The organism is Eremococcus coleocola ACS-139-V-Col8 (genome assembly GCF_000183205.1).
GTDB classification, from domain to species: domain Bacteria; phylum Bacillota; class Bacilli; order Lactobacillales; family Aerococcaceae; genus Eremococcus; species Eremococcus coleocola.
The window spans coordinates 56371-114041 of the sequence record NZ_AENN01000006.1; the positions used below are offsets into that span (position 1 = coordinate 56371).

Annotated in this window: 59 protein-coding genes and 1 riboswitch (2 of these 60 only partly in view); of the genes, 6 read left to right on the forward strand and 53 right to left on the reverse strand. The window is 39.9% G+C overall.

The window, feature by feature from the left end; translation table 11 throughout:
• The 15 genes from HMPREF9257_RS01840 to HMPREF9257_RS01910 form a co-directional block, all read right to left on the reverse strand.
• Positions 1-171, reverse strand: partial view of a DeoR/GlpR family DNA-binding transcription regulator gene (locus HMPREF9257_RS01840; protein ID WP_081453715.1) — the 5' end (the start) only. It extends 630 nt beyond the left edge of the window; 171 of the gene's 801 nt are visible here — the first part of the coding sequence; its start codon is at positions 169-171; its stop codon lies beyond the left edge, outside the window.
• Positions 172-191: 20 nt separating this feature from the next.
• On the reverse strand, positions 192-1556 hold the full coding sequence (locus tag HMPREF9257_RS01845; RefSeq protein ID WP_006417897.1) for an MATE family efflux transporter: 1365 nt from the start codon (positions 1554-1556) through the stop codon (positions 192-194).
• A gap of 29 nt (positions 1557-1585) precedes the next feature.
• A complete protein-coding gene (locus HMPREF9257_RS01850) occupies positions 1586-2239 on the reverse strand; it encodes a YesL family protein (protein ID WP_006417838.1) in 654 nt (217 codons plus the stop codon).
• A gap of 33 nt (positions 2240-2272) precedes the next feature.
• On the reverse strand, positions 2273-3154 hold the full coding sequence (locus HMPREF9257_RS01855; RefSeq protein WP_006417759.1) for a metallophosphoesterase family protein: 882 nt from the start codon (positions 3152-3154) through the stop codon (positions 2273-2275).
• Positions 3155-3163: 9 nt separating this feature from the next.
• Entirely contained in the window at positions 3164-4066 is a 903-nt protein-coding gene (locus HMPREF9257_RS01860) for a carbohydrate ABC transporter permease (RefSeq protein ID WP_006417853.1), read from the reverse strand.
• 112 nt (positions 4067-4178) lie between these two features.
• Positions 4179-5885 carry an extracellular solute-binding protein gene (locus HMPREF9257_RS01865; RefSeq protein WP_006417770.1) on the reverse strand — a complete coding sequence of 569 codons (1707 nt, stop codon included), beginning with the start codon at positions 5883-5885 and terminating at the stop codon, positions 4179-4181.
• A gap of 28 nt (positions 5886-5913) precedes the next feature.
• The gene (locus HMPREF9257_RS01870; protein ID WP_006417923.1) at positions 5914-6894 is read right to left on the reverse strand and encodes an ABC transporter permease; all 981 of its coding nucleotides are present in this window, start codon (positions 6892-6894) and stop codon (positions 5914-5916) included.
• Positions 6872-8053 (reverse strand): ABC transporter ATP-binding protein, encoded by a 1182-nt coding sequence (locus tag HMPREF9257_RS01875; RefSeq protein ID WP_006417764.1) that lies wholly within the window; start codon positions 8051-8053, stop codon positions 6872-6874. The genes HMPREF9257_RS01870 and HMPREF9257_RS01875 overlap by 23 nt, the downstream gene beginning before the upstream one ends.
• A gap of 349 nt (positions 8054-8402) precedes the next feature.
• Complete coding sequence (locus HMPREF9257_RS01880) at positions 8403-9872, reverse strand: CehA/McbA family metallohydrolase (protein WP_006417780.1); 1470 nt, start codon at positions 9870-9872, stop codon at positions 8403-8405.
• A gap of 1 nt (position 9873) precedes the next feature.
• Complete coding sequence (locus HMPREF9257_RS01885) at positions 9874-10509, reverse strand: glycerophosphodiester phosphodiesterase (RefSeq protein WP_006417868.1); 636 nt, start codon at positions 10507-10509, stop codon at positions 9874-9876.
• 1 nt (position 10510) lies between these two features.
• Positions 10511-11359: an ABC transporter permease gene (locus tag HMPREF9257_RS01890; protein WP_006417779.1), complete on the reverse strand. Its 849-nt coding sequence runs from the start codon at positions 11357-11359 to the stop codon at positions 10511-10513.
• On the reverse strand, positions 11356-12339 hold the full coding sequence (locus tag HMPREF9257_RS01895; protein ID WP_006417846.1) for an ABC transporter ATP-binding protein: 984 nt from the start codon (positions 12337-12339) through the stop codon (positions 11356-11358). The genes HMPREF9257_RS01890 and HMPREF9257_RS01895 overlap by 4 nt, the downstream gene beginning before the upstream one ends.
• Positions 12340-12352: 13 nt before the next feature.
• Entirely contained in the window at positions 12353-13183 is an 831-nt protein-coding gene (locus HMPREF9257_RS01900; RefSeq protein WP_006417919.1) for an ABC transporter permease, read from the reverse strand.
• 102 nt (positions 13184-13285) lie between these two features.
• Positions 13286-14446 carry an extracellular solute-binding protein gene (locus HMPREF9257_RS01905; protein WP_006417828.1) on the reverse strand — a complete coding sequence of 387 codons (1161 nt, stop codon included), beginning with the start codon at positions 14444-14446 and terminating at the stop codon, positions 13286-13288.
• Between the two features lie 339 nt (positions 14447-14785).
• Positions 14786-15424 (reverse strand): HAD family hydrolase, encoded by a 639-nt coding sequence (locus HMPREF9257_RS01910; RefSeq protein WP_006417787.1) that lies wholly within the window; start codon positions 15422-15424, stop codon positions 14786-14788.
• Positions 15425-15624: 200 nt separating this feature from the next.
• Between HMPREF9257_RS01910 and HMPREF9257_RS01915 the strand changes: the two genes are divergently transcribed.
• The 5 genes from HMPREF9257_RS01915 (at position 15625) to HMPREF9257_RS01935 (ending at position 22151) form a co-directional block, all read left to right on the forward strand.
• Positions 15625-16743 carry an ammonium transporter gene (locus HMPREF9257_RS01915; RefSeq protein WP_006417911.1) on the forward strand — a complete coding sequence of 373 codons (1119 nt, stop codon included), beginning with the start codon at positions 15625-15627 and terminating at the stop codon, positions 16741-16743.
• Complete coding sequence (locus HMPREF9257_RS01920; protein WP_006417797.1) at positions 16728-17840, forward strand: NAD(P)/FAD-dependent oxidoreductase; 1113 nt, start codon at positions 16728-16730, stop codon at positions 17838-17840. The genes HMPREF9257_RS01915 and HMPREF9257_RS01920 overlap by 16 nt, the downstream gene beginning before the upstream one ends.
• Positions 17841-17916: 76 nt before the next feature.
• A riboswitch (TPP riboswitch) is annotated at positions 17917-18006 on the forward strand.
• Positions 18007-18034: 28 nt separating this feature from the next.
• Positions 18035-18622, forward strand: a complete 588-nt coding sequence (thiT, locus tag HMPREF9257_RS01925; protein ID WP_006417928.1) for an energy-coupled thiamine transporter ThiT — start codon at positions 18035-18037, stop codon at positions 18620-18622.
• A 311-nt stretch (positions 18623-18933) separates the two neighbouring features.
• The gene (locus HMPREF9257_RS01930) at positions 18934-20964 is read left to right on the forward strand and encodes a M13-type metalloendopeptidase (protein ID WP_006417910.1); all 2031 of its coding nucleotides are present in this window, start codon (positions 18934-18936) and stop codon (positions 20962-20964) included.
• 200 nt (positions 20965-21164) lie between these two features.
• A complete protein-coding gene (locus HMPREF9257_RS01935) occupies positions 21165-22151 on the forward strand; it encodes a polyprenyl synthetase family protein (protein ID WP_006417822.1) in 987 nt (328 codons plus the stop codon).
• A gap of 258 nt (positions 22152-22409) precedes the next feature.
• Here HMPREF9257_RS01935 and cydC read toward each other — a convergent pair whose 3' ends face one another.
• The 9 genes from cydC to HMPREF9257_RS01980 all read right to left on the reverse strand — a co-directional run bounded on the left by cydC (position 22410) and on the right by HMPREF9257_RS01980 (position 33926).
• Positions 22410-24176, reverse strand: coding sequence for a thiol reductant ABC exporter subunit CydC (gene cydC / locus HMPREF9257_RS01940; RefSeq protein WP_006417941.1), 1767 nt, complete (start codon positions 24174-24176; stop codon positions 22410-22412).
• On the reverse strand, positions 24173-25888 hold the full coding sequence (cydD, locus tag HMPREF9257_RS01945; protein ID WP_006417889.1) for a thiol reductant ABC exporter subunit CydD: 1716 nt from the start codon (positions 25886-25888) through the stop codon (positions 24173-24175). Before cydD ends, cydC begins: the two co-directional genes overlap by 4 nt.
• Complete coding sequence (gene cydB / locus HMPREF9257_RS01950; RefSeq protein ID WP_006417861.1) at positions 25878-26903, reverse strand: cytochrome d ubiquinol oxidase subunit II; 1026 nt, start codon at positions 26901-26903, stop codon at positions 25878-25880. Before cydB ends, cydD begins: the two co-directional genes overlap by 11 nt.
• Complete coding sequence (locus tag HMPREF9257_RS01955; protein ID WP_006417810.1) at positions 26903-28330, reverse strand: cytochrome ubiquinol oxidase subunit I; 1428 nt, start codon at positions 28328-28330, stop codon at positions 26903-26905. The genes cydB and HMPREF9257_RS01955 overlap by 1 nt, the downstream gene beginning before the upstream one ends.
• 176 nt (positions 28331-28506) lie before the next feature.
• Positions 28507-29715, reverse strand: a complete 1209-nt coding sequence (locus HMPREF9257_RS01960) for an NAD(P)/FAD-dependent oxidoreductase (RefSeq protein WP_006417831.1) — start codon at positions 29713-29715, stop codon at positions 28507-28509.
• A 15-nt stretch (positions 29716-29730) separates the two neighbouring features.
• Entirely contained in the window at positions 29731-30630 is a 900-nt protein-coding gene (locus tag HMPREF9257_RS01965; protein WP_006417734.1) for a prenyltransferase, read from the reverse strand.
• Positions 30631-31103: 473 nt separating this feature from the next.
• A complete protein-coding gene (locus tag HMPREF9257_RS01970; protein ID WP_006417793.1) occupies positions 31104-32276 on the reverse strand; it encodes an ABC transporter substrate-binding protein in 1173 nt (390 codons plus the stop codon).
• A 274-nt stretch (positions 32277-32550) separates the two neighbouring features.
• Entirely contained in the window at positions 32551-33393 is an 843-nt protein-coding gene (locus HMPREF9257_RS01975; RefSeq protein WP_006417896.1) for an aldo/keto reductase, read from the reverse strand.
• Positions 33394-33467: 74 nt separating this feature from the next.
• Entirely contained in the window at positions 33468-33926 is a 459-nt protein-coding gene (locus HMPREF9257_RS01980) for a hypothetical protein (protein ID WP_006417719.1), read from the reverse strand.
• Between the two features lie 106 nt (positions 33927-34032).
• Here HMPREF9257_RS01980 and HMPREF9257_RS01985 point away from each other — a divergent pair, with 106 nt between their 5' ends.
• Positions 34033-34911, forward strand: coding sequence for a LysR family transcriptional regulator (locus tag HMPREF9257_RS01985; RefSeq protein ID WP_006417885.1), 879 nt, complete (start codon positions 34033-34035; stop codon positions 34909-34911).
• Here the strand turns inward: HMPREF9257_RS01985 and buk are convergent, their stop codons facing one another.
• The 29 genes from buk to rplE all read right to left on the reverse strand — a co-directional run.
• On the reverse strand, positions 34912-35988 hold the full coding sequence (gene buk / locus HMPREF9257_RS01990; RefSeq protein WP_006417921.1) for a butyrate kinase: 1077 nt from the start codon (positions 35986-35988) through the stop codon (positions 34912-34914).
• A 7-nt stretch (positions 35989-35995) separates the two neighbouring features.
• The gene (locus HMPREF9257_RS01995; protein ID WP_006417849.1) at positions 35996-36904 is read right to left on the reverse strand and encodes a phosphate acyltransferase; all 909 of its coding nucleotides are present in this window, start codon (positions 36902-36904) and stop codon (positions 35996-35998) included.
• A 14-nt stretch (positions 36905-36918) separates the two neighbouring features.
• Positions 36919-37968 carry a PTS sugar transporter subunit IIC gene (locus HMPREF9257_RS02000; protein WP_006417951.1) on the reverse strand — a complete coding sequence of 350 codons (1050 nt, stop codon included), beginning with the start codon at positions 37966-37968 and terminating at the stop codon, positions 36919-36921.
• Between the two features lie 14 nt (positions 37969-37982).
• Entirely contained in the window at positions 37983-39395 is a 1413-nt protein-coding gene (gene lpdA / locus HMPREF9257_RS02005; protein WP_006417738.1) for a dihydrolipoyl dehydrogenase, read from the reverse strand.
• Positions 39396-39402: 7 nt separating this feature from the next.
• The gene (locus HMPREF9257_RS02010; protein ID WP_006417807.1) at positions 39403-40722 is read right to left on the reverse strand and encodes a dihydrolipoamide acetyltransferase family protein; all 1320 of its coding nucleotides are present in this window, start codon (positions 40720-40722) and stop codon (positions 39403-39405) included.
• Positions 40723-40735: 13 nt separating this feature from the next.
• A complete protein-coding gene (locus HMPREF9257_RS02015) occupies positions 40736-41713 on the reverse strand; it encodes an alpha-ketoacid dehydrogenase subunit beta (RefSeq protein WP_006417927.1) in 978 nt (325 codons plus the stop codon).
• Between the two features lies 1 nt (position 41714).
• Positions 41715-42821: a pyruvate dehydrogenase (acetyl-transferring) E1 component subunit alpha gene (gene pdhA, locus HMPREF9257_RS02020; RefSeq protein ID WP_006417783.1), complete on the reverse strand. Its 1107-nt coding sequence runs from the start codon at positions 42819-42821 to the stop codon at positions 41715-41717.
• 16 nt (positions 42822-42837) lie between these two features.
• Entirely contained in the window at positions 42838-43833 is a 996-nt protein-coding gene (locus HMPREF9257_RS02025; protein WP_006417900.1) for a D-2-hydroxyacid dehydrogenase, read from the reverse strand.
• Between the two features lie 328 nt (positions 43834-44161).
• Positions 44162-46117, reverse strand: coding sequence for a flavocytochrome c (locus HMPREF9257_RS02030; RefSeq protein ID WP_006417801.1), 1956 nt, complete (start codon positions 46115-46117; stop codon positions 44162-44164).
• Positions 46118-46275: 158 nt separating this feature from the next.
• Positions 46276-47046, reverse strand: coding sequence for a tRNA pseudouridine(38-40) synthase TruA (gene truA / locus HMPREF9257_RS02035; RefSeq protein WP_006417947.1), 771 nt, complete (start codon positions 47044-47046; stop codon positions 46276-46278).
• Between the two features lie 5 nt (positions 47047-47051).
• Positions 47052-47855: an energy-coupling factor transporter transmembrane component T family protein gene (locus tag HMPREF9257_RS02040; RefSeq protein ID WP_006417854.1), complete on the reverse strand. Its 804-nt coding sequence runs from the start codon at positions 47853-47855 to the stop codon at positions 47052-47054.
• Entirely contained in the window at positions 47845-48741 is an 897-nt protein-coding gene (locus HMPREF9257_RS02045; RefSeq protein ID WP_006417830.1) for an energy-coupling factor ABC transporter ATP-binding protein, read from the reverse strand. Before HMPREF9257_RS02045 ends, HMPREF9257_RS02040 begins: the two co-directional genes overlap by 11 nt.
• Complete coding sequence (locus tag HMPREF9257_RS02050) at positions 48711-49550, reverse strand: energy-coupling factor ABC transporter ATP-binding protein (protein ID WP_006417916.1); 840 nt, start codon at positions 49548-49550, stop codon at positions 48711-48713. The genes HMPREF9257_RS02045 and HMPREF9257_RS02050 overlap by 31 nt, the downstream gene beginning before the upstream one ends.
• Before the next feature lie 227 nt (positions 49551-49777).
• Entirely contained in the window at positions 49778-50158 is a 381-nt protein-coding gene (gene rplQ / locus HMPREF9257_RS02055) for a 50S ribosomal protein L17 (RefSeq protein WP_006417726.1), read from the reverse strand.
• 27 nt (positions 50159-50185) lie between these two features.
• A complete protein-coding gene (locus tag HMPREF9257_RS02060) occupies positions 50186-51130 on the reverse strand; it encodes a DNA-directed RNA polymerase subunit alpha (protein WP_006417945.1) in 945 nt (314 codons plus the stop codon).
• Between the two features lie 76 nt (positions 51131-51206).
• Positions 51207-51599, reverse strand: coding sequence for a 30S ribosomal protein S11 (gene rpsK, locus HMPREF9257_RS02065; RefSeq protein WP_006417891.1), 393 nt, complete (start codon positions 51597-51599; stop codon positions 51207-51209).
• Between the two features lie 25 nt (positions 51600-51624).
• Complete coding sequence (gene rpsM, locus HMPREF9257_RS02070; protein ID WP_006417765.1) at positions 51625-51987, reverse strand: 30S ribosomal protein S13; 363 nt, start codon at positions 51985-51987, stop codon at positions 51625-51627.
• 24 nt (positions 51988-52011) lie between these two features.
• Entirely contained in the window at positions 52012-52125 is a 114-nt protein-coding gene (rpmJ, locus tag HMPREF9257_RS02075) for a 50S ribosomal protein L36 (protein ID WP_006417732.1), read from the reverse strand.
• 27 nt (positions 52126-52152) lie between these two features.
• Entirely contained in the window at positions 52153-52371 is a 219-nt protein-coding gene (gene infA, locus HMPREF9257_RS02080) for a translation initiation factor IF-1 (RefSeq protein WP_006417815.1), read from the reverse strand.
• Between the two features lie 51 nt (positions 52372-52422).
• Positions 52423-53073, reverse strand: coding sequence for an adenylate kinase (locus tag HMPREF9257_RS02085; RefSeq protein WP_006417753.1), 651 nt, complete (start codon positions 53071-53073; stop codon positions 52423-52425).
• A gap of 31 nt (positions 53074-53104) precedes the next feature.
• A complete protein-coding gene (gene secY / locus HMPREF9257_RS02090; protein ID WP_006417890.1) occupies positions 53105-54397 on the reverse strand; it encodes a preprotein translocase subunit SecY in 1293 nt (430 codons plus the stop codon).
• Positions 54397-54837 carry a 50S ribosomal protein L15 gene (gene rplO, locus HMPREF9257_RS02095; protein WP_006417778.1) on the reverse strand — a complete coding sequence of 147 codons (441 nt, stop codon included), beginning with the start codon at positions 54835-54837 and terminating at the stop codon, positions 54397-54399. The genes secY and rplO overlap by 1 nt, the downstream gene beginning before the upstream one ends.
• A gap of 36 nt (positions 54838-54873) precedes the next feature.
• Complete coding sequence (gene rpmD, locus HMPREF9257_RS02100; protein ID WP_006417893.1) at positions 54874-55053, reverse strand: 50S ribosomal protein L30; 180 nt, start codon at positions 55051-55053, stop codon at positions 54874-54876.
• Positions 55054-55066: 13 nt separating this feature from the next.
• Positions 55067-55570: a 30S ribosomal protein S5 gene (rpsE, locus tag HMPREF9257_RS02105; RefSeq protein ID WP_006417829.1), complete on the reverse strand. Its 504-nt coding sequence runs from the start codon at positions 55568-55570 to the stop codon at positions 55067-55069.
• Positions 55571-55590: 20 nt separating this feature from the next.
• Entirely contained in the window at positions 55591-55947 is a 357-nt protein-coding gene (gene rplR / locus HMPREF9257_RS02110; RefSeq protein WP_006417767.1) for a 50S ribosomal protein L18, read from the reverse strand.
• A gap of 50 nt (positions 55948-55997) precedes the next feature.
• Complete coding sequence (gene rplF, locus HMPREF9257_RS02115) at positions 55998-56534, reverse strand: 50S ribosomal protein L6 (RefSeq protein WP_006417856.1); 537 nt, start codon at positions 56532-56534, stop codon at positions 55998-56000.
• 39 nt (positions 56535-56573) lie between these two features.
• Complete coding sequence (gene rpsH / locus HMPREF9257_RS02120) at positions 56574-56972, reverse strand: 30S ribosomal protein S8 (protein ID WP_006417843.1); 399 nt, start codon at positions 56970-56972, stop codon at positions 56574-56576.
• Positions 56973-57012: 40 nt separating this feature from the next.
• Positions 57013-57198: a type Z 30S ribosomal protein S14 gene (locus tag HMPREF9257_RS02125; RefSeq protein ID WP_006417841.1), complete on the reverse strand. Its 186-nt coding sequence runs from the start codon at positions 57196-57198 to the stop codon at positions 57013-57015.
• A 17-nt stretch (positions 57199-57215) separates the two neighbouring features.
• On the reverse strand, positions 57216-57671 hold the 3' portion of the coding sequence (gene rplE / locus HMPREF9257_RS02130) for a 50S ribosomal protein L5 (protein ID WP_006417942.1). 87 nt of this gene lie beyond the right edge of the window; only the last 456 of its 543 coding nucleotides appear in the window; the start codon falls outside the window, past its right edge; its stop codon occupies positions 57216-57218.

The window sequence follows — 57671 nt, forward strand, 5'->3', positions numbered from 1 at the left end:
CTCCAGTAATCCACCAGCTTCAAGTTCACTTAGATCCCGCCGCAAAGTCTCTGGTGTCAGACCAAATTCTTGTGCCATTTGACTGACATATACTTTTCCCTCTTTGGTTAACTCTTGCAGAATTAATTGATGTCTTTGATCTTTTATTCTTACTTCTTGTTTCATACTCATTCCTATCACTTTCTATGCCCTTAAATTAAATCAATCGCCTGCCACTCTGCAAGTCGCCACCGTCTTAAGAGGATAACAAAACGGAACCATTCATCAATAATGAATACCCACCAAATTCCCACCAAGCCCCAAGCGAAGACTCTACCAAATAAATAAGCCAAGGGGATGGTTAAAATAAAGGTAAACACTATGGAAAGATAGGTTGGAAAACGGACATCCCCTGCAGTATTTAGGGCACTAATTATAATTTCATTGGCTAAGCGGCCTGGTTCTAGTAGGATACTCAAATATGCCAAAAGTATGACCGTTTCTCTAATTTCTTCATTTGGACTTAGCCAGCCCACAATCAAAGGAGATAATAAGGCTAAAATGACTGAAATACCGAAGCCAAGCATAATCGCTCGCTTTAAGACTTTTAGGGCAAAGGTTTTTGCTTCCTCCTTGGCTTGACTACCAATATAACGTCCGATCACAATTTGACTCGCTTGTGCAATTGCAGCAGCTAGGGTAAATACTAAAGCCGTTATATTTTGAGTATAAATTTTGCTAGTGACAATAAGGACACCAAAAGAAGCGATAATACCCGTGATCACTGTTTGTGAGACTGTATAGGATATGTTTTCCAAGGCGGAGGGAAAACCTAACTTTATGATTAAATAACATATGTGTTTATTATATTTGATTTTAACAAACTCTGACCGCCCTTTGGAAATATTTCGATAAAAATAATAGCCTAAAACAACCATGCCAAAGACCCTAGCCAGGATGGTTGCCCCTGCAATCCCTTGAATACCTCTGCCTAAGAAAGAATATGGGGCAAAGAGCACCATGGAATTACCTAAAATACCCACAATATTGGTTGCGACTGCGACATACATGGCTTCTTTGACCATTAAATGGGCCCTTAAAATTGTAGATAAAGTTGTAATCATAGCTTGGAAAATTAAAGATAGGGCAATCAAGACTAAATACTGATAAGCATGGGCTTGGAGCGGTGGTGGTGTTTGTATCCAAATCAGTAATTGCTTGCCACATAAGGAAAACAGAACCGCCATGACGACTGCAATTAAGAAAGATAAGAATAGACTATTTTGAATAATAGCCACCACCTGCTTGGGGTCTTTACCACCCACAGCTTGCATGAGTAAAATTCCAGACCCCAAGGAAGCCACCCCTAACACCATCAGGCCCACATTTATTAACTGGTTGGCTAGACCCGTAGCCGCCACTGCTGAATCACTATACTGGCTCAGCATCACCACATCGATATTGCCCAAGACCATGGCTAATAATTGTTCCAAAATCAAGGGAAACAACAAGGAATAGAAGAAATTCTTTTCAGGGCTTCTGGCTTTTTTCCAATTTATCTTGTTTCTTATACCCATGGCTGAGTCTCCTTACTCCTATCAACACTTTATAAATAATAAAGTTTGTCATATTTTTCGTGCTTTTGTAAAAGATGCCCTACCTGTCCTCCATCAAGCTTTACTAACTGAACTTGAACACAATATGAAATTATCCTTGTCGGTAAAGAAATACCCAAGAAGAGTCCCAATCCAGGAATCAAATATAAGACGAGGGACCAAAGTAGTAAGCTGCCACAAATGGCTAAGCTGGTCTTAGGATAGGAACAGATGAAGCGAAAAGGATTCAAAATTGCTGCGCTAAATTTCACTTGGTAGTGGACATCTAAGGCAAAGAAAATTAGTAATCCTAAACAAGAAATCAAACAAGCCAAAAATAAAACAAGGGCCAACAAATACGTCAACAAACTTCTTTGACTCAAAAGCCAACGATAATCGATCCAGAGCAAGGCAATTAGACTAAGCAAACTATAACCTTTAAGGTTACTTGTAAATAAAGAAGCTAGAAAATGGTCTTTAAAACGAAGCCAGACTTTTATTTGTCCCTGGCGGTGGCAATCACGTAAACAAGCAAAAAGAGCTGAGCTTGCGGGAAAAATCCCCAGAAAACCTAAACCTAAGCCAGAAAATAGTAACCATAAAAAATTCAGTCCCACTAATCGAATCAACCAGTCACTATAAGTCTGTATCTTTTTTCCAGTCATTGTCTGCCTCCTTATTTCATAAGTTCTTCCTGCCTAAAATTCACTTCGGCTAAGTGTATAAGTTTTCATTTGACCAGCTTTAAGTTCAATAATTCTAGCTCCGCGGTCAAGGTCACCATAACATTGATAGCCTGATATTTGACCATAAGCCAGCTTGATGCCATGATAGGTCCCCATAAAATTATTATCATGGTCATGACCACAAAAGACACCGGCAATGCGTCCACTCAGGTAAAGGGACGCAAACAGACCCGTATTAATATAAGGCGCTGAAATCATATCATTGGTCTCATTACATTCACCAGTCTCAATTGCTTCAGCTGCCTGCCAGTATTCAGGTAAGGGAATATGCTGGAAGACTAAATCACGCTTACCTTGTGGACGGTCTGAATAGGTTCGGCTGACTTGGTTAAACCAAGTCACCTGGTCGGGAGCAATCCAATCATAAATCCCCACTGGTTGACTCGCATCAGCCCCCGAATCAAAGACATAGAGGACGTGGTCAATATGGCGTCCTTCAGCGTCAAAGATTTCAATGGTATAGGATTGGCGGTCTCCCACTAGCTTGGCATTCATTTTAGGAACATGATGGTGGAGCTTGGCTTCCATCCGTCGTAAATCAGCACGGACAAATTCATCTTCCGCATCATGGTTACCATAGGTAATGGCTATCGGGATATCAAATTGGTTAAAACGGTCTAATAATTCACTATAAACCTCATCGGCTTGTGGGACACCATGACTCCAGATTAAATCTCCGGTTATCATGATAAGGTCTGCATCAAGTTTAGTGAAGGCCGCCTCAATTAAATCAAAAGTCTGATAATCTTCAGCCGCATAGGGCTTGGAGCCAATATGTAAATCCGTTAATTGTACGATTCGAAAGGATCCATCCGGTCTAAGTCGTAAACGCATGCTATTCTCCTATTCTTTGATTGATCCAACCGTAATCCCTTTTACAAAATACTTTTGCACGAAAGGATAAGACAGGATCATGGGTAATAAAACTACAATGATGGTTGCCATCTGAAGCGATTGACCCGTCACGGTAATCTTATCCAAGGCAGCATAGGAGCTTGCCCCAGCGGACCGTAACAAGATATCTGATAAGGCACTTTGTTGGGTCAGCATTTCTTGGAGTAAGGTTGCTAGCGGTTTTAGGTTGGCATCCCTCACATAAAAGGTTCCCGCAAACCAATCATTCCAATGACCCACCGCTGTAAATAAAGTTACCGTGGCTAGGACTGGTTTGGACATAGGTAAGACCAATTTACGAAAAATTAACCATTCGGAAGCACCATCAATCCGCGCAGACTCAATGACACTATAAGGTAACTGACTAAATTGCGTCCGAAGAATCAAGATATTCATAGTGGCATATAAACTAGGAATAACATACACCCAAATTGAACCAGTCAATTTTAATTGACTTAAGACTAAATAATACGGTACTTGCCCTCCTGAAAATAACATGGTAAAGAAGATAAAGAAGGTGAAGAACCGGCGACCAGGCAAGTCTTTCACAGTTAAAGCATAGGCTGCCATGGACATGAGACCAATCCCTAAGACCGTCCCCACTACCGTCCTAAAAAGGGAAATCATGAGTCCATTTAATAAATTATCTTGTTTGAAGACTTCTTTATAATTCTCAATGGTCCAAATCCGAGGCCAGAAACCAATCCCACCTTTTTGAGTGTCGACTCCCTCATTAAAAGAAACTGCCAGGACGTGTAAAAAGGGAATCAGGATTAAAATAACTAAAATGATTAAAATCATACTATTTAAGAAACGTGCCCATTTTGGGGCCTGTAAACTTTTACTTTCCACGTTCATACTCCTTTAAATAAAAGTGAGGGGTAGTAGACAGTCACGCTAACAAATCTACCCCTCTACTTTTAAATGTCACACCCTTAAATCAATCCAACGATCTTCCGGCCTACTAGAAGCGAATGGTGTCGCCATTCGCGCGTTTTTCTTCCACAAATTTCAAGAAATCATTTAAACCATTGGCTTCTAAATTAGCTCTAGACTCATCTAAGATTTTTTGAGCTTCTTCATCACTTTGGGCATAGTACATCCGTAAGACATCTTCTTGGTAACGAGCTAAAGCGGTCGCTAATTTACCTTCGTCTCCTTCAAATTCAAAGAGATAGGATTGGACGGACAAACCGTCTTCGACACGGGCATTGTCAAATTGTTCATCGTAATTTACATACTTTTCAATTTCCTTACCAACCGCATTGGATTCAGATTCAGCCCGAACTTTATCGCCCCAAGAAGCTTCGCCAAAATCAGTCATATTATCCATATCCGTAAAGCCTAAGTGTTCGCCCCAGAATGACCGAACACCACGGAAGCCTCTTAACTTAGCTTGGTCTGGATTTTCATCGAATTCTTTTACTACATCTGGATTAACAACTGGGTTGCCGTCTTCATCTAATTCATAGTCACGACCTTCAAGTCCATAGAAGTAGAGTAATTTACCTTGACGACTGGCTAACCAATCGGCGAATTTCATCACTTCTTCAGGATTTTTGGTGGTAGTTGGAATTGACCAACCAGCATAACCAGATTTATAAGTTAAGACCATATCATCGCTGCCATCGGCTCTTTGTAGACTTGCCAAGGGAACATAAGACCCATCTTGAATTTCTGGACGGTAAGAATGAATGTCAGTCACGATTGCAAACGAACCATTTACCACCCCTTCTTGGGCGCGACTTTCTTCCATGGTGTAGTATTCTTGATTCATAAGACCTTCTTTAAGGTACTTATGCACTTGTTGGACCCGTTTCATAATTAGGTCAGTTTGGGCTTCATGTTTAATATGACCATCTTTGTCTTCCATAAATGGTTCACCGGTTGATCCCGTCCACATTAAATCTTGATATAACCAAGGACGTTCAGACCCACCCCAGACAGTTGGACCAAACACCGTTACCGGAGCCCCGTTATCGTCCGTATAGCCTTTTTCTTTGATTTTTTTACCTAATTCATATAATTCTTCTGATGTATTCACAGAATCATAGTCTACTTTTAAATCTTCAGCGATATCTTTACGGATGTATAGTCCACCAATTTGAGGGTTGGCAGGTTTTTGAGCGGGTTCACGATTAATGGCCATATGCATGATATAAGATGCCCCATCCCATTCTGGGCGGAACATAATATTTTCCCGCGTATCGGTTGGTAAATAATCTTCTTCTAAGTACTTGTTATAAACTTGCAAGCCATCTTGTTTCATTAGGGGGGTCAAATCAACAAATTGCCCCTCATTAGCTGCCTTTAATAAGAACTGCATTTCAGGACGGCCAGAATCATTTAAATAATAAGCGACAAAATCGGGTAAATCCCCGGCAGCAAGTCCCGCCGCTAAAGCAGTCGTAGAATCATCCGCTGTCACAGTTTGTAATTGTAAGGTAATTCCGGTTTCTTTCTTAATTTCATCCAAAATTTCTTTAGGAATATCAACAGAAGCATCTCCTGCTGATTCAAAAATCAAGCCGGTAATGGTCCGATCTGCAATAAAGCTCTCTGATTTTTCTTCAGCAGAGACAGGTTGTACATAGTTCAAAGGTAAGCAAGCAGAAGCTAAGGATAAACTGGCTGTCACACCCAAACAAAATTTCTTGATAAATGATTTCATGGTTTTCCTCCTAAATTTTTTGTTTATACTACCAAACTGCACTATCAAATTTCTTATCCGCAATCCAATTTACAATCATTGTCAATATTAAGCCCACCACTCCTTGCATTAAACTAATTGCCGTCGAATAACCAAATTGTCCCCCCTGTAAGCCGACCCGAACTACATAGGTATCGATAATTTCCGATACATCTGCATTTCCTGGATTCTGCATCAAGAAGACTTGATCAAAACCGGCTGACAAGATTGAGCCCAATGACATAATAAAGAGAAGGATAATTGTTCCTCGAATACCTGGAATCGTCACATGCCACATTTGCCGTAATTTACCTGCCCCGTCAATGGCTGCCGCCTCATATAAGGAAGGGGAAATAGCAACAATGGCTGCGAAATAAATAATTGAATCCCATCCTATTGATTTCCAGGTATAAGATAGGAAGGTCAAAGGGTAAAATAAAGAGCGGTCCATCATCCAATATTTATTAGGGTCTCCCCCTAAATGACCAATCAATTGGTTAAGTAGACCCGTATTTGGCGCCAAGATAGCATTCATTAAGCCAACTACAACTACCCAAGAAATAAAGTAAGGTAAGTAAGTAATACTTTGAATGGAATTTCTTAAGCGAGTTTTTTTGACTTCATTGAACATTAAGGCCAAGATAATAGGAAAAGGTAGGTAAAGGAATAATTTCATAAATGAAATAATCAAGGTGTTTTTGATATAGAGACTAGACCGAGGGTCTGCAAAAAATTGACGGAAGTATTTGAAACCGACCCAGTCACCTCCAAAAACTCCAGTGTTAAAGCCGAATTCACGGAAGGCTAGAATATTGCCTAACATTGGCCAGTAAGAAAAAATAGCATAGTGAATCAAACAAGGCAGGAGCATCAAATAGAAGGTCTTATAGTTAAGAATGCGCCGCCAAATTGATTTTTTCCTTGGCTGATAATGTTGGTCAATCTCAGCTTGGGTCTTAGCCTGACCATTATAAATGAAGGTTCGACTCATCTTGACCCTCCTCACGATTTCCTTTTAGTGCCTTTATCTGGGCTAGGCTATCTTGTGTCATATCGACTGGAATCCTTAAGCCAGTATCATGATTAAAGAAGTGGAGTTTATCATAATTAATCCAGATGGTGAGTTCTTGATCACTTTCAAAATCCTCCATGCTTTGTACTTTCGCAATTACCTGGTAATCTTGATTTTCTAAATAAAGTAAGGTCTCAGACCCCATCAATTCAGCATTGGTCAAAGTCATAGATAACTGCAATTGGTCTTGGCTTGGATTAGCTTCCAGATGAACATCTTCTGGCCGCAGTCCGACTACGATGGGGTGATAGCCATCCTGACCCGCTATAAACAATTGACGGTCAATTTCTTTAGGCAGGTTGATTGCTTGTCCCGCAAGTGTCCATTTTCGGTCAACTTTACTTAGTTCTAAAAAGTTCATTGCTGGCGAGCCGATAAATTGACCAACAAAAATATTATTGGGTTTTAGATATATTTCCTTAGGTGTACCGATTTGTTGAATTAAACCTTGGTTCATTACTACAATCCGGGAGGCCATCGACATAGCTTCTGTCTGGTCATGAGTAACATAAATGGTTGTAGCTTTTAAACGCCGATGTAATTTAGAAATCTCAGACCGCATGTGAAACCGTAATTTGGCATCTAGATTGGAAAGGGGCTCGTCCATTAAAAACACCTTAGCCTCGCGAACAATCGCCCGCCCTAAGGCTACCCGCTGTCTTTGTCCCCCGGATAATTCAGCCGGTTTCCGGTCCAATAAATCTTCAATCCCGAGAATATTAGCTACTTCTTTAACACGAGCTTGAATGGTCGCTGATTTTTCTTGGCGCATTTTTAAACCAAAAGCCAAATTCTCATACACTGTCATCGTTGGGTACAAGGCATAATTCTGAAACACCATAGCAATATCGCGATCTTTAGGATGTAAGTCATTTTGTAACAGTCCATCAATAAGAAATTCACCCGAGCTAATATCCTCTAACCCCGCAATCATTCGTAGGGTGGTCGATTTACCACACCCCGATGGTCCAACTAAGACAATAAACTCGCCATCATGGATATCTAAATTAAAGTCTGACACTGCCCTAACATCTTGGTTATAATCTTTGTAAATATGCTTGAGTTTAATCTCAGCCACACAATCCACTTCCTTCTTAAGTAAGTCCAAATGTTTGTTTTATGTTTGTTTTACATATGAAATTGTATCATCCAAATGTAAAATAAAGATTTATTTTATGTAAAGATGAATGTTTTACTTTGTTAACTTTGTAAATTTTAAACCAGGCACCTTTACATAAAGCGTTTTCTCTATGAGAAAACGCTTTGTTCTTTTTATTATTTTTAGACTGTTTTCACTTTGGGGATAATTGATTCAAAGCTTCTATAGAATTACCCCCCTCATATGATCTACATGGTAAAATACACAAAAAAGCTGAACTCAAATGAGTACAGCTTTTACTATTTTCTTCATATAAATATTAATTTCTCTAACCAATATAAATTGGGTTAGTAAATAATTTCAGCTTCCCTGCTTGGTCTCTTACCTCAATTCTAAGTAAAGACTCCTGTTCTAGCTGAAGGGTTTCCTTAATTTCAAAGGATCCTGCTTGGTGACAATGAATCTCCTTAAGTAAGTTCTGACGGCCATAAATTAATACCTTGTCGGCCGCTTGGAGTTCATTAATAATGACCAACAAGTTATAAGAATCCTGCTTAAGAGGCACCCGATCTCCCAATTGGTATTTACCGTCTAAGATACAGGTAGCAATAAGCGGACCTAAGGAAATATATGTCCGGCCTAACTTCAAAGCTTGCAAAATCTGGTCTAGGTCGGCTTCTTGTGGGGCCAAGACATAAGTATAAGCTAATTGATCTTCTGAGGCTGCTGGTGTATGCCAGTCGCGGCCGGTTGAAGCATTAATTTCGTAACCCATAGCTAAGAAGTCTAGCCACTTAGCAAAACCTGCCTGGTTATAGGCATAGTTATTGGGATTCTGCCGATTCCAAACTTCCAAAGTATCAACATATTTTAAATCATGCAGAAGGTAGTCCCAGCGACAACCGGTACAATAGGGATTGCCTTCAACAAATGGATGGGCGACCGTGACATTCAAACCTTGCGCCTGTAATTCTTCCGTAATTTGGTCAATATTATACGGATTTAATTCAGTCCAGTTGCGGACAATATCATTATAGGGTCCGTGGATTAACATATGACCGTGGAAACTAGTATATTCCATACCCGGTATTAAGTGAACCTGAGTATCATAATTCTGATGGGCAGCTGCTTCATCGTGGGCCGTCGTCGTATTATGGTCAGTAATAGCTAGCCAGTCAATACCTTGCTCTTGGGCTTGCTGTAATAAATACTCGGTTGATTGTTGGGCATCCGAATGCAAAGTATGGCTATGAAGCTCAGTTTTGTAGAAGCGGGCTTGGGGGTCAGATAAGGGACGGTTTTTAGCTGGTCGTGCTAGGGGTACCACACTAGTCAAAGGCTGAGGCTGGGACTTGGCTTGGTCAAAGCTAAAATCCGCCAGAACTCGTAGTGAACCTGTTACGAAGTCAGAAAAAAGACCATGACAAGAAATGGTGAAGGTCCAAAGCCCCGCATCAATGGGGTCAGGTCGAAAGCCTAAAGAAGCTTGGTCCGGAGCCAGAATAATTTCTTGTTGCGTATTAAAATAATGGTGAGCCCCACGGAAACCTTGATTATCCTGGATGGTTATCGTTAATAGATTGCGAAAGCCATCCTGATCTTGGGCCAGTTCAGCCGGTAAGCCTTCTTTAAGAAAGGCTCTTTCCAAAGCTTCTAATTTAGTTTCCAGTAAAGGTTGATAGTCAAATAATACTTTTAACTGTTGGACCCCCGCTGGCACCTCAACCCGATAGTCAAGATGACTCTGATGAGCCGACGCATAGAGCTTAAAGTCTTGCTTGAATAATTCAATCGTCATTCTATCTTCCTTCTTTCTTAGCTTTAAGGTAGGTTAAAGCTTTACGACTAGTAACATTCACACAGCCCATATCTAAATAATGATCTATCTGTGTAAGGTCATTGACAGTCCAAACTGAAAGACCTATCCCCTTTACTTTCAAGGCCTTTATCAAAGCTGGCGTGGCTAGTTCATAATACACTTGGACTACAGTCACCCCAGCCCGGCTTAAGTCCCCTAAGGCTTCAAAATAGGACTGTGCTTCTAATTGTTCTAAACTAAAGTGATTTTCAAGATTATAGAAAAGTTTGTCACGGTCAGCTACAGCAAAGTCTTCTAGAAGGATTGATCCTGAAAAGACCAAAGGATTAGCTAGTTCTTGCTGGCGAGCATAAGCTAAAACGGCAGTTCCAACTGCTCGACTTTTGCAATCAATATTGACAATTAAATCAGGTCGTTGACCCAGTAAAGTAAAACAATCTGCCAGGCTCACCGCCGCATGATAATTCGTAAGCATATCATGGGCTAAATATAAGGTTCCATCATCAGCTAGTTGAACATCTATTTCCATGGCAGAGACCGAACTATCTAAACATGCTTGAATAAATTCTAAACTATTATCAACATAACCATCACTACCCGTATGTGCTGTAATCATTTTAACTTCGCTCCCATTCTGCTTCTTTTAAATTTGACATGATATAAACTACTGCTGCGAAAGAACTCAATAAGAATATGATGACCGATAAGGCAGCTGCCCGTTCATAATCCATATATGAATTAAACTGATCATATAAACCAACCCCTAACATTTTAGGATGATTGGCTCCCATCAAGAATGGTGTGGTAAAAGAACCAATGTTACCCATATAAACAAAAGTCATCGACATAATGATAGTCTTATAAGTAATTGGGAGTATCAACTTGTTTAGGATATGCAATTTACCTCCACCCACATCTCTTAGACTTTCGATATAAGAATCCTTCACATTTGATAAAGCAGATAAAATAATTAACGTAGAAAAAGGAATATTAAACCATAAATTCATAGTGATAATACCTTGGACATTGTACATCCAACCCAAAGAAAATTGAATTCCAAAAACCTGATCTAAAACTCGGATAATAACTCCCGCATCTTTAATCATAAGAATCATACTATATACTGCTACCATGCCAGGTACAAATCGTGGTAATAAAACTAACCAGCCCATAAATCCGGCTAGTTTTGATTTAGAAAATCGCAAAAATAAGGCTAATAAGAAACTAATGATAAAAGTTAAAATCACGGTGATCAATACAACATATAAAGTGTAAAGAATGTTTTGAATTTGGATGGGATCTGTAAAGAAGTAAGTATAATGTTCTAAGGTAAAGCCCCCGCCGCCTTTAATAGAGAACGAACGGACAAAAGCAGAGAACATCGGATAAATCACAAAAATTAAAATGACCAGAAAGGCAGGCGCTATTAATAAATAAGGGGTCCAACGGTTATCCTTATTTTTCATTGAAGGGCCTCCTTCTTATCATACATTTGATATTTAGCAATTTGATAAGAAATGGCATCCCCTTCAAGATACTTGGCCGACTCAGTCCGGGTGACGTAAGATTGTAGATGTTGATTATTCTGCGTCTTTAATGAAAGAATCGCATAATGTCCTACTAACATAATGGCTTCAACCTCTGCCTTTTGCTCATACATAGATGCCGGTCCCACTAAGACATCTTCTAGGCGGATAGCCATAGTTTGACCCGTTTCTGTTGGCAAGAAATTCATCGCACCAATAAAGGAAGCCACGTATTGAGATTGAGGATTATCATAGATTTCATTTGGTGTTCCTAATTGCGAAATGTGCCCCTTATCCATAACTACAATCCGGTCCGAGATTGACATAGCCTCTTCTTGGTCATGGGTAACAAAGACAACGGTTAGGTTAAGATCTTGTTGAATACGCTTCAGTTCCAACCGCATTTCTTGACGAATTTTGGCATCTAAGGCTGAGAATGGTTCATCCAACAATAGGACAGCAGGCTCTAATAAAATTGATCGAGCAATCGCCACCCGTTGTTGTTGCCCCCCTGAAAGCTGGGCTGGATACTTCTTTTCGATGCCAGGAAGCTTAACTAAGTCTAAGACATTTTTTATTTTTTCTTTTATTTCAACCTTCTTAACCTTTCTTAATTTCAAACCAAAAGCTAAATTATCATAAACACTCATATGCGGCCACAAATTATAACCTTGAAAAACCATCCCCGTCGGCCGGTCTTCGGGTTCTAAATTAGTAATTTCTTGATCATCAATTAAGATGCTCCCTTGGGTCACTTTATTGAAGCCACCAATGGCTCTCAAAATTGTAGTTTTACCACATCCTGATGGACCTAAAAGTGTTAAAATCTCATTTTCATAGATATCTAAATTAACATCACGAACGCCGTCACCATTATCATAAATAATACTTAAATCTTTCACTTTTACTTTAACTGTCATTTTATGCTCCTAACTACATCCTAAAGCCTTCACCCAGTGTTTTGGCACTGAGATATTTACGAAAAATAACGATTAACACCAAGGATGGCAACATCAAAATCAATGAGAATACAGCCCCAGCCTGGATAGGATAATCCAAAATAACCCCATACATGGCTGTTGCCATGGTTGAAATTTCTGGAAATCCTACCAATAGAGTCCCTTGAGCTTCTTCTAAGGAACCTAGAAAGGTATAGATACTAGCCACAATAATACCTGGCATAGCTTGAGGTAAGGTTATTTTCCGAAAGACAGTTAAGGGTTTGGCCCCGATATCACGCGCCGCTTCCTCCTGTTGGAGTGGTATCGCTCTAAAGGAAGCAGACGGTATCATAATCATCAGCATCATGGAATTGATCATATGCACAATAATGACCCCTGGTACGGTTCCAATTAATTTCATTTTATAGAATAAAATGGCCATGGATACATAAATCCCCATCTTTGGAAAGGCATTGGAAACTAAAAAAGTAAACATCACACCCTGACGACCTTTAAAACGATAGCGGGCTAAAGCGTAGGCTGCTGGAATACACACTAATAAGGTCGCAATTGTAGTTAAGGTGGCAATGATAAAGGATGATGCAATTGAAGACACTAGTTGGTCTTGCCCAAATACAAATTTCCACCATTTAAATCCAAAAATAGACGGTAAAATATCTGGAAAACGGTAAACATCCCCAAAAGCTACAATCATATTATTTAACAAAGGGGTATAGAAAAAGGTTAAAAAAATGATGAAAACAATCCAATTGATGAGATTACTGCGGCCATATTTATAATAGCTATTTTTAATAAATTGCATGACAATACTCCTCGTCTGTCTGATTAAACTCAAATGCCTTAAAAAACAAGAGGCTGTGACTCCTGTCTCAGCCTGCTTTGTTTTTAAATTTTATGATATTACTTAGTTAAGGGTTCCAATTTCTTTATCCCAACGTTCAGTTAATTGACCACCTAACTCACCTAGACTTGTGCGTCTGAAATTAGTCACATCTAAGTCTTTTAATAATTCAGCATTTGCAGAATCCATATTAGATGAATCAATCAATGGAATAGCTGCCATATTATCTAATAGAATTTGTTGTGCTTGTTCAGATAACATGAAATCAAAGAAAGCATAAGCGCCTTCTGGATTTTCAGCTTGCCGGCCAATCGTTGGAATCGCGAAGGTTACTAATCCACCAGTGAAAGCAGGATCGATTTGGGTAATTTTGGTGGTTTCAGGAAGGATTCCTTGATTAATTTGTGAAATAATTTGATCTGCCCAAGCAGGAATCATATCCACTTGTTGATCAATTAATAAATCAATGGTTCCTTGATTTTTATTTGGATAAACCGTCTTACCACCTGATTGATAAAGTGATCCATGTAGGTCTTTTAATAAATCAAAACCTTGATCCCATTTCTCCATATTAGCAGGATCATCAGAAACAAGTGCTTCTTCATCTAGGTTATTATAGATTGCAGTCGTTACAAATGAACTACCAGCCCCGCCTGAACCTGGGGTATTATATGCGAAACGACCTGGATGGTCTTTAATCCATTGATAAAGTTCTTCAGAAGTAGTTGGTACTTTATCAACACGTTCTTCATCATAAGCTAACACAACGGTTGTTCCTCGGAAAGGAATTAGATACTCGCTACCCTCAGCTACTTGAGCTTCGACGTTTTCAGAATTAGGAATTTTCGAAAAGTCGAGTGGAAGAAACATATCTTCAGCAGAATTATCCGCTGTATAGGAAACAAATTCGTCAGCTCCCATTTCCACAATATCAAAATCTGTTTCTTTTTCACCGGCTGCGGCTGCTGCAACAATCCGATCACGAACACTTTGAGCCCCAGATCCAGATAAGACAAATTGAATTTCTAAATCATATTTTTTACCATACTCTGATGAATCAAAAGCTTTTTCTAATTCCTCATACACTAAACGGATATTATCAGACCCACCAGTCCATAAAGTAATGGTTTGTTTATCTTGCGCAAAAGCGGTTGGTGAAATTAAACCAGCAAGAGTTCCTAAAGTTAGGGCAGCACAGGTTACTTTTTTCAAGAATTTTTTCATAATTTCCTCCTGAATAGTCAATTTTTTAACAAACAAATTATAACAATCAGTTATTAACTCAACGTAAATTCAAGGTAAATTCAACGTAAATTTTTCCGATGCTATATTAATTTTATGTAAAGAAAATAAGCAAAATCTAAGCTTTTTTGTCCTTTTCATTAGTGAAACCTTGTTACTATAAAGAAAGGATTAATTAGTAAATTATTTGTAAATAATTTATTCATTAGCTTACTTATAATAATCCGGATATATAGTATTATGCATAATAATTCCATAAAAAAACGCTCCTATCTTAATGAATAGAAAGCGTTTAATCTAATTTAATTTGTACCAATTTTCCTATAATTTCCGGTCTAACAAGTCTCGATAATCCTCCACTACTTCATCTGCTAATGAAACATCTTGGGCGGGTTCATGAGGATCAACATAAGCAATACAATACATGCCAGCTAATTTGGCTGCTTGAACCCCATGACTTGAATCCTCAATTACGATGCAATCTTTAGGTTCTAAGTTCATCAACTTAGCCGAATATAAGAAGATATCTGGGGCCGGTTTAGACTGGGCAACCGCTTCACCGGTCACTAAATGCTCAAAATATGACCTTATTCCAAGAGCATCCATAGTACGTTCAATTTCTGACATAGGTGAAGATGAGGCCACTGACATTCGGTAGCCCTTGCCGTGCCAAGCATTTAATAATTCTAAGATATGGTCACAAGGAATAATCCCATCCCGAGCCACAATTTCTTCACGGTAACTAAAGACGCGGTCAATATAGTAGTCCGACGCCTGGTCTAAAACGCTAAAGTCAGCAATAATCTCCTGCCAAGTTTCTGGATTCGACCGGCCCCGATACTGGTCAATATATGATAAATCTACATCCACTCCGTGGTCTGCCAAGACTCTTTGAATAGCTAAAGAGTAGGCATATTCTGACTTAATTAAAACCCCATCCATATCAAAAATTATATTCATGTCTGCACTCCCTTTCCTTTTGTTACTAAATAGTATAACTAATTTGTCTTGACTTAAGCAAACTTAACCAAGTTTCATATTTTATCAATTCATTCATGATTTCAGCCAAATGATGATTTTTCGCTTGACTTTATTACTTAATTTTAGTTAAATGGTAACTATTACTGTTTAACTAAAATTTATTTTTAGGAGGATCGACCTTGCTATCATCACTCATCTTTAAATTGACTTGTTTTATCCTTATGTGGCCCATGCTCTTTTCGGTGCCAGTCCTCTATGCCAATGCCGCCCCTGACCGTCAGGTTGATCAATCTTTGACCATGATGACCATGGGCCTCTTGACGGCGATCCTAGCCTGGTTCTGCCTGGGCTATCCCTTAATCTATGATAACGGTCACATAGGGTCCTTCTGGTCTAGCTTATTAAAGGCTGAACCTGATTTACTGGCTGACATGTGTTTACAGGGGGCTTTTTTTATTTATGCCGCAATTATGTTTATGGGAACCCTCAATGGCCGAGTGGCCTGGCCTTACTTCGTGGTTTTCACGCCCCTTTGGTTAGTATTAGTTTATTCCCCCTTAGCTTATTTACTCTGGACAGACCAAGGTATCTTAAATGCAATGGGTGCTCTTGACTTTTCTGGGGGGTTAGTGGTCCATTTGTCTGCAGGCTTAACCTCCCTCATTCTAGCCCGGCGCTATCATGACCGTAGTCCAGACCTAGGAAACCGTCCCTCTGACCTCATTCCCAATTATATGGCAAGCTTTTTAATCGCCTTTGGCTGGTTTGGATTTAACCTAGGACCTTTGGGGGACTTTAGTCAGCAAGCCCCCTTGATTATAAGTAACACGGTCATTGCCGTTCTTTCCGCCAGTTTAGGTCAGGTTATCTATCATTATAAGCATTTAAAGAGCCGTCATTTAATGACCGGGATGATGGTGGGGCTAGTGACGTCCACAGCAGGTGTCGCTTTTCTGCCCCTATGGGCTATGTTGATCCTTGCTATGGTCTCGGGTTATTTAATTGCTTGGGCCTTAGACCGTTGGTCCATCCATGATCCGGTGGATTCCTTTATTATCAACGGCTTAGGGGGCTTAATCGGCGCCACTGGCCTCATCTTCTTGGCCGCCCCTCAACTAACGCCTAACCATGAAACGGGTTTATTTTTCGCTTTTAAACCAGATTTTATCTGGGCGCAAGTGCTTGCCCTGGGGCTGACCATGCTAATCACCTGGTTAGGAACCCATCTTACTCTCTATCTCTGTCAACTAATTCCATTCAGCCATAAAGGAGGCACATTCTCATGCAAAAATCATTAATCACTATTCTCGGTGCCGGCGCAGCTGGAATCGGGATGGCCGCAACCCTAAAACGTTTTGGAATCACTGACTTCCAGGTCATTGATAAGGGTCAGGTGGGGCAATCCTTCCGCCAATGGAGCCCTTATACCCATTTTATTTCACCCTCCTTCAATACGGCTGGCTTTGGTTTTCCCGACCTAAATGCGGTCACACCGGACACCTCACCAGGCATGTTCCTTCAAAGTGAACACCCTTCGGGTCCAGCCTTTGCGGCCTACCTACAAGCCATTGCTGATGAACTTCAATTGCCTGTCATCTGTGGTGAAGAAATTTATCATATTTCTTATCAGGACGGCTACTACCACTTGACAGGAAAAAAAGACTCCTACCAAAGTCCCTATTTAATTTTGGCCCTGGGTGACTATGCTTTTCCTTATGATGGCGGGATTGAAAATGCCTACTTAGGCATTCATTATAGTCAATTAGGGGATTACCAGCACTTAACTGAAGCCCAAACCTATAGTATCATTGGTGGCAATGAAGCTGCTTTTGATACCGCCATTGCCTCGGCGCGGCGTGGCTACCGGTCAACTATTTATACGGATCGTTCTGCCATAGACTCTCAGTCTTATGACCCCAGTCAAGGCCTATCGCTCTATACTAAACACCGCTACCAACAATTTGCTGCGGCCATTGAAATCAAACGCGGCGTCCGTATTCAAGCCATCCAGAAAAAAGGACCCCTTTTCACTTTAATCAGCCAAGACGGATCACACTTCGACAGTCCAACTGCCCCTATTTTGGCCACTGGCTTTGCTGCGGTTAAATCCCCCCTTATTCAAGACCTCTTCGAACTGGACGGGACGCGGCCGGTTTTAAATGAGTGGGATGAATCAACCCTCTTGCCTGACCTTTTCATGGTGGGACCCCAAGTCCAACACCAAAATGTAATTCTTTGTTATATTTATAAATACCGTCAACGTTTTGCGGTCCTAGCCGAAGAAATTGCCCGCCGGCAAGGTCTTGACCTCAATCAAGGGCAAGTCCAACACTACAAAGATAACCAAATGTATTTAGCTGACCTATCTTGTTGTGGTACTGATTGTTTCTGCTAATCATGACTCAAACTGAAAATAACTTTTTCATTAACAAAATTTTATGCTATAATACAGCTATCAATTATTCCACACGTACATAAACAAGGGGTGCCACTTTGGCTGAGAAATACCCTCATTATTGGATCAAGTTCGTACTTGCGTCAAGATGTTTACTCCTTTTTGTGCACGCCACACTGAAAGGAGTTTTTTTTATGGCAAAATTATCAACCCGGGTCTGGCTTGAAATCGCCCTCTGTGCCGCTATTGCGACGGTGCTAGACTTATTTATCCCTTCCCCAACTTTCGCTGTTGAGGTCTCAGTCAAAATGCTACCGATTATCTTCCTCAGCCTACGTCGTGGCTGGCCAGCCGGCATGCTAGGTGGTTTCTTATGGGGACTCCTCCAAGTCCTACTTGGCGACGCTTATTTCTTATCAATTATTCAATTTCTCTTAGAATACTTCGTCGCCTTTGCCCTAGTAGGTCTTGCTGGCCTCTTGGTTCAACCCATGCAAACAACTTTAGTTGATCAAAGTCAGGCTTATGGTAAACAAATTAGTCTAGCGATTGCTGCCCTTGTTACAGGTTCTTTGGCTCGTTATCTGATTCATTTTCTAGCCGGTGTCTGGTTCTGGGGATCTTATGCCCCTGAAGGTCAAAGTCCATACCTTTACTCATTTTTAGTTAATGGTGGAGCCTTCCTTTCTGAGACCCTCACCTGTGCCATCGTTATAGCCCTCTTAGTTAAGTTCTACCCACGCTTGATTTTGGTTAAAAACCACGGCAAATCTTGGACCTAATCCATTAAATAAATTCAGCCCACAGGCTTATGCTTGTGGGCTTTTTTTGAAATAATTTTTCATTCTTAGAGAAGTACTTTGCAGATTTTTACAAACTACTAATTATTTCAATTTTTCCTAATGATAAAATTATGTGTTTTTCATTAAATTTAATATAAATATAATGAGCAAGTATTGTTATAATATTGATGTTTTAGCTTAAACAACTTATAATTGAGTTAGCGCTTACATCACGTTATAATCATTTTTGCTGGCCAGCAGATAGAAAAATCAAATGATGGATCCGCTAAGTATTTGAGAGGAGTTTTTCTATGGTTAACAAAAAATTGACATTACTATCAACCCTAGCAATCGCATCAATGACAATGACAAGCTTAAGTCCCAGCTTACCGCTCTTGTGGCAAGATAGTCAGCTGACCGCTGTCCTCGCCCAAGAATCTGAGGATGAAATCCCAGACTACCAAGAAGATTTCTTCCAAGCGGTCAATAAGGAATATCTTGATTCATTTGAAATGGCTCCCGATGAAATCTCCGTGGGGGTTAATGATGAATTGGATGCCAATGTAGAAAAGGAATTAAAAACCATGCTTGCTGACTTAGACAGTGGTAAACGGGAAGCGAAGACCAAAGAAGAAGAACAATTAATCAACTATTACCGGTTGGTAAATGACTTCGAGGGCCGAGACAAGGCTGGGGCTGAGCCACTTAAGACATACTTTGAAGAAATCGAAGGATTAAAAGATCCTGCAGACTTAACGAGTAAGATGAGTCATTGGATTGAAAGCACCTTACCTTTACCATTTGCAGTCTATGCTACGCCAGGTTTGGAAGACCCAAATACCAATGAGTTAATGATTGGGTCGGGGAACTTAATTTTGCCAGATACTGCTTATTATGAAGAAGGTAATGCTGATGGCCTGGCCCTGATGGATGTTTACAAAGAAAGCTCCATCAAGTTACTAGAAGCAATGGGCTATAGTCATGAAGATGCTGAAAAGCATGTCCAAAATACCATTGACTATGATAAATTAATGGCTTCTTACCGGACCCCAAGCGAAGAACGGATGAATACTTCTGATAATATCTTTCCAACTTCTTTAGAAGATGCTAAGAAGTTAACTGATGACTTTGGCTTAATGGATGCAGTGACGGAACTAGTCGGTCAAACCCCTGAGAAGATTAATGTCGACGACCAAAAATTCTCAGCGGGTCTCAAAGACATGATGTCCCCTGATCATTTCGACCAATTAAAATCTTGGATGCTAGTTAATCTTGCTAACTCTGCCACTGGATCATTATCTGAAGAACTGCGTTTGATTGGATCTGAATATGACATGGCTAAATCCGGGGCTGAGGAAGCTAAACCTAAGGATAAGGCTGCTTATGAAGATGTCATTTACACCTTCTCTGATGTGGTTGGTAATGCTTATGGGGAAGAATTCTTCGGGGAAGAAGCGCGCCAAGATGTCCGTGACTTAACCAATGACATCATCGACATGTACAAAGAACGGCTTAAAAATAATGAATGGTTAAGTGAAGGCACTCGCGAAAAAGCCATCGAAAAATTAGATAAGATGGGAGTTATGGTTGGTTATGGTGATAACTATAACAAGAACACGCCTGATTATGTCATCGACCCTGAAAAATCCTTGTATGAAAACGTCTTGGGTATGGCTAAAGTTGACCAAATCAACAGTTTGAAGGATATTGGCCAAGCCGTGGCTGAAGACCAATGGGAAATGGCTCCATTTGAAGTGAATGCCTACTATAATCCAACTGAAAACTTAATTTGCTTGCCAGCTGGTATTCTCCAAGAACCTTTCTTCAGTGAAAACCAAAGCGATAGCCAGAACTATGGTGGTATCGGTAACGTGATTGGTCATGAATTAACTCACGCCTTCGACACTTCTGGGGCTGAATTCGATGCTGAAGGAGTCTTCACCAATTGGTGGACCGACGAAGATTATAAGGCCTTTGAAGATCGGACCCAAAAAATGATTGCCCAATTCGATGGGTATGAAATCCACGGTGGTAAGGTCGACGGTAAACAAACCTTGAATGAAAACGTCGCAGATAATGGTGGTTTAACGGTAGCTTTAGAAGCCTTGAAACGGAAAGATAATCCAGATTTCAAAGAATATTTTGAAACTTATGCTAAGACTTGGGCCGTTAAATTACGGGAAGAATATGCCAAGATGTCACTGACCACCGATGAACATGGTCCGGTTGAAGTTCGGGTTGACGTTCCCGTTCGGAACTTTGATGAATTCTATGAAGCCTTTGGTATCAAGGAAGGCGACCCAATGTATATGAAACCAGAAGATCGGATTATATTCTGGTAGAATATACCTAAATTTAGCGTCTCTTTTATAATTTATACTCTCTTTTTGAGCGGGTCAGACTTAAGGAAATAGTTTCCTTGGGTCTGTCCCGCTCTTTTTGGATAAATTTAAATCAGTTAATGAAGATGAATGCCAGTATCTAGCTATTTAACCTTAAATTCGGTAAAATAAAAGCAGAAGTTACTAAAGGAGAATCACTGATGGCATCCTATTTAAATAAATATCCCCACCTACAAGCAAATATTAAACAAGTCCAGGCTTTGATTGATCAACGTGTAGTGGTGGCCAACCCCCAAATCACCCAAGCTGTCCAAGCCCTCAACGCAGCTGGTGGTAAATTCCTCCGTCCTGCCTTCTTTTTTTTATTTACAGAATTTGGACCTAGGGTTAAAGATCACACTCAAAAAGAAAAACTCTTAAAGGTTGCAGCTTCCTTGGAAATTCTCCATATCGCAACCCTGATTCATGATGATATTATTGATGATTCCCCCCTCCGTCGGAGTCAGGTAACGATTCAAGCTAAGTTTGGTAAGGATGTTGCGGTCTATACGGGGGACTTACTCTTCACTATTTTCTTTGAACTAATCCTAGAAACCATGCAGACCTCTGATTACATGGCTATCAATGCCCAAGCCATGAAGAAAATTCTGATGGGCGAGCTCGACCAAATGCAACTCTATTATAAGCAAGATCAAACCATCGATGATTATCTCCAAGCCATTGCCGGTAAAACAGCCGCCCTCTTCGCCCTAGCAGCCCAAGAAGGAGCTTACTTTGGGGGCGCTGACAACCACGTGGTTGCTTTGGCTGAAACCATTGGCCACAAGATAGGTATGGCTTTTCAAATCTTAGATGATATTCTGGATTATTCTGCTTCAGCCGAGACCTTTACCAAACCGGTCTTGGAAGACCTAGCACAAGGCATCTACAGTCTCCCTCTTTTAATTGCTATAGACCAACACCCCGATTACTTTGGACCGCTTCTTAGCAAAAAACAGACCATGACCCAAGCAGACATGGAAGCAGTAGCCAAAGGTGTGGTTGATTATGGCGGTTTGGATGGCGCCCGCCAGATGGCCCGGTCTTATACCCAAGAAGCACTAGCAGCCATCGATTCCTTACCTGATAACAAGTCCAAACAGACTTTAAAACAATTGACCCAGTATCTATTGAAACGTAAATTATAAGTAAGTGGCTCCTTGGTTTTTATGGCCAAGGAGTTCCTTTTTTATAAAAAATTATTATTCATTTGGACAGGCGTAGGCTCCTAGCGACTCATCTTGCCAAATGCTTGCGAAAACTCTATTCTTCGCAACGCTTCTTGCCAAAATACTTGCGAAGATTTATTTCTTAGCAACTCTTTAACTCCAAAACCTTAAAAAACACCAATCCCCTCAAAATGAAAAATCGTTACCAGCGAACTGGTAACGATTTTTGTCATAATATTAAACTAAGCCATCATCAATGGCCTTCAATTGTTGGTAACGGGCATTAGATTGGGCCAGGTCAGCCGGGGACCCTTCCATTTCAAGGACCCCATCTTCGATAAAGAGAACCCGGTCTACAGACTCAATCCCCTTCAAATGGTGGGTAATCCAAATTAAGGTCTTTCCTTCCAGAGCGACCATAAAGGTATCAATCAAGGCTTTTTCTGTGATGGGGTCTAAGCCCACCGTTGGTTCATCCAGCAAAACAATCGGTGTATCGGCCAGGAGAATCCGGGCCAAGGCCAGACGGTGGCGTTCGCCCCCAGAAAAACGGAGACCGGCTTCATCAACCATGGTATCCAAACCATGGGGCAGACTTTCAACCATCGGGTTCAGGCCGACTTGGTCTAAGACTTGCCAGACTTGATCTTCACTGGCTTGAGGATTAGCCAAACGAACATTATCCAGGATGGTTGTATTAAAAAGATAAGGTTCTTGATGGATAACGCCCATATAGGCGGCCATATGGTCACCTAAGGCTGCTACGGGGACTCCGCCTAAGTCAATTGACCCTTGACTAGCTGTTAGGTCACCCCGCATTAAGGCCGCCAAGGTAGATTTACCAGACCCGGACCGACCCAAGAGGGCAATTTTTTGCCCTTGAGGAATGGTCAAATTAAATTTTTGCAGAATAAGCCGGTCTGTGCCAGGATAGACAAAACTCAAATCACGAATGACCAAATCATAAGGAACTTGAGGTGTCTTATCAACAGTCAAAGTGTCTAGATCAAAACTGTCGTCCTCGACTTGAGGTAGGTCATTGAGCCGCACTAAAGAATCTGCATAGACATTGGTTTCTTGGGCCGCAGCCGACAAGCCGGCAAAAGCATCCACAACCGGGAAAATAGCTAGGACAAAGGCCCCAATCCAGTTGGCGGCACCACCATGACTGCCGACAAATTGGTTAGACGCCCAGACCAGGGTCACCAAAGCCAAACCGCCATAGACCATTTCAAAAATAAAATTCCGCCGGTTATTAAAATGCCGTAAGCCAGCTTGGACTTCTTGAAGCTTATCTTCATGCGCTTCATGGAGACTTACATATTCTTGACTCCGTTGGGAAAAAATCCAGTCGGCTATGCCCAAGACATTATCAGTTAAGTCAGTGTAAAGGGCATTTTTGATGGTTTTTTCCTGACTTTGTCGGGTCCCATTCGCTAAGACCGACCATAAAGGTAAGGCTAACAAAATCAGAGCAAAATAAAGTAAGACAAAAATAGCAAAGGGCAGCGATACAAAACCTAAAGCCACCACAATAAAGAAGTAAAGGATCCATGCAATAATGGTTGGAAAGATGGTCCGTAAGTATAGATTTTGGAGGTGGTTAATATCTTCAGCTAGCAGCCCCATCACATCCCCCAAACGATAATCGCGCTTGAGGAAAATAGCATTACCTTCTAAGCTTTGATAGAGTTTGAGTCGCAACTTAGAAGTCATCCGCAAGACCCAATTGTGGCTGGCCAAGCGTTCTAAATAACGAAAAACGGGGCGGCCAATCCCAAAGGCTCGGGTTAAAACAATCGGTACATAAACCAAGAGAATATTTTCTGGTTCCGATGCGGACTTAGAAATCAGGAAGCCTGAATTGAACATCAAGGCTCCACCCGCAAAGAAGGTTAAAAAACCCAAAAAGAGGGCTAAGCCCAAGATAAACCGGTATTGAGAAAAGAAGGGTTTGACCCACTGGTCCCCCTTTAAGTGGTTAAATAAAGGTATTTTAGTCATGGTCTCCCCCCCATCGCATGTTTTAAGGCGTAAAAATGCCCTTTTTTATCCATTAATTGGTCATAGGTCCCCACTTCCACCATTTGTCCCTGGTCTAAGACTAGGATTAAATCCATTTGTTTTAACCAGTGGAGTCGGTGGGTCGCTAGGAAGACCAAGCGGTCTTCCATTAAAGGCAGCATTTTTTCTTTTAATTCTACTTCCGTTTCAATATCCAAATGGGCCGTAGGTTCATCTAAAAGCATAACCTTACGATCTTGGTCCAGGAAGGCCCGAGCTAAGGCAATCCGTTGGGCTTGACCACCTGATAGCGGTCGGGCCCCATTCCCAATCCGGGTCTCAATCCCTTGGGGCAGCTCTGTCACTAGGTCAGTTAATCCCACTACCTCAATAGCCTGGCGCACTTGGTCGTCACTGGCCTGACTTTGGTAAAAACGGATATTATCGGCTAAGGACATTTCAAAGACATAGGGACTTTGGGGGATATACAGCAATTGCTTCCGCCAATCCACTTGGTTGAAGTTGGGCAAGTCGCTGCCATCCATTTGAATTTGGCCCTGAGCCTTATCCAAAAATCCCGCCAATAAATTAATCAAGGTTGACTTACCTGATCCCGACATCCCAACCACACCAATCTTTTGGTAGCCTTGGACTGAGAGGTCCTTAATATCTAAGGCTATTTTGTCTCCGTAAGCCACTTGGAGGTCCTTTAAGTCAAGTTGACTTTGGTCAGACCATTCACCAATGGCCTGACTAGGCCCTTCAATGGAGTCTTGGTTCAAGATGGATTGAATGGCAGTCATGGTGTTTTTGCCATCCAGGGTAGCATGGTAGTCGGATGAAAAATCCCGCACAGGCAAAAAATAATCCGGCGCGATCACCAAGACCGTCAAGGCTGGTAATAATTCCATATGCCCATTAATTAAGCGCAAACCTAACATCACCGCCACGATTGCAATCGACAAGGTAGTAAAAAAGTCTAGAGCAAAGGTTGACAGAATCCCAATACTCAAGGTCGACATGGTCGCTTTGCGGAAATCTTCTGACGTCTCATAGATTTTTTGACCGTAAGCTTTGGAAACGCCAAAATATTTCAAGGTTGCAATCCCCCGCAAGGAATCCAAAAAATGGTTGGAAAGAACTTGGTAGGATTGGTATTGTTTATCAGCTTTAGACTTGGCCGCTAAGCCTAGAATAATCATAAAGATAATAATCAAGGGAAAGACCGCTAATAGAATTAAGGCAGACCGCCAATCTAAGTAAGCCACGAAGGCTAAGATGACCCAGGGAATAATCGCCATATTCATCATCTTATTTAAAATCAAGTGTAGATAATTCTCCACTTGACTGATGCCATCCAAGGCCATGGTAATGACATTCCCAGACCCTTCCTTTTGCACGATTTGGGGACCTAAGTCAAATAATTTCTCCAATAATTGGGTCCGTAATTTTTTAGCCTGGTCGGCGGAATAAGTATCTAAGCGTTGGTCTTTTACATAGTTAATTAAATGGCGGCCTAAATGGCTAACTACAAATAGTAATATAAATTTCACTTGAGCACCGAGACTTTGACCCAGCCAGAGACCCGTGATGGCCGCTGATAATCCAAAGGCTTGTCCAATGATAAAGAAAGCTTGTAGGATATCTAATCCTGCAAGCAATCCTAATAATTGTTTAATTCCGGACAAGCGCATAACGGCTTTATCCAGCATAATGATCCTCCCCAACCACCGGCATGGTCACTCGTTTTCTAAAGATGTAATAAGCCCATACCGTATAAGCTAAAACAAAAGGTAAAAGGGTCAAGGCAATCATTGACATTACCTTCAAAGTATAAGGAGATGAAGAAGCATTTTGGATTAAGAGATCATATTGAGCACCTAAGGATGAAATCATCACCCGTGGGAAAAGGCCTTGGAATAGCAAGACTACCACAGCGACTAATGAAAGACCGGAGCTGAAGAAGGCAATGCCTTCAGCCCCCTTAAAGGTTGCCCAATGGGCAATTAAGGATAGGACCACAATGATGACTAATAAGGCGAGCGTCATCACAGGGTGAAGACTTAAGAAATCCGTCTTAAAGGCTAAGAGTAAGGCAAAGGCCACCAAGCCTGCATATAAGACCCAATACAAGGCCTTCGCATATTGACGGGCGCGTTCTCTAATCGGACCTTCGGTCTTCAAAGCAATATAGTTCATGCCATGTAAGTAACATAAGAGGGTCATGGCAACTCCCCCTACCAATGAAAAGAGATTAACATAATCGCCAAATTGGGCGGTCATATTACCATCTTGATCAATCGGCATACCTTGAACCATGGCGATAAACATCAAGCCAAAGAAGAAAGGTACAATAGCAGAACCTATCGATAAGGTCCAATTCCAAGTGTTTTTCTTAGCTGGGTCCACTTTATGGCGGAATTCAAAAGAAACGCCCCGAATAATCAAGCCAACTAGGATAATTAACAGAATTAAATAGAAACCTGAGAAAAGACTGGCATACCAATAAGGGAAAGAAGCAAACATGGCGCCACCTGCCGTTAAGAGCCAGACTTCATTGCCATCCCAAACGGGACCGATGGTCTGTACCACTTGATCCTTTTCAGACTCACTATGGGCTAAGGTCTGAACTGCCATCCCAACCCCAAAGTCAAAGCCTTCAAGGAAGAAGAATCCTGAAAAGAGGACCCCAATTAGAACAAACCAAATAAGTTGTAGTGTTGACATTAGATTGTCCCCCTTCCACTAGCCATTTGACTTGGTGCTACTTGTGTTCCAACTAAATCTTCAAAGACAGGTCCCTTATCTAGTTCTCGTTTAATTAAGCCAATTAAAACAATGGCTAAACTAGAGAAGAGAATGAAATAAACTATATTTGAAATTAAGAGGGAGGTTACAGACACATTAGGTGAAACTGAATCAGCAATGGTGAAAAGTCCATAAACAGTCCATGGATAACGACCTTGTTCGGTAATGATCCAACCAAAGGTATTGGCAATAAATGGTGCAAAGGTCATTAAGAAAGTGAGTTTCAACATCCAAGGTTTTGAATAAAGAATTGGATTTTTCTTACGAGTGAAGAATAAGCCTAAGCCAGCTACTAGAATCATTAAGGCACCAAAACCTGCCATCAAGCGGAAACCATAGAACATAAGGTTAACCATTGGGTAATAATTATTATCATCCCCATATTGGGCGACCAATTCTTCATTGGCTGTATTCATTCCTTTAACTGAACCTGAAAGTGAATGGTAAGAAAGAATGGAAAGCATATAAGGAATCTTAATGCCAAATACTTGTTTCTTTTGGGCTTCATCGGCCCAGGCAATGACTGACCAAGCAGCGGGGTCACCTGAATCTTCATAATCCCCTTCCATAGCGGCAAATTTCATAGGTTGGTCTTCAATTAAGGCTTGCATTTGTAAGTCACCTGAAGCCACTGAAGCTAAAGAGCCGGCTAAGGTTAAGACCAAGCCAAGACGTAAGGATTTTTTAAATAGGTTCGATTCTTTAAGATCGCTGGTTTTTACCTTCAAGAGTTTAAAGGCGGATAAACCAGCCACAATGGCCCCACCTAAAGTAAAGGCCCCAAAAATAACATGGGTGAACTCATAAATAAATTGTGGATTGGTCATTAAGGCTGGGAAGTCTGTCATTTGGGCCCGGCCGTTAATAATTTCATAACCCACAGGGTGTTGCATAAAGGCATTGGCCATGAGAATCCAGGCTGCTGATAAGAGTGACCCAATAAATACCAACCACATAAAAACATTATGTAATTTAGGACTGATTTTTTCATTGTCCCAGGTAAACATCCAAAGACCAATAAAGGTTGATTCCATAAAGAAGGCTAAGAGGGCTTCAACTGCTAGCGGCGCCCCAAAGATATCTCCTACAAAGCGGGAATAGTCAGACCAGTTCATCCCAAATTGGAATTCTTGGATAATCCCAGTCACTACCCCTACAGCGAAGGAGAGTAACATAATGTTCCCCCAGAACTTGGTCATAGTTTTATAGACTTCTTTTTTTGTGACCACGTAAAATGTTTCCATAATAGCTACTGCTAAGGCCGTTCCAATTGAAAATGGCACGAAGAAGTAGTGGAAAATCGTGGTCATGGCAAATTGAAATCGTGCAAGATTTTCGATTGTCATGTTTTTTCCTCTTTTCTGAAAAATCACTCTAAGCAAGTTGGGGAGTGGACAGGAAGTGACATTACCTAATTGTCACTTAATCTGTCTGACTCCCTCACTTAAAGTATATTTAATATTCCTAGTTAGTCCCACGTTTAAATCAAAGTCGAACAGAAGATAGGTATATTAATTCATTATTAATGATATAAGTCAAACCGACCTTTGGCAAAGACTTCTTTAAGTCCACCAATATCCATTAAAGACTTATTCATAATAATTTTCTTCATGAATGAAGCTGGATAACCCTTAAGATTGGTTGACCCTACAACGCCTAAGCCGCGAGTATTACCCACTGAAGCTACGGTTCCGGCAGACTTAAAGGAGAAGTTTTCAGTCGCTTGACCTTGCAATTGATGGTCTAAGTTCTTAGCCACATGCTCACCCATGGCAATGGCGATTTGGGCAGTCGTTGGGAATGGACGGTCAGAAGACTTATCCATAAAGGCTGCCACATCACCAATAATATAAACATTATCATGATCTGGATCACGCAAATCATCTGCAACGATGACACGACCACGACGAGCCTTGAAGCCAGAATCTTCCATAACTGGGGAACCTGACACACCTGTCGTCCAAACAATAGTTGAAGTGGTAATACTTTCCAGTTCTTCACTGTCCTTGGATGTGCTATAGAGTACTTTACCTGGTTGGATTTCTTTAATCATACAACCTAATTTTAATTGTACATCTAATTTGTCTAATAAATCGATGGCATAGTTAGCCATTTCTTCTTTAAACATTGGCAAAATTTTAGGAGCTGCTTCGACACAAATAATTTGAATCTCTTTAGGATCGACGCCCGCAATTTGCGCATAACGAGCACGTTCGTCCACAAAGGCACCGGCTAATTCAATCCCAGTAAAGCCCGCACCACAGATTACTAATTTTAAATCATCTGGATCTTTAGTGGTTTGATAAGCTTTCATCCGGTCTAAAATATGATTATGAACTGCTTCAGCGGTATCAATATTAACCATTTGCAAAGCATTCTCCATGGCCCCTTTAATACCAAAGGTTTCAGAAACAAAACCTAAAGCAACCACCAGATAATCATATTTAATTTGACCTTGAGCTTTTAAAGTTACAACTTGTTGGTCTTTATCAATATGGGTTACTTGGTCTTGGATAAACTTAACCTTATTTGAATGAATCACATCTGCGATTGGATAAGATATTTTATCACGGTCAACAGAACCAGCTGCCACTTCATGGATTTCAGTTGCTTCGCAGTGATAATCATTCATATCAACTAGGGTAATATGGAAGTCACCAGACTTCTTTTGTAAACTTACAACTGTTTTGAGACCAGCATAACCGGCACCTAAGACTACTATTTCTTGCATGTTCAACATTCTCCTTTAAAAAATAATTCCTAAAAAATAAGTAAGACAATGAATACTAGAACCGAAAGCCAAAATCTTAACTGCACAAATAAAAGTTTGACTTTTGACTTGCTTATGATAAAGTTGACTCGTTTGTTTAATCACAAATGGGACCAAAAGAAACGTAAGTAAAACAGATATAGGAGCTAAGCCAAAATAATATTGAAAAAATATTGCAACAAAAGCCAGGCAATTATTAGCGATAAAAAGTCGCAAAGACCAAGGAATCCCCAGGTAATGGACCAAAGTATAACGGCGATTGGCTTCATCCTCGGCTTTATCACACAAGTTATTAGCTAACATCAAGTTAGCAATCCACATGGTGTTAGGCAGAGCAATGAGGCCAAGCGAAGCTAGACTAGTCAAGGACCAGGTAAAATGTGGATAAACATTCAGATAGACACAGATTAGACTGATCATAAAACCCATGGTAAAGCCTGAAAAGAACTCACCTAAAGGCAAGGACGATAAGGGGCGTGGCCCACCTGAATAGAGGAGTCCGACCGCATAGCAAAAACCCCCCATAATCAAAATAGGAAACCCCACAAAATAGGCTAACACTAAACCAATCAAAAAAGAAATGACTAAGAAACTATACATTAGGCTTTGGACTCGCTTAATCGATAAGTTCTCACGTCCAATAATGTTGGTCTGACGCTGGTAATCTTGATCAAGGGCACGATGATAGTCATTATAATTATCCCAAATATCAACAAACATATTAAATAAGAGCATGGATATAAAAAATAAAAGTAAATACACCAAATTCAGATGGTGATAAAAATAATAACTATAGCAAAGGCCAATTAAAAAAGGTAAGACACTGGCAGTTTTAGCTTTCATCTCAACAAGTTCTAAGAAGACCGCTAGGGTCATGGCATCCCTCATTTCCAATTATAAAGTAAGACAAAGTGTCACTTCTTCCTTAATCATTATAAAACAAAATCAGGTCACTGTTAAATGAATTAAGTCAAGATTATTAAAAAAATAGTGATTACTTTTAATTTTACCCTTGTGAAAGTATATTCTAATCCTCCCAGCTATATTTATCTATTTAGGAGGGCATCGTCAGAAAAAAATAAGTCCACTTATAAAGCTTAAAAATAAGTCTTATTTGATGTTATATTTAAGCTTTTTACCTATTTTTATTCTATAAATATTAAGACAAGCATAAAAAAATACCACTACTATTCCCTGAAGCTTTGGAAGCAGTGGTCTTTATTTTGTGAAATAAAGCTCATTTTATAAAACTATTAGCTGAACTTATAGAAAGTGTAAAAAACTTATATAGTATTTATCCCTTCCGATGCATCATTTTCAGGTAGAAACTTAGTCCAAACACCCTATTTTCAATTTGATTTTGAATCGGACACTTCATAATTATCGGCAGCTACAACTTGTCCTTCTTCTAGTTGAACTACTATAGCTGTTTTTAGAGGATTATGGTTTTCGTCCATGGTAAAAGTTCCAGTTACTCCATGATAGTCTTTAGTTTGGGCAAGGGCTTCTTTCACCGCTTGTGGCTCAGTCGTACCCACCCGTTCGATGGCATCCATTAATACCATGGCCGCATCATAGCCTAAAGCTTCAAAGGCACCGGGTTCTTTTCCGTATTTATCCTTAAACGCTTGGATAAAATCTTGAACGGTTTTATCTTCTGAAACGAGGGAGAAATGGTCGGTATAGTAAATTTCATTGGCATATTCATTGCTTGCTAATTGAGTCAGAATTTGACTAGAATAACCATCGCCGCCTAAAATCGGTGTCTGGATGCCTAATTCACGGGCTTGGTGGATAAATAAACCTGCCTCAGTATAATAAGTCGGCATATAAATCACATCGACATCCTGGTTGAGTAACTTAGTGATAATCACTGAAAAATCAACATCCCCCGCAGCCATACTATCTTCTAGCACGATTTGACCGCCTAGGGCCTGGAATTTGGCTTTGAAATTGTCAGCCAAGCCTGTAGCATAATCTGAAGTAGTATCAACCACTACCGCAGCCTTCTGAGCTTTTAGTTGGTCATGAGCATAGCCAGCCGCCGCAATCCCTTGATAAGAGTCCGCAAAACAAACCCGGAAGAGATAGTCTAAAACTTTGCCTTGATCATCCAAGGTAATCGTATCACCAGTGGCGGCCGGTAAGACTGTCGGAAGCTGGCCCTTAGTAATCAAAGGAATCTCAGCTTGCGCATTGCCTGTCGTTGCTGGGCCTACAATCCCAACCACTCCTTCAGTCACTAAACGTTGGGCAACGGAAGCAGATTCGGTCAGGTCTGACTTATTGTCATAAACTACTGCTTCAACTGACTGTCCATCGAGGAGACCTCCATTTTGATTGACTTGGTCGATAGCTAAGTCTAATCCATCCTTCATGGCTTGACCATAGGCAGCTGCCGCCCCTGATAATTCATAATTACCGCCGATTTTTATGGATTGAGCCGCTAGGGCCGTTTGGCCCCCTACTAATAAATAGACTAGCATAACTAGTCCAAACTGAACTAATTTTTTATATGACACGTTTTCCCCTCCTATGAATATTGTAAGTATAATCAACTGACTTTACTAATTCAATTTAATCGTAAAATAATTTTAAAAAATTATTTATTAAATGAATGTTTGCGATAAGTTGCGAGTCTCTTTTAACTTGTCTCTTGGTCTAGGAAAAATGTGCATTGTAACTTTTCAATGCACACGCCACATATTTTCCCCCTTGTTACTAGGAAATATACAAAAAAGCCAACTCTTTTCTGTAAAAAGGTTGGCCTAAATCAATCATACTTAACTTTTATTCCTAGAAATCTCCTTTATCAGGATCGGTCATTTCAACAATACCTTCCAAGTGATTCAAGCGTTCAATATCTTCTGGGCTTAAATCAAAGTCAAAAATATTTAAGTTTGACTTGATATTAGCCGGTGTCTTAGACCGTGGTAACGGCAAGAAACCATGATGAAGTGACCAACGTAGACAGATTTGAGCAACAGTTCGGTCATATTTAGCAGCCATTTCTTTCAAGGTTTCATTTGAGAAGGCACCACCTTTACCTAGTGGAGAATAGGCTTCAATCTGGATCTCCTTATCTTGGCAGTATTTAACTAACTCATCTTGGGTCAAACCAGGAGACAAGGAAATTTGATTCACATGAGGCACAACTTCAGCAGTCTTTAATAATTCTTCAATATGGTGAATTTGGAAGTTAGAAATACCGATGGCTTTGATTTTACCCTCTTTATAGAAATCTTCCATTGCCCGCCAAACTTCTTTATTCCGTTCTTTCCAAGCATCATCTTCCCGGAAAGCTTTTGGATTTGGCCAATGGATTAAAAGTAAGTCTAAGTAATCCACTTGTAGTTTTGCCATAGAACGTTGGATAGAACTATAGGCTTCTTCATAGGTGCCACGGGTATTCCATACCTTAGTGGTTAAGAATATATCTTCCCGGTTTACCCCTGAGTCAATGATTGCCTGACCCACACTCTTTTCATTACCATAGGCTTGGGCTGTATCAATATGGTTATAGCCATATTCTAAGGCCTTTGATACTGAATTATAGGCCATTTCTCCTTCTTCCAGCTGCCAGGTACCGAAGCCTAATTTTGGAATTTCAACACCGTTACTTAATTTATAAGTTTCCATAAAACCTCCTCTTTCTATTAATCATATTTTAATTTTAACATAGCGCTTTCATAGACACTAGAAATTTGAATTGCCTATATTATTTTATTTTGCTCTAAATATTCAAGGTCTAACTCTGCTATCCGCTCAATAGTATAATTATCCATAAGCGCATCAACATAATAATCCCCCGCTGATAAATATGCATAATCATTATTTAGGAAAACATGGATTTGCCATTTATCTTGATAATAGACGAGAGTTCCTATGTGTCGCAAGGTGTTATCTCCCCCACAATTAAATCGATCTTCAAAAGAACGAATCTTAACCCGATCATACTCAAAATAGAAATGATCCGACAAATTTTTTATTTTTTTACCGTCTATTTCCATTTGGCGCATAAATAATATTTGCTTGTTTTCCAAATAGAGGGGAGAATCTTGACTCCCTTCAAACCCAGAATTATCACCACCAAGTTCTAGGGCCTTTTCCTTAGAATAAGTCAAACTCTGTTTGTTTATATCGAACCACCGATAATTTTGATTTAAATTCATTGCAAACTCCTTATAAATTTATGAATTTCTATTTATGAATGAAAACGTTTTTGTTAGAATAATAAGTGTAATATAATTGATAATTTTCTTAGAGGAGTGGGCACGATTGAATATACAACATATAAAATACTTCATTGCTGTTGCTGAACACCGCAATATCTCTAAAGCAGCTCAAGGATTATACCTCTCTCAACCTTCACTTTCCCTTACGATTAAAAATTTAGAAGCTGAACTGGGTAGCCCCTTAATCTATTATAAAAACCGTAAAATGTATCTTACAGATTTTGGTGAATATGTTTTTACTGAAGGTAAGAAAATTCTAGAAAACTATGACACCTTTGTCGAAAAAATTAACAATTTTCACCAACAGGTTCCCCAAAAAATTGCGATTGGGTCAACCAACTTATTTGTCTTACAACATCAAGAGAAAATTGTGAAGTTTATTGATTCTACGCCTGAAGCTGAAATTCACTCGATCCAAACCGGTTCAATCCATTTGCAGGATATGCTAGTTCAGGAAGAAATTGATCTTGGACTCATCTCTGATCCCATTGTACTTCCCAATATAGTCATTGAACCGCTCAACATTGGTTACGATGTCAGTGTTGTTATCTCAGCAGACAATCCTCTAGCCGCTCAAGCTAAACTCCAGTTTAAAGACTTAGAAGCACTTAATTTCTGTGTTCTAAGTGAAGATTATGTCTTATCAAATCGCTATTTAATTGAACGGGGTAAAGAAAATCATTTTGAACCCCATATCTCCTTTATTCACAATGATTGGGAGATTCTAGTCCACTATACTAAACAATTAAAAGCCGTCTGCCTTTTACCTTCAGCACTTGAAAGTAATTGTGTGGTAGACGGCCTAAAATGGATTCCGCTGGATGATCCAATAAATTATTTTCCAGTCAATGTAGCATACTTAAAAGATAAGAAACTTTCAAAATTAGCCCTAAAGCTAATCAACTGTTTAAAAGAAGATTAATTATTTCTTCATGGCCTCTTCCAAAGAAGAGGCTTTTTCTATACCAGTGATGACACGGAAACCACCTTTAGCAAGCGCAATGGCTTCAAACTCACCCGCGTAAATTTTAAGAGGAGCAATAAAATTAACCCGTTCTTCTATTAATTGGCATAAATAATCATAATGGGCCATGCCACCCGTTAAAGCGATATAGTCAACTTTACCCTTGAGTGAAACGGCTAAAGTAGCAATACATTTAGCCAATTGTAAAGCAAAGGCTTGAATCACTTCATCGGCCTCTTGATCACCTTGCTTAACTCTATCTTCAATTTCTCTTAAATCTTTGGTGCCACAAAGAGACTGTAAGCCCGCTTCAGCTCTAACTTTCTTGCTAAGCTCCTGAACCCCTAATTCTTTGGCTAATTTTAAGACTTCTTTTACAGGTAAGCCCCCAGAACGTTCGGCCGAAAACATAATTTCATCATCAGAAACAAAGTCAACAATATCTCCTTGAGTATGGGCTGAGGCAGTTGCACCCCCACCAATATGTACAATAATCAAATTAGCTTTGTCATAGTCCAAACCATTATCACTGGCTAAACGACGCGCAACGGCTCGCATATTGAGATGATGTCCGATACTCTTACGTTGAATTTCTTTCAAGCCTGTATATCGCGCGATTGGCATCATTGAGTCAACTGTGACTGGATCATAGATTAAAGCTTGACATGACTCATTACCAAAATGATCACGAATGGCCGCAGCTAAACCCGCACCTAAATTTGAAGCGTGTTCTAGCACTGGATGGTTCTTCAAATGATCGATTAATTCAGCATCGACTTTAATCGCTCCAGCTTTTACAGGGCCGATGAGACCCCCACGCCCCACAACCGCATCAAGGTCTTGGCTGATTCCATGATTTTCCAAGAGTACCTGGATATCTTGGTAGCGTATCTCAAATTGATCATAAATCTTAGCATAATCTTTTAATTGATCAGGGGTATAGATGACTTCATCTTTCCACACAAGATCCGTATCTTCAAAATAGGCAATCTTGGTTGAAGTGGCACCCGGATTAACGATTACTATTTTCTTCATATTATCCCTACTTACTAGCATTCATTATAGTTTGGGCCAATAAAATGGAAGCATATTTTTCTTCTGCACTGGCAGATCGAGAGGTCAAAATAATTGGCACCTCTGCCCCCATGATAATCCCCGCCATCATAGCTCCTCCAAATAAAATCAAGGCTTTACTAAAAGAATTACCTGTTACTATATTAGGAACCATAACAATATCAGCATCTCCTTGAATTTGACCCGCGTAATTCTTTTCTTTAGCGATGTCCGGTACTAAACTAATATCAGTCGATAAAGGACCTTCCACAATTTCCGGACGGTTAGCATAATATTCCGTCAATTGTACTTGAATATTTGATGAAGCCAATTTAGAAATAGGCTCTTCTGAGGCAGATAATAAAGTGACTTTTGGATTTTGAATCCCTAGACTTTGAAACACCTCAATCCCATGTTGAATAATAATTTTGCTATCTTCAAAATCAGGTTCTAAAGCCATGCCACCGTCAGTAATTCCAATTAACCGGTCTAGTTTAGGAACATAAAGTACAGCAACATGGGTTAAAAGTTGGCTTTTACGAATCCCATTTTCTTTATTCACAACTGGTTTTAATAGGCGACCTGTCGACAATTTACCTTTCATAATGGCTGAGATTTTATTTTCTTTTGCTAACTTCACAGCTGCTTGACTGGCCTGATCATCATCCGCTTGGTCGATAATCTGATAGCTTTCCGCAGGTAAGTCATATTTTTCAAGTAAGCTCTGTAACTTAGCTTGATCATCAATCAAATACACAAAGGTATCACCGCGATGAATGGTATCTTTAATACATTCTAAGACATGGTTATCAGCTGCTTTCACCACAGCTAAAGTCAGTTTTTGATTATGACTGGTATTTTTTTCATAACTTTCTTTAATTGAACTTACTAAAGTCATAATTCAACTCCTTACTAAATATTTAAGAAATAATCTTGTTCAGTTACAACAGGTACTACCTTGGTAAATACATACTTAAAGAGAATACCAAAGGCTATCGGTGCAACGGCAAATACGATTAAAGTAATAATAATATTCATAAATGACCAACCACCTGCAGCGAGATTCAAGTGATTAATTGGCCCTACTAAACCAGAGAAACCAAAGCCCGCACTCATTGGGGTACCTTGAATATTAAAGAGACTTGCCAGAATACCACAGCATGCTGCATTCGCAATAATTGGAATAAGGGTGGCTGGTTTTTTAACCACGTTTGGCATAGACATTTTGGGCGAACCAATGAAATGCGCTAAACTGGTTCCTTTTGAATTTACATTCCAACCCATAATGGCTAAACCAAAGCCACAAGCACAAATCCCAAGGTTAGCTGCACCAGACCCAACGCCTGCTAGTGAGATTGCCAGTGCAATCCCTACCGTCGTAATCGGAGAAACAATTAAAATGGCAAAAATTATCGCAATTAAAATACACATAATAAGTGGTTGTAGGTTTAATAAGGAGGCGACCCCTTGTCCAATTACAGTGGTAATCATTGATACATAAGGTAAGAGTAAGCGCCCGATGCTCCCTACAACAACGAGTAATAGGGCAGGAATTACTAAAATTGTATAAGCTTTGAGCTTATTCCCAATCCAAAGAATAATTGCAGCACCAATTGCAGCTGTAATCCCCATATTAATAATGTCACCCGTTCCAGCAATTGCTAGACTACCTTCATTTATTTGAACGGCACCTGAAGCGAACATAGTTGCTAAACCTAATGAGGCTGACTGAATTGGATTAAACTTAAAATTCATCCCAATCATGGTCCCACAAACGAGACCCATCATTGAATTAGACATTGATAAAGCAGCGGCCACCATCGCCAAGCTTGGCATATTTGGGACTAAAGCTTTGACAATTTCACTTAATAAAGCGCCTGGGATCAATACAACGACTGCCCCGATAGCTAGCCCATTAAGCACATTCATTAAAAACTGTTTTCCAGAAATCTTTTCATCCATAGTTTTTCCTCTTTCTATTGATGAATACCTTGTCCTAATAGGACTTCACTTGTATCCGTAATGGCTTCACCTAATGATGGATGATTATGAATCGTTAATACGATATCTTCTGCCGTCATTAAGTTTTCAATCGCCAGGGTCACTTCACCGATTAATTCGGCAACTTCTTGACCAACCATTTGAGCTCCTACAATCCGCTTGCTTTCTTTTTCAGAAATTAAACGGATAAACCCTTCGGTTTCATTTTTTGATAAGGCTCTCCCATTGCCTGCAAAATGGAAGGTCGCTTTTTTAACTGCCATGCCTTTTTCCTTAGCTTGGGCTTCAGTCAAGCCAACCACTGCAATTTCAGGACTGGTATAGCAAACAGTTGGAATCACTTGATAATCCACTGCTGCACCCGCGTCGCCTGCGATGGCGGCTGCTGCCACTTTACCTTCATAAGATGCTTTATGGGCTAAAGCTGGGCCGGCAACAATATCACCAATGGCATAGATATGGGCTTGGTTGGTTTTTCCTTGTTGATCGACAGGAATAAAGCCTCTTTCATCCACTTTCACACCGGCTAACTCCAGACTCAAGTTATCGGTGTTGGGTCTACGACCTACCACTACAGCTAACATATCGGCCTCAATGCTTTGTTCTTGGCCCTCTACTTCATAAACCACTTTAAGACCGGCATCTTGGTCTTGAACTGATTTTGCTTTGGCATTGGTAATAATTTCCATGCCCACTTTTTTAGCATAGTTTAAAACAGGTTTAACTAAGTCTTTTTCAAAGGCATTTAGGACAGAGGTCATCCCTTCTAGAACAGTTACCTTAGAGCCCAAATTAGCATAGGCTAAGGCTAACTCCATGCCGATATAACCGCCACCGACCATAACCAAGCGTTCAGGTAATTCTTTTAAATTTAATAATCCCGTTGAGTCTAATACCTTATCTGAAAATTCAAAGTTAGGAATTTGAATCGGACGACTACCTGTCGCAATAATACAATTATTGAAAGAATAGGAGATTCCTTGTTCCTCACCCTGCATCACATGCAGGGTATTGGCAGAGGTAAAGAAGGCTTCACCTTCGACAATTTCTACTTTATTTTTCTTCAACAAGCTACGTACACCCTTAGTTAAGGTACTTACAACCGTATTGTTCTTCCAGTCTTGCATTTTTCCAAAGTCTAACTTAGCCGGTTGATAGGAAATCCCATTCGGTGTCTCAGATAGTGTTTTGACATAATCATGTCCGGTTGAAATTAAAGCCTTAGATGGGATACACCCTTCATTAAGACAAACACCACCGACATGTTCTTTTTCAATAATAATTACTTTTTGACCAAGTTGAGCAGCGCGGATGGCGGCTACATAGCCACCAGGTCCTGCACCAATCACAATTGTATCTGCTTCTTTACTAAAATCACCAACTACCATTTGCTTATCATCCTTCCGCTAATAATAAATCTGGGTTGTGTAAATATTCTTTCAATTGGTTAATTGCTTTTTGAACATACACTCCATCAACTACCCGATGGTCAAAGGCAAACGATAATTTCATCACTGGTTTAAGAACTGGGTTACCTTCTTCATCTGGTAAAAATACTTTTTCAATGCGGCCAGGAGCAAAAATTGCCACTTCAGGTTGGTTAATCACTGGGGTTGACCATACCCCACCTGTTGCAACACCAGCAACATTTGAAAGGGTCATTGAGCCGTGGTTCATATCCTTAGTGGTTAATTTACCTTCATTTGCTTTTTGTGATAATTGGCTCACTTGTTCAGCAATATCAAAGAGACTTAAGCGTTCGGCATTGCGAATCATCGGTACAAATAAGCCAGTTGGCGTATCGGTAGCTACCCCGATATTGTAATAATTATGGTAGTAGACTTCGCTTTTTGCCAAATTCATTGAAGCATTTAAATTAGGGAAACGTTTCAACATGGCCACCAAGGCTTTGACAAAGTAGGCCGTATAAGTCAACTTAATATCTTTTTCTGCCGCAATAACTTTCAACCGATCGCGATGTTCAACTAACTTAGATACTTCAACTTGGTCAAAGACAGTCACATGCGGAGAAATTTGTTTACTTTCAACCATTGCCTTAGCAATCGCTTTACGGACAGCAGGAATTTTCTCGATTCGATCTGCTTGGCTGTCATTGGATTGGTCTTGATAAGGTTGAACCTTGCTGTCAGATACCGGATTAACTACTTCAACCTGAGTTTCAGCATGTGTCGGTTGACTGGTTTCTCCCTCAAGTGATTGCGCTTGTGGATTTTCTAAGTATGCATCGATATCTTCAATGGTTACCTTGCCATGGTTACCCGTACCTTGAATATTTGCTATATTTACCCCTTTGGTCCGGGCATATTTTCTAACTCGAGGAATAGCCATCACACGAATATCATCATTGACTTCAATGACTTCAGCCCCAGATTTTGCTTTAGGTTTTTGTGGTTGATCTTCGGTTGACGCTTGCGGTGCTTCTGATTCAAGCCCATTTTCTTCCGTTGGACTGGCACTGCCTTCGGTTTCAATATCAGCTATCGGCTTGCCTACTATTCCCATTTCCCCTTCTTGAACGTGTAGTTTACGGATAATCCCTGACACAGGTGATGGCAATTCTACCACTGCTTTATCAGATTGGATTTCTAAAAGAGGTTCATCTTCTTCAACATGGTCTCCTTCTTTAAAAAACCATTGAACAATTTCGCTTTCGTAGGTACCTTCACCTGCGTCTGGCATAATAAATTGATACATGTTTTCCCCTCCCTTAGAATTCAATAATTTCTTTTGCTTTAGCAATGATATCTTGGCTATTTGGAATCCATACTGATTCAGAGGCACCAAAAGAATAAACCGTATCTGGTCCAGAAATACGTTCAACTGGTGCATCTAATTCCATAAAGCAACGAGTTTGAATATCACTCACTAATTGGCCACCAATACCGCCTGATCTTTGTGCTTCTTGAACCACTAAAGCCCGGTGAGTTTTGTTAACAGACGCTTCAATCGTTTCATAATCAAATGGGGAAACCGTTCTTAAGTCAACTACTTCTGCTTCAATACCTTCTTTGGCTAATTCTTCGGCTGCTTTCATAGCTTCCACAACCATAGCTCCATAAGCGATAATTGAAATGTCTTTACCCTCTTTAACAATATTTGCTTTATCAAGCGGCACTGTATAATAACCTTCTGGCACTTCATCTTTAACAGAACGATAGAGTTTTAGATGTTCCATAAATAGGACTGGGTCATTAGATTCTACCGCTGAAATGATAAGCCCTTTGGCATCATAAGCGGAAGAAGGAATGACAATCCGTACCCCAGTTGCTTGGGAAAGTAGCCCTTCAATGCTATCTGAATGCAACTCAGGTGTATGCACACCTCCACCAAAAGGCGCACGAATAGTGACTGGCATTTTACGGGTACCACCATAACGGTAGCGGTAACGAGAAATCTGAGCCACTAAGGCATCCATTGCTTCAAGATAAAAACCAGAAAATTGTAATTCTGGAATTGGGCGGAAACCAGTTGTTGCTAAACCTATCGTAATGCCTAAGATTCCTGATTCAGCTAAAGGTGTATCAAAAATCCGTTTTTCACCGAACTCCTTTTGTAGGCCATCTGTTATCCGAAAGACCCCACCATTTAAACCAACATCTTCACCATAAATTAAGATCTTGTCATCTTTTTTTAGGACTTCACGTAAGCCTTCAGTAATTGCTTGAGCTAAAGTTAATACGGTCATATTAATTCATCTCCTTTTGTTCATAAAGCTTGATTTGTTCACGGATAATTTGTGGTTGAACTTCATACATATGTTTCAATAAGTCTGATACCTTCATTGCAGGCTCTTCAGCCATTCTAGCTAAGGCTTCTTTGACATCTTGTTTACATTGTTCAACGATTTTTTCTTCATGGTCTGAATCCCATAAACCTTTTCCTTTAAGGAATACCCGCATCCGATGAAGTGGATCCTTTGTCCGCCATTCTTCAACTTCATCATCTTGACGGTAACGTTTCGGATCATCTGACATGGTATGTGGCCCAAAACGATAGGTTAAGGCTTCAATAAGGACAGGACCATTTCCTGCTAAAGCATATTCTCGTGCTTGCTTAACGGTCGCGTACATTGCCAATGGATCCATCCCATCCACTTGTACTGAGGCGATACCCACACTAACACCTTTTTGGGCCAAAGTTTCAGCTTTGGTTTGCTTAGAAATTGGTACTGAGATTCCATAGCGATTGTTTTGAATAATCGTAATTAATGGAGCTTTATATACGCCCGCAAAGTTAATCCCTTCATAGAAGTCACCTTGTGACGTTGCAGCATCCCCACAATAGGCCATAACAACATTTTCTTTTCCTTGTCTTTGGTATCCCATCGCTACGCCAGCTGCTGGTAGAATAGTTCCACCTACGATAACTTGAGGCACAAAAGCTTGGAAATCTTCATCAAATTGATTCCCAGCAACATGCCCTTTGTACCATAAAAAGCCTTTATAAAGAGGAAGACCATGTAAGGTAAGCGCACCGACATCACGATAGGTTGGCGCAAAGAAGTCACCATCATGCAAGGCTGCCATAGTAGCGATTTGACTCGCTTCTTGCCCTCCCGCTGGGGCATAGTTTCCAAGAGCTCCTTGACGATTTAAGATAATCGTTCTTTCGTCTAAGGTTCTTGCCCATACCATATATTCCATAATTTTAACTAATTCTTCATCAGTTAGACTATCTACCGTTTTTTGATCGAGAATTTTTCCATCCTTATCCAATACTGAAACAGTTTCAAATTGGTCTTTATATTTTTCAATATTTTTCTTGAAGTCCAAAGAACTTAGCTTAACTGTCATATTAATCTGTCCTTTCTTAATTCACACGATTCTTAGTAGTGCCAGTATTAATCACATCGAGGGTTGCCTGTAATCCACCTTCAACCAAATTCTTAACAGCGGTATCGGTGTAATAAGCAATATGTGGGGTAAATTCAATTTTTTCATGGTCTAAGATTCTCTTAAACATATCATCCTCAATTGGCTTATTTGACCAATCTTTAGGAATATAATCGCCTTCAAATTCATAAGTATCCAAGGCTGCATGTTCAATTTTTCCACTATCAAGGGCATCAATTAGGGCTTGGGTGTCCACCAAACCACCCCGAGCCATATTTACGAAATAGGCGCCATCTTTCATCTTGGCAAACATATCCGCATCAAAAAGATGATGATTTTCCTTAGTCAAAGGCATTTGTAGAACAACCACATCAGCATCTTTAATCGTATCTTCGACTGAATCTTGGTAGTCAACAAAATCTCGAATTTGGTCATTTGGATACAAATCGAAACCTAATACTTTAGCACCAAAACCATTAAATAAACGACCAATAATTTGACCAATCCGACCTGTTCCTAGAATTGCCACTGTCATCCCATGCATAGTTTTAGCACGAATCACTGGTTCCCATTTAAAGTTTTGATCTTTAACCCGATGCTTGATTATATTAACTTTACGAACCATCATCATCGTTGAAGTAACCACGAATTCTGCAATGGATTCAGGTGAGTAAGATGGAACATTGGTAACAATAATGTCATTGGCGGTTGCTAAATCCAAATCATACATATCGGTTCCAGCAGAACGTTGAGCAATTTGTTTGATGCCTAGTTCATGGAGCTTTTCGTAGACAGAAGCTTCTGGTGCAACAACTTGACTTAAGGTAATCCCATCTGCTCCAGCTGCTTTTGCGACACTGGCCGTACTTAAAATATCTTCAACAAACTCAATTTCTACATCATTTTCCTGAGCCCAATTTTTAGCAATTTCAAGCTCTTCTTCTTTTGCAGAAAACATTACGATCTTTTTCATTATTTTCCTCCTAGGTTTCTTAATTCCGAAAGCGCTTTACAAATATTATATTAAAGTTAAATAATGCGCTTTCAAAATATATATAAGGTATAGATGTATAAGAAAGTTTTATACTTACCCTAAATATGACTTATAGTTAACCTGTTATAGTGGTGATGCTATTTATCCATCTTAATTCCCCCTATTCACCTAAGGAAAAATCAGTTGAAATTAATCGATTCCCATTAATCCACATAAAAAAACGCCAAGCCATTCAGTCAGTAAAGGTATGCTCTAAATCTGACTAAATGAATTAGCGTTTTTGCTTATTATTTAATTTTAGAAATTACTATTTCACAACTTCCTTACCAGCAATCCGACCAAAGGTCATAATATCTGCAATAGCATTACCACCTAAACGGTTCCCCGCATGGATACCACCGGTTGTTTCACCAACCGCGAATAGACCAGGTATTACTTGACCATCTTTATCTAAAACTTGGGTTTTAGAGTTGATGGCAATACCACCCATGGTGTGGTGAACAGAGGGTGACCGTGGTGTCGCATAGAATGGACCGACATCAATTTTACGACCAAAGTTGGTCTTACCAAAGTCAGGGTCTTCCCCTGCATCAATATAAGAATTATACTTATCAATTTCACTAACCAAGGTTTCAGGATCTGCCCCAATTTGTTCAGCTAGTTCTTCCAAAGTATCGGCCTTATAGATAGATTTACTTGCAATTAAATCTTCGACCTTATCGCCCCAACCATTCTTACCATCTTTGATACCCGCAGTTTCTTCATCACAGATGATATAGAAAGTTTGATCAGGTTGTTCTAAAGCTGCTGCTGCTAGAACATCACGTTCTGAATATTCATTGACAAAACGTTTACCTTCGCCATTGACAAAGACTTGGTCTTCAGCAGACCCCCAAACACCACCACCAAGAGAACCAGTACCTGGTTGTGAACTTGGCATTAATTGAATAAATTCCATACCAGTGGTATCTGCATCAACAGCTTGAGCCATCACAATCCCATCACCCGTAATGTTAGGTGAGTTGGTGGTACCCATATCTAGAGGAATATCTTCCCAATAATTATTATATTCTTGACGCATTTTAGGATTAGCCCCAAAACCACCGGTAGCAATAACAACCCCTTTATTAGCTTTCAAGGTTAGTTGGCTACCATCTTTCTTACTTGCTTTGACACCGACAACTTTGCCATCTTCTTGAATGAGTTCTTCACCCCTAGTTTCAAGTAAAATTTGTACTCCGTTTTCTTCCGCCTTATTCGCAAATGGGGTTACGATTCCTTCCCCAATCCCTTTAACTAAGACATGAGACCGTGGCCATAAAGCCCCTAAAATAGTAGAGGTTTGATCAGAAAATTCAACTCCATTATCTTCCATCCAATGAAGGGTATCCAAGGAATTATTCGTTAAAGTTGTAACCAAATCATAGTTTCCTGAAATTTCTTTTCCATCTTTGTCTTCCCGTTTACCTCCAATATAAGTATGGATGGCATGTAGTTCCGGTGAGTCAAAGAGATAGGTTTCGCCACTGTCAAAATATTCCTTAATTTGGCCTTGTAATTTTTCAAAAGTTGGAGCGAAATCACCATAATTTGCTGGGTCATCTTCCAAATAGCCTTGTAATTGTTCCTTCAGGGTATCCGTAATTTCTTGGTTTTGTTCCCGGTCAGGATCATAAGTATTAAAACCAGCTCCAGAAATTAAGGTATTCCCACCGACTGCGATATTTTTTTCGATTAAGATAACTGAAGCGCCTTCTTCAGAAGCAGAAACGGCAGTAGCTAAACCAGCTCCACCCCCACCAATGACAATGACATCAGCTTCCATTTCTTCATCATCTTGGGCAGTTGTTTCATTTTTTCGTTCTTTTAAAGCATTGATATTCCCACCAGCTTGAGTTAAACAATCCGTTACGGCAGCTATTAAAGCCCCTGTTGACTTACTTGCACCTGAAACTGTATCTACCGCTAAGGTTTGTTCATTTTGGATGGTTTCAACTAACTTATCAATCGACACATTCCCTAAACCTTCCGTTTCTTCGTGGTTCACCTTGATAGATTCGATGGTATCTTCACTCACCGTCACTTCAACCTCTACAGGACCATGGTTACCTTCCGCACTCGCCTTATATGTCCCTGGCGTAAATATAACCCCATCATCCCACTTGGTTTCTGCCAGTGAGCTTTGGTTACTTTGAGATAATATAAACAAGCCTACCACTAGGATCGCACTCAACGTCAATAGCCATTTCAACGTATTCTTCACAATATTTCCTCCTTCTAAAAATATAATAATTATTTCACAATAATAATTATATAATATTTTCACAAAATTCCCAATAATTTTTGAAAACGTTTTTTCTTTTCGTAAAAATTTATTTCACGGTATATAAATAAACCCCCGTTAAAAACGGGGTTTTAATACTATTTAAAAATATCCTCTTTATAATCCACCCGGTAGAGATATAAACCTGATGGATCAGCAGTCGGGCCAGCCTGGTTTCGGTCTTTGACTGCCAACAAACGTTTAAATTCATCTACAGGTTTCAAACCATCGCCAATCTGCAACAAAGTTCCCACAATAATCCGGACCATATTATAAAGAAAACCATTACCAGCAATCATAAACCTTAATTCCTGGTTAACTAGGTCCTCTTCAATTGTAGCAAATTTAATCGTCCGCACCTTATCTTCCTTATCCGAATGGGTCGAACAAAAAGAAGTAAAGTCATGCTGACCCACTAAGTCAGTTAAGGCTCTTTGCATCTTGCCTAGATCATAGCGATAAGGATGGTGCAAGGTATAAAACCGTTTAAAGGGATCGGGATAGGCTTGGGTATCAATCCGATAAAGATAAGCTTTACCGATAGCATGGTAACGAGCATGAAAGTCCGGCGCCACCTGGCTGACTGCTACAACCCGAATGTCCTTATTTAAAATAGAATTTAAAGCCTTGGCCAAAGCTAGAGGATGAATTTCAAAATCCAAGTCAAAATGCACTACTTGCCCCAAGGCATGAACACCCGAATCGGTCCGACCAGAAGCCACGGTCAAAACGGGATGATCAGCTGGCCGCTTAGCCAACTTCAAAAGGGCTCGGTCAAGCTGGGCTTGGACGGAAGGTCCATTGGGTTGAACTTGGTAGCCCACATAGTTACTGCCATCATATTCTACTTTAATTGCATAGCGTGGCATAAGACCTACCCCAAGAAGCGGAGGCCAATAAGGACCGCCGTAATTAGAATAAGGGCCAAAACAGCTAATGCATCAATTCGCTCATAGGATAGTTGCCGGTACTTGGTCCGTCCCTCACCGCCCCGATAACCCCGCGCTTCCATGGCATTGGCCATTTCTTCCGCCCGGTTAAAGGCTGAGACAAAAAGCGGAATCAGGATTGGAATAATGGCTTTAATCCGGTCCATAAAGGAACCTTCATTGAACTCAACGCCCCGTGACCGTTGGGCATTCATAATTTTTTGAGCTTCATCCATTAAAGTTGGAACATACCGTAAAGCAATCGATAACATTAAAGCAATCTCATGGGAAGGAAAACCAAACTTAGCTAAGGGTCTCAGTAAATGTTCAATTCCATCCGTTAATTCTAAGGGGGCTGTGGTTAGGGTAAGAATGGTTGAGAATACAATAATCAAAACTAAACGGAGAAAGATAAAGATTCCCGAAACAATCCCTGCAGAAGTAATGGCTAGGGGTCCTAAATGGAAATAAACCGTCCCACCTGTAGAAAATAAGATTTGAAAGGCAACCGTAAAGAGAATCAACCAAATCATAGGTTTGATCCCATTTAAGAAAAAGCTGATTGAAATCTTGGATAGAAGCACTAAAGTTAGAGCGACTAGAACTAAGAATAGGTAACCCATCCAGTTATTAGCCAAAAAGACTAAGAAAATAAAATAGAATGTAGCCAATAATTTAGTTCGGGGGTCAAGTCGGTGGATTAAAGAGTCGCCTTTAATATAACGACCTAATAAGAGTTTATCTAGCATGGTGACCTCCTTGAACTTGGGCCGCTTTCATAGCCACCAATTGGTCTGCCAGGTCAGCAACGGATAAGACAGTGGTTATACTACGATCAAGCGTCGGGTTGGCCTTAACAATATCTTCTAAGAACCCTGTGGCTCTTGGTAAATCTAACTGCTTGGCTTCCAACCATTGACTGTCGGCAAAAATTTCTTGCGGACTGCCTTTTTTAACTACTGTACCGCCTTCCATCACAACCACATAGTCGGCATAATCAGCCACATCATCCATTTGGTGGGTGACCATAACCAGGGTAATCCCATCTTGGCGGTGTAAGTTCATAAACATTTCCATCATGTTTTTATGACCTAAAGGGTCCAATCCAGCAGTCGGTTCATCTAAAACCAAAACTTCTGGTTCTAAGGCTAAGACCCCCGCAATTGCCACCCGCCGCATTTGTCCTCCGGATAAGTCAAAGGGTGACCGCTCATAAAGATATTCTGGGAGCCCGACTAAGGCTAATTTCTCACGGGCAATCCGTTCAGCTTCTTCTTCCGACACCTTAAAGTTCAAAGGTCCAAACATAACGTCTTTTAAAACCGTTTCTTCAAATAGTTGTGACTCAGGAAACTGAAAGACCACACCCACCTTCTTACGAAGTGGTTTCAAAGATCCATGTTCCGAATCCTTGGTCACCGTAAAATTATCTAACTCAATCGTGCCTTCTGTTGGCCGTAAGAGCATATTTAAATGTTGAATCAAGGTAGACTTACCTGAGCCAGTATGGCCAATAATGGCGGTTACCCTGCCCACAGGGATGGTGACATTCACATCATGCATGGCCCGGAATTCAAAAGGTGTGCCCGCACTATAGGTATGGCCTACTTGTTTAAATATGATTGGTTGATCCATGCTAGTAAAGCCTCCTCATCCATATAGTGATCGGGTACGTCTACCCCACGCGCCTTCAAGGTTGAAATCAATTTCTGAGCAAAAGGTAAGTCCAAGCCCATTTCAATGAGTTGGTCGCCCAAGGCAAAAACCTCAGCTGGCTGAGCTTGCATGGTAAAATGACCGTCTTTTAAAATAAAAATCCGGTCAGCGCGCGAAGCTTCATTAATATCATGGGTAATTGAAATGACAGTTAAGTCATGGTCTTCCTTAATTTGGTCCACGATCGAAATAATTTCTTGTCGGCCCTTAGGGTCCAACATAGCCGTGGCTTCATCAAGTATAATGACTTGCGGACGAAGGGCAATCACAGATGCAACCGCCACTCTTTGCTTTTGTCCACCAGATAAGCGTGCCGGCTCCTTATCTATAAATTCAGACATCCGGACTAAATCTAGAGCTTCCTTAACCCGGTCCACCATTTCCTCCCGTGGCACACCCCGGTTTTCCATACCAAAAGCCACGTCGTCTTCTACCGTAGAACCCACAAATTGATTATCAGGATTTTGGAAAACCATGCCGACGGCTTGACGAATATCCCAAACAGTCTCGGCATTTAATTCTTTACCGTCAACGATAATCTGACCAGAGTCGGGAACCAAAAGGCCATTTATCATCTTAGCTAAGGTTGATTTACCTGAGCCATTGGGACCAATGATGGCAATCCATTCGCCTTTTTTTATTTCTAATGAAACATCTTTAAGTACCTGGCTTTCACTCATCGGATAGTGAAAATTCAAGTCTTTTATTTCAATAATATTCTCAGACATTATTTCCTCCTGTTATTTTCCTTCATAGCTAAGGCCAAAACCGAAGTTATGATTTTAGCTATAAAAAAAAACACTTACGATGATAGCACAGGGTTAGCAAGAATTACCTTGCTAACCAAACATTATTGAATCTATTATATCAATAAGCGTGCTACAGAGCTAGACTAATAGAAATTAATCATAACACTCTCCATCATAAAGTGATTTCTACTCATTAATGAAATCAACTATACTAATTCGATAATTGCCATAGGGGCAGCGTCACCACGTCTTGGTGATGTTTTAAGAATACGAGTATAACCACCATTACGGTCAGCATAACGTGGTCCATAAACATCAAACAAACGGTGTAATACGCGTTCAACCACTACTTGGTCATCTTCGATGCGGGCATCAGCAATTTCATTGCGTAAGAAAGCAGCTGCTTGACGACGGCTTGCTAAGTCACCTTTTTTAGCTAAAGTAATCATTTTTTCAACTGATTTACGTACTTCTTTAGCACGGGTTTCAGTAGTAACAATACGTTCATTGATGATCACATCTGTCGTTAAGTCGCGTAACATCGCTTTACGTTGCGCACTTTTTCTACCTAATTTACGGTATCCCATGTGTCAATCCTCCTTCTTAAAAATATCCTAATCTTCGTCTCTTAAGCCAAGGCCTAAGTCGTTTAATTTATTTTTTACTTCAGTTAATGATTTACGGCCCAAGTTTCGAACCTTCATCATTTCAGCCTCTGTCTTATTCGTTAATTCTTGAATTGTATTAATACCAGCCCGTTTCAAGCAGTTATAAGACCGTACGGATAAGTCTAACTCTTCAATGGTCATGACTAATACTTTTTCTTTTTCAGTTTCTTCTTTTTCGACCATGATTTCTACATCTCTAGCTTCTTCATTAAGATCTACAAATACATTTAGATATTCGATCAAGATTTTAGCTGCTAAACTTAACGATTTTTCAGGGCTGATTGATCCATCTGTCCAAATATCAAGGGTTAATTTGTCACAAATATTTTGTTGACCAATCCGAGTATTCTCAACTTGGTAATTAACTTTCTTGACAGGTGTATAGATGGAGTCAATTGGCAATACGCCAATCGTTGTATCATCTGATTTATTAAAATCACTACGAACATAACCGCGTCCTGTGGATGCATTTAATAACATCTTGATTTCAGCACCTTCAGCAAGGGTACAGATTTCAAGTTCAGGATTTAAGATTTGAACGTCATTATCATGAATAATATCAGCAGCTGTCACGATTTTAGGACCTACTGCATTTAATTCTAAGACCTTGTCTTCTTCAGTATATAACTTCAAAGCTAGGTTCTTAATATTTAAGATAATAGTAGGTACATCTTCAACAACACCGTCAATGGTTGCAAACTCATGGACAACACCATCAATTTGAATGCTTGTTACGGCTGCTCCTGGTAATGAAGATAATAAAATACGACGTAATGAGTTTCCAAGGGTTGTTCCGTATCCACGTTCAAGTGGTTCAATAACGATCTTACCGTATTTTTCATCGTCACTCACTTGAATAGTAGTAATTTCTGGTTTTTCAATTTCGATCATGGTGATAATTTTCCCCTTTCAAAACGTTTGTTTCAATGATAAGAGTGCGTTCAAATTAATGAAGTGATAATTATCATTAGACACGGCGACGTTTTGGAGGACGACAACCGTTATGTGGGATTGGTGTTACGTCACGGATGGCAGTAACATCTAAACCAGTAGCTTGTAATGAACGGATAGCAGATTCACGACCTGAACCTGGTCCTTTAACAGCTACTTCTACAGATTTCATTCCATGTTCCATTGCGCCTTTGGCAGCAACTTCAGATGCCATTTGAGCAGCGTATGGAGTAGATTTACGTGAACCACGGAAACCTAATGAACCAGCGGAAGACCAAGAAATAGCATTTCCGTTTTCATCTGTGATCATAACAATTGTATTGTTAAAGGTTGAACGAATATGTGCAATTCCTTTTTCTACATTTTTCTTGACACGACGGCGTCTACGCGCATTTTGTCTTTTAGCCATTTGTGAATACCTCCTTTATTAATTATTATTTTTTGCCTGCAAGTGATTTTTTAGGTCCCTTACGAGTACGGGCATTGTTCTTTGTGTTTTGTCCACGAACTGGTAAACCACGACGATGGCGTAAGCCACGGTATGATCCGATTTCTTGAAGACGTTTAATGTCCATCCGGATATCACGGCGTAAGTCACCTTCAACCTTGATACCATCAATGATTTGACGGATACGGTCTAATTCTTCGTTAGTGAGGTCTTTGACACGAGTGTCTTCGCTCACGTTTGCTTCTGCTAAAATATTTTGAGCGGTTTTTTTACCAATACCAAAAATATATGTTAATGAGATAACAACACGTTTGTCACGTGGGATATCGACACCAGCAATACGAGCCATAAATCTATTTCCCTCCTTTATATATTATCCTTGACGTTGTTTATGTTTAGGATTTTCGCAAATCACCATAACTTTACCGTTACGACGGATAACTTTACATTTTTCACACATTGGTTTTACAGATGCTCTAACTTTCATTTTATTCCCTCCTCATTCAACTTAGGATTATTTGAAACGATACGTAATACGACCTTTAGTTAAATCATAAGGAGACATTTCGACTGTAACTTTATCTCCTGGTAATATACGAATATAATTCATACGGATTTTACCTGAAACATGAGCTAAAATCTCATGACCATTTTCTAATTCAACTTGGAACATCGCATTGGGTAAGGTTTCAAGAACTGTACCTTCAACTTCAATCATATCATCTTTAGCCATATGGGTTACCTCCTCAATAATACCAGTATAGATAAGTTATCTAGTGACTGTTTACTCACCTAATATGTCACGAATATGTCTGTAAACGACTTCGATGTCTTCTTGACCATTGACTTCATGTAAGATACCTTCTTGGCGGTAGTGGTCTAAAATTGGGCTAATTGAATCCATTTGTAATTGAATCCGGTGACTAACCTTTTCAGGTTTGTCATCTTCCCGTTGATAGAAATCACTGGCACCGCAATTATCGCAAACACCATCTACTTTAGGTGGGTTGTATAATTTATGATAGGTTGCTCCACATGAGCGACAAATAATACGGCCACTCAAGCGTTCTTTTAAGACTTCTGGATCGACCTTGATATAAATCACGGCATCCAAGCTTGAGTTAATATCTTTAAGATTAGCTTCAAGGGCTTGGGCTTGATTTAAGGTTCTTGGATAACCATCAAGCATAAAGCCATTGGCTTTAACATCACTTTGTGCTAAACGTTCTTTTACCAAATTATTGGTAATTTCATCAGGGACTAAATTACCTGCATCAGTAAAGGCTTGAGCTTGTTTTCCTAATTCAGTTTGATTCTTAATTGCTTCCCGGAAAATATCACCGGTAGCGATATGAATCATATCGTAATCACGGGAAATCATTTCGCTTTGTGTTCCTTTACCTGCACCTGGTAGACCCATTAATAGAATATTCATTCTCATCCATCCTTATCTCATTGACTTCGTTCTATTGATATAAGAATCCTTTATAACGACGTGTGGTAACCCGACCTTCAATTTGCTTAGCTGTTTCAATCCCAACCCCAACAACGATTAACAAACTTGTACCTGACAAGGATAAATTCATTGGAATTTTATAGAAGAAACCAATCACAATTGGAAGAACCGCAATAATGGTTAAGTATAAAGATCCTACGCCACTTAATCGGTTAATTAAGCTAGTAATGTAGTTTTCAGTATCTTTACCAGGGCGTACACTTGGAATATAACCACTTTGTTTTTGCAGATTTTCTGCCACTTTTTCTGGATTTACTTGCACTAATGAATAGAAGTAAGTAAAGGCAATTAAGAGAATGGTATAGAAAATTGCACCATAGGGATGTTGTAAATTAAAGACTTTCATAAAGAATTTAAGAACCGGTCCTGCCTTCTCAGTATTCATAAATGAGAAAATCATTTGCGGCGTTGTAATGAAAGATGACGCAAAGATAACAGGAATTACACCAGCTGAGTTAATTTTTAGTGGGAGATGGGCAGTTGTATTGGTACCAGACACCTTTTTAGCATGGTGGATGGGTAACCGTCTTTGCCCGCGTTCCATGATGACAACTACAACAATTGAAATAAAAATTGCTAAAACAATTAATGCTAAAACAATTAAATTCTGTTGTAACTTATCACCTGCACCGACAATGCTTGATTCATAGTAAGAGTAAAAGTCCTTCGGTACTTGTGCCACAATCCCCGCAAAGATTATCATGGACACACCATTACCAACCCCATGACGGGTAATCATTTCCCCTAACCAGACCAATAACATTGATCCAGCCGTTAAAATGATTGCGATGGTCACATAGGTTGCTGTTGAAGGATTTTTAACTAAGCCTAAACCTGACAATTGGTTGAAACCAAAGGATAAGCCAAGGGCTTGGGCAAAACCTAAAACTATTGCTGTATAGGTTGTTGCTTGGTTTAATTTGCGTCGGCCAACCTCACCTTGCTTAGCCCACTCAGTAAACTTAGGTACTAAGTCCATTTGTAAAAGTTGGATTACAATCGAACTAGTGATATAAGGGGAAACCCCTAAAGCAAATAAAGAATATTTCTTTAAGGCTCCACCACCAAAGGTATTAAGTAAAGCGAGTACCCCAGTATTGGATAATTCAGAAATAGCTGAAGCATCCACACCAGGAACTGGGATATGAGATCCTAGACGGAAGATTGCAAAAATAAACAAAGTATAGAGTAGTCGTTTGCGGACGTCCTTACTGGATAAAGCATTTTTAATGAAGGTAAACATTAAATCACCTCTATTGATCCACCAGCGGCTGTAATAGCTTCTTCAGCAGTTTTTGAAAACTTAGCAGCTTGAACAGTTAACTTTTTAGTTAATTCGCCATTACCTAAGATTTTCACACCTGATAATTCTTTTTTAACGATTCCTTCTTCAACTAATAATGCAGGTGTAACGGTAGTTCCATCTTCAAATTTGTTTAAAGATTCTACATTTACAATAGCATAGTCTTTACGGTTAATGTTATTGAAACCACGTTTTGGTAAACGGCGGAATAATTGAGTTTGTCCACCTTCAAAACCTAAACGTACATTTCCACCAGAACGTTGTTTTTGTCCTTTTTGACCGCGTCCAGCAGTTTTACCATTACCAGACCCTTGGCCACGTCCAACACGGTTACGTTCTTTACGAGAACCTTCAGCAGGTTGTAAAGTATGAAGTTTCATGTTTGTTGGCACCTCCTTGTATATTCAGTATATAATTTATGCTTCCTTAACTTCAACTAAATGGCTGATTGATTTTAACATATTGCGAACTTGTTCGCTGTCTGCTTTAACAACCACACGATTTGGCCGAGTTAAGCCTAAAGATTTTGCAGTATCTACTTGGTTTTTAGGACGACCAAATAAGCTTTTAGTTAATTTAATTTCTAAATTTGCCATCTTAGGGTCCTCCTTAGCCTAAAATTTCTTCAACTGATTTGCCACGTAATTTGGCAACTGCTTCTGCTTCTTTTAAGTTTTTCAAACCTTCGATTGTTGCTGTGATCATGTTAATTGGGGTGTTAGAGCCCAATGATTTACTAGTAACATCAGCGATACCAGCTAATTCGACAACGGCACGAACAGGTCCACCTGCAGCAACTCCAGAACCGGCAACAGCTGGTTTTAATAACACACGGCCGCCACAGAATTCTCCAATCACTTCATGAGGGATTGTGGTACCGGTACGAGGTACGGCAATTAAGTGTTTCTTAGCATCTTCGATGGCTTTACGGATTGCTTCTGGTACTTCTTGTGCTTTACCAGTTCCGAAACCAACGTGACCATCTTTATCGCCAACTACAACAAGTGCAGAGAAGCGTAAACGACGACCACCCTTAACAACTTTAGTGACACGGTTAATCGCTACTACGCGATCTTCGATCTCACCTAAAGAATTTGGATTGATATAGTCCATTAATTGGTTTCCTCCTTCTATTAAAATTCTAGTCCATTTTCACGGGCTGCTTCAGCTAAAGCTTTCACACGACCATGATAAATGTAACCACCGCGGTCAAACACAACTTTTTTATGACCTGCAGCAACAGCACGTTCTGCAACTAATTTACCCACTTCAGTGGCTTGTTCAGTTTTAGTTCCGGCTTTAAAGTCTTTTTCATTACTAGAGGCACTAACTAGCGTCACACCCGCTACGTCATCAATTAATTGAGCGTAGATGTTTGTATTTGAACGAAATACATTTAAGCGTGGGCACTCAGCAGTACCAGAGATTTTATTTCTTACACGTTGATGTCTTTTTTGACGAGTCTTGTTTTTATCTGGTTTAGTAATCATTTTGTCACCTCTTTAAGTTTTTTAAGCAAAACAGAATAAGTAGTCGAGAACTATTTACCTGTTTTACCTTCTTTACGACGAACATATTCATCCACGTAACGAATACCTTTACCTTTATATGGTTCTGGTGGACGTACTTCACGGATTTGGGCAGCTACTTGGCCAACATGTTCTTTTGAAATACCAGAAACGGTAATTTCTGTATTTGAAGGGACTTCAAATTCGATATCGCCTTCTGCTTCAAATTCAACTGGGTGAGAAAGGCCTACGTTTAGGACTAATTTCTTACCTTGCAATTGAGCACGATATCCAACCCCAATTAATTGAAGTTGTTTCTTGAAGCCATTTGTTACGCCATCAATCATATTTGATACTAATGAACGAGTAGTACCGTGTAATGAACGGTTTAACTTGTTGTCATCAGGTCGTGTAAATGAAATTTGGCTTTCTTCGATATTTAAGTCAATGTTTGGGTGTAACTCGCGGGTTAATTCCCCTTTAGGGCCTTTGACTGTGATTGCGTGGCCATCTAAATTTACGGTTACGCCTGCTGGAATTTCTACTGGGTTTTTACCAATACGACTCACAGATCGCACCTCCTTGTAATTTATCTAATAATTAGTGGCTTACCATACGTAAGCAATCACTTCGCCGCCAATACCTGCTTGACGAGCTTTTTTATCAGTCATAACGCCATTTGATGTAGTAATGATGGCAATTCCTAAACCATTTAATACTTTAGGAAGTTGTTCAGCATTCACATAGTGACGTAAACCTGGTTTTGAAATACGTTTGATACCTGAGATAACTTTTTCATCATTTTTACCATATTTTAAGGTTAAGGTAATTACGTTTTGTTTGTTATCTTCTGCGACTTCAAATTTTTTGATGAATCCTTCTTCTTTTAAGATTTCTGCAATCGCTAGTTTAGCTTTTGAAGAAGGTGCAGAAACGGTTGCATGTCCTTGTGCATTAGCATTACGGATACGAGTTAGGAAATCTGCAATTGGATCTGTCATAACCATAGGTGTTTTACCTCCTTATTTCTTCTTAATTTCGAGTATTTTACCAGCTTGCTTTTTTAACGCCAGGAATTTGGCCTTTATAAGCTAGTTCACGGAAGCAAACACGGCATAGTCTAAATTTACGATAAACTGAATGTGGACGGCCACAACGTTCGCAACGAGTATATTCTTGAACTGGGAATTTTGCTTTACGTTGATTCTTTTCGATCATTGATTTCTTAGCCAATTATATTCGCCTCCTTCTTATTTTCTAAATGGCATGCCTAATTCTTTTAATAAGGCATATGATTCTTCATCTGAGTTAGCAGTAGTTACGATAACAATATCCATACCACGTACTTTATCAACATTATCAATGTTAACTTCAGGGAAGATTAATTGTTCTCTAACACCTAAAGTGTAGTTTCCACGACCATCAAAGGCTTTGTTTGAGACACCTTGGAAGTCACGAACCCGTGGTAATGATACTGAAATTAGTTTGTCTAAAAATTCATACATTTTTTGACCACGTAAGGTAACTTTAGCACCAATTGGCATTCCTTCACGTAAGCGGAATCCTGCGATTGATTTCTTCGCTTTAGTGATCACTGGTTTTTGACCAGAAATTAAAGTTAATTCGTCAACGGCTTTGTCTAAGTTCTTAGCATTAGATGTAGCATCGCCGACACCCATGTTAATGACGATTTTTTCGATTTTAGG

Bases quoted from the DNA above. Each gene is read 5' to 3' on its own strand.
- HMPREF9257_RS01995 (WP_006417849.1), bottom strand. From the start codon at position 36,904: ATGACTTTAGTAAGTTCAATTAAAGAAAGTTATGAAAAAAATACCAGT.
- HMPREF9257_RS02000 (WP_006417951.1), bottom strand. From the start codon at position 37,968: ATGGATGAAAAGATTTCTGGAAAACAGTTTTTAATGAATGTGCTTAAT.
- HMPREF9257_RS02015 (WP_006417927.1), bottom strand. From the start codon at position 41,713: ATGACCGTATTAACTTTAGCTCAAGCAATTACTGAAGGCTTACGTGAA.
- infA (WP_006417815.1), bottom strand. From the start codon at position 52,371: ATGGCTAAAGATGATATGATTGAAGTTGAAGGTACAGTTCTTGAAACC.
- lpdA (WP_006417738.1), bottom strand. From the start codon at position 39,395: ATGGTAGTTGGTGATTTTAGTAAAGAAGCAGATACAATTGTGATTGGT.
- secY (WP_006417890.1), bottom strand. From the start codon at position 54,397: ATGTTTACCTTCATTAAAAATGCTTTATCCAGTAAGGACGTCCGCAAA.
- rpsK (WP_006417891.1), bottom strand. From the start codon at position 51,599: ATGGCTAAAAGACAAAATGCGCGTAGACGCCGTCGTGTCAAGAAAAAT.
- HMPREF9257_RS02085 (WP_006417753.1), bottom strand. From the start codon at position 53,073: ATGAATATTCTATTAATGGGTCTACCAGGTGCAGGTAAAGGAACACAA.
- HMPREF9257_RS01955 (WP_006417810.1), bottom strand. From the start codon at position 28,330: ATGACAATCGAAAATCTTGCACGATTTCAATTTGCCATGACCACGATT.
- HMPREF9257_RS01865 (WP_006417770.1), bottom strand. From the start codon at position 5,885: ATGAAATCATTTATCAAGAAATTTTGTTTGGGTGTGACAGCCAGTTTA.
- HMPREF9257_RS01910 (WP_006417787.1), bottom strand. From the start codon at position 15,424: ATGAATATAATTTTTGATATGGATGGGGTTTTAATTAAGTCAGAATAT.
- HMPREF9257_RS01870 (WP_006417923.1), bottom strand. From the start codon at position 6,894: ATGAGTCGAACCTTCATTTATAATGGTCAGGCTAAGACCCAAGCTGAG.
- HMPREF9257_RS02010 (WP_006417807.1), bottom strand. From the start codon at position 40,722: ATGTATCAATTTATTATGCCAGACGCAGGTGAAGGTACCTACGAAAGC.
- HMPREF9257_RS01850 (WP_006417838.1), bottom strand. From the start codon at position 2,239: ATGACTGGAAAAAAGATACAGACTTATAGTGACTGGTTGATTCGATTA.
- HMPREF9257_RS01890 (WP_006417779.1), bottom strand. From the start codon at position 11,359: ATGAAAAATAAGGATAACCGTTGGACCCCTTATTTATTAATAGCGCCT.
- HMPREF9257_RS01935 (WP_006417822.1), top strand. From the start codon at position 21,165: ATGGCATCCTATTTAAATAAATATCCCCACCTACAAGCAAATATTAAA.
- HMPREF9257_RS02045 (WP_006417830.1), bottom strand. From the start codon at position 48,741: ATGGATCAACCAATCATATTTAAACAAGTAGGCCATACCTATAGTGCG.
- cydD (WP_006417889.1), bottom strand. From the start codon at position 25,888: ATGCTGGATAAAGCCGTTATGCGCTTGTCCGGAATTAAACAATTATTA.
- cydC (WP_006417941.1), bottom strand. From the start codon at position 24,176: ATGACTAAAATACCTTTATTTAACCACTTAAAGGGGGACCAGTGGGTC.
- buk (WP_006417921.1), bottom strand. From the start codon at position 35,988: ATGAAGAAAATAGTAATCGTTAATCCGGGTGCCACTTCAACCAAGATT.
- pdhA (WP_006417783.1), bottom strand. From the start codon at position 42,821: ATGACAGTTAAGCTAAGTTCTTTGGACTTCAAGAAAAATATTGAAAAA.
- rplO (WP_006417778.1), bottom strand. From the start codon at position 54,837: ATGAAACTTCATACTTTACAACCTGCTGAAGGTTCTCGTAAAGAACGT.
- rpmJ (WP_006417732.1), bottom strand. From the start codon at position 52,125: ATGAAAGTTAGAGCATCTGTAAAACCAATGTGTGAAAAATGTAAAGTT.
- HMPREF9257_RS01965 (WP_006417734.1), bottom strand. From the start codon at position 30,630: ATGACCCTAGCGGTCTTCTTAGAACTTGTTGAGATGAAAGCTAAAACT.
- HMPREF9257_RS01930 (WP_006417910.1), top strand. From the start codon at position 18,934: ATGGTTAACAAAAAATTGACATTACTATCAACCCTAGCAATCGCATCA.
- thiT (WP_006417928.1), top strand. From the start codon at position 18,035: ATGGCAAAATTATCAACCCGGGTCTGGCTTGAAATCGCCCTCTGTGCC.
- rpsM (WP_006417765.1), bottom strand. From the start codon at position 51,987: ATGGCTCGTATTGCTGGTGTCGATATCCCACGTGACAAACGTGTTGTT.
- HMPREF9257_RS01845 (WP_006417897.1), bottom strand. From the start codon at position 1,556: ATGGGTATAAGAAACAAGATAAATTGGAAAAAAGCCAGAAGCCCTGAA.
- rpsE (WP_006417829.1), bottom strand. From the start codon at position 55,570: ATGGACTATATCAATCCAAATTCTTTAGGTGAGATCGAAGATCGCGTA.
- truA (WP_006417947.1), bottom strand. From the start codon at position 47,046: ATGCCACGCTATGCAATTAAAGTAGAATATGATGGCAGTAACTATGTG.
- HMPREF9257_RS02060 (WP_006417945.1), bottom strand. From the start codon at position 51,130: ATGATCGAAATTGAAAAACCAGAAATTACTACTATTCAAGTGAGTGAC.
- rplQ (WP_006417726.1), bottom strand. From the start codon at position 50,158: ATGGGATACCGTAAATTAGGTAGAAAAAGTGCGCAACGTAAAGCGATG.
- HMPREF9257_RS01920 (WP_006417797.1), top strand. From the start codon at position 16,728: ATGCAAAAATCATTAATCACTATTCTCGGTGCCGGCGCAGCTGGAATC.
- rpsH (WP_006417843.1), bottom strand. From the start codon at position 56,972: ATGGTTATGACAGATCCAATTGCAGATTTCCTAACTCGTATCCGTAAT.
- rplR (WP_006417767.1), bottom strand. From the start codon at position 55,947: ATGATTACTAAACCAGATAAAAACAAGACTCGTCAAAAAAGACATCAA.
- HMPREF9257_RS02050 (WP_006417916.1), bottom strand. From the start codon at position 49,550: ATGTCTGAGAATATTATTGAAATAAAAGACTTGAATTTTCACTATCCG.
- HMPREF9257_RS01900 (WP_006417919.1), bottom strand. From the start codon at position 13,183: ATGCAATTTATTAAAAATAGCTATTATAAATATGGCCGCAGTAATCTC.
- HMPREF9257_RS01885 (WP_006417868.1), bottom strand. From the start codon at position 10,509: ATGATTACAGCACATACGGGTAGTGATGGTTATGTTGATAATAGTTTA.
- HMPREF9257_RS01895 (WP_006417846.1), bottom strand. From the start codon at position 12,339: ATGACAGTTAAAGTAAAAGTGAAAGATTTAAGTATTATTTATGATAAT.
- HMPREF9257_RS01975 (WP_006417896.1), bottom strand. From the start codon at position 33,393: ATGGAAACTTATAAATTAAGTAACGGTGTTGAAATTCCAAAATTAGGC.
- cydB (WP_006417861.1), bottom strand. From the start codon at position 26,903: ATGTCAACACTACAACTTATTTGGTTTGTTCTAATTGGGGTCCTCTTT.
- HMPREF9257_RS02040 (WP_006417854.1), bottom strand. From the start codon at position 47,855: ATGCTAGATAAACTCTTATTAGGTCGTTATATTAAAGGCGACTCTTTA.
- HMPREF9257_RS02025 (WP_006417900.1), bottom strand. From the start codon at position 43,833: ATGAAAAAGATCGTAATGTTTTCTGCAAAAGAAGAAGAGCTTGAAATT.
- HMPREF9257_RS01980 (WP_006417719.1), bottom strand. From the start codon at position 33,926: ATGAATTTAAATCAAAATTATCGGTGGTTCGATATAAACAAACAGAGT.
- HMPREF9257_RS01880 (WP_006417780.1), bottom strand. From the start codon at position 9,872: ATGACGATTGAATTATTCAAGCAAGACTTTAAGCTCTATGCGTCGGCT.
- HMPREF9257_RS01855 (WP_006417759.1), bottom strand. From the start codon at position 3,154: ATGCGTTTACGACTTAGACCGGATGGATCCTTTCGAATCGTACAATTA.
- rpmD (WP_006417893.1), bottom strand. From the start codon at position 55,053: ATGGCAAATTTAGAAATTAAATTAACTAAAAGCTTATTTGGTCGTCCT.
- HMPREF9257_RS01905 (WP_006417828.1), bottom strand. From the start codon at position 14,446: ATGAAAAAATTCTTGAAAAAAGTAACCTGTGCTGCCCTAACTTTAGGA.
- HMPREF9257_RS01960 (WP_006417831.1), bottom strand. From the start codon at position 29,715: ATGCAAGAAATAGTAGTCTTAGGTGCCGGTTATGCTGGTCTCAAAACA.